The sequence below is a fragment of the Mycolicibacterium septicum DSM 44393 genome (genome assembly GCF_000455325.1).
Classification (GTDB): Bacteria; Actinomycetota; Actinomycetes; order Mycobacteriales; family Mycobacteriaceae; genus Mycobacterium; species Mycobacterium septicum.
The window spans coordinates 3,732,988-3,776,621 of the sequence record NZ_HG322951.1 but is presented as its reverse complement, the minus strand read 5'-3'; the positions used below and the strand labels follow the sequence as shown (position 1 = coordinate 3,776,621).

Below are 43,634 nucleotides of genomic sequence, written 5' to 3'. Positions count from 1 at the left end.
CAACGCACCCGGACCCGTGTGCGCACGATGCGCGGTGTTTCCGCGGCGCGGGCGGTGTGCCCGGTGTGTGGGCAGGACTGGATTGTCGGTATCGAGCATCGGTCGTCGGCCATCTACTGCTCGCATCGGTGCCGAACCCGCGCCTGGCGCGATAAACGTTCGCCGCAGCCGTCACCGTGACGCCTACCCGAACGGGTTGTTTGGACGACGAATATCCCCGTTGAACAGCGAAAATAGGGGGCGCATCGGTATTGCGGTCGAGTGATCACCGCTGCACAATGCGGCGGTACCTATCCGTAAACGTTCGCACATCGCATCACGACAAGACGGTATTGCCGTCGCGATCGGCAGCGGCGTGCGAGGTCGGGCATGGCGAGGAGATGATGTCGATGCCGACCATGGTGGGAAACGTCAGCGAGCGTCATTACAAGACATTGGTGCGCGAGGGACGCACGCTGGTTGAGCAGCAGGCCCACGCCCAATTCGGCCTGGGAGACCTCGCGCTGAAAGTGGCACCCATGCAACCCCGCGGCGGCGAACACGCCGCCGAACCGCTGATGAGCGTGGGATACGGCCTTGCGCGGTTCTCCGAAGACCTGGGCATGCCGGTCAAGACCCTCGACACTTACCGATGGGTGTCCTCGCGCTGGCCGAAATCCGAACGAGTAAAAGGCATTTCGCACTACATTCACAAGATCCTGGCCGGCCTGGACGACCGGTTCGACGTGATTCACCGGCCACCGGCAGACGACACCGGCCACGATCGGTGGACAGTGGACACCGCGTGCCGCGCCGCGGGCTGGAAATCACCGATCCCCAAAACCCGGCAGGAGAAACTCGACCGCATCCACGAGCTGGCCAACGACGACAGCATCGCCACCGAAGCCACCAAGAACTTCCTGAACCGGCCCAGTGTGGCGTTCCACGCGATGGCCGACCGCACCGCTCGGCACGCGGTCAACACCGCCCAAGTCGAGCAATCCCGCCAAGCCATCGTCTGCGCCCGCCAGCGCACCCCAGCGATACCCCGGATCGAACACAGCGCTCAATACATCGAACTGATCGCGATGTGCGCCCAATTCGTCGCTTCCGCCGGCCGCGCGGTGCCGCATCTTCGAGGTCACACGTTCACCGTCGAGGAACGAGAAACGGTGCACACCAATATCGCTCGGGTGCGCAGCACCGCAGACTGGATCGAAACCGCAGTCGACACCGGCGACGTCAGTCTGGACGAAGCACTCGCACGCCTACTCACCGAGGCGTAGGACCATGGCCAGCCGGTTACCCAGGCATATTTCGGGGGAACGGGTTCTGGAAGCGCTCATCGCCGCCAAGCCAGGCCGGCTGTCCACCGCACAGCTGACCAAAGCGACCGGACTCTCACCCAACCAGGTACGGGCCGGGCTCGTGTGGGTCAAAGAATACGGCGCGCTCCAGCACGCAATGCCGCTGACGTGGACCCGCGACGGCCACGGCGTCACCGACGAACCACAGGACTGGATCGCCCACGAGCGCACCGCAGTGCACGGCCTCTACACCCGCGTACTGCGCCTGGTGACCGGCACCGCCGAACCACACGCACACCGCACACCCGAAGACCCCTGGATCCGCCTCTACCTCGACCAACTCACCGGCGTGCGCGCGTTTCTCGACGCAACCAGCCGACTTCCACCACCCACCCCGGCGGGCATCCCTCCGCACAACGGCCAGCGGTAACCACCAGCACAGTGGGCTGCGACCTTCGACCCAGTAGACGGACCTCGTTGTGTTTGATCCGCACGTACCTGAGAACGTGCAGGCCGAGAATCTGTGCCCACATCAGTTGTGGCAGCGGCATTCAGCGTCAGGCGCACACTCGACCGCGGCAACCTGAAGGACGCATTCAACGCCGCGTAGCGCTGCGGCGAGGCATGAAGCTGTGCGACAAGAGTGTGGCGCCGCCAATGTTCCTCGGTTTCGTGGTGAGCCGCACGGCTGGAACTGTCTGTAGCCCAGTGCGGGGGTGTTCTCGACGATCGCTCACGGGGATAGGGGTTGGGTCTGCGACGGTGAGCGACACGCTTATCCGGTGTGCCCTACTCGATGATCTGGGTTCGGGGTTCGGCAGCGCGGTGGATCGACCCGGGATCGCCGAGTGGGGGTTGTGGGATGGGAACCGGATCGAGGGGCTGGGCGTCTAACTGGATGTGGATGCCGAGGATCGCCAAGCGCTGGTGGACGAGGGATTTGATCCAGATGACCCGCAGGTGGTGATGGCCATCGATTTGGTGCGGTGGGAGTTGTCGCTGCTGTTGACGAGCCCTAGCGATCTGAGCGGTCTGGTTGACGGCAACGCCGGGTGGTGATGAGTGCAGGGGTTTGGGATGCGGCGAGCGACGTTGAATAGCGCCGCCGGCAGCAACATGACCGGGGCCGATGATCTCGGCGCAGTGCATGTGGGGCCTCCGGCGGCACCAGTTCAGCGGTGACGCGTACCGGTCAGCTCTCTGCCGTCACCGATGGCCATCATCACCCTCGATGAGCAAGCACTTCGGCTTGCCCATCTCGTATTGGGGAGGCGGTCAGTTCGTGAGCACCTGATCCCAGCGCGACTCCCCCGTGACCGGTGGTCGGCTGGATCAGCTCACGCTGCCCGGTCATCTCCTGAGTGCTGATGCGAGTCCACGATGGACCTGTTGACCTCAGCGAGCCACTGGTGTGTTCGTGCTCGGTCGCTCGACGTTATCCAGAGCCACTGGTACGCCTCGGTCCCGATCGGGGGGCAGAACTACTGCCCGAGCCCGGGCTCGGGCAGTAGCGCACCGGCATCGGTTGTGCGCTTACTCGCCCGGTGATCCTAGGTCTGCGTCTAAGGGTGGCAGCACGTGATACGCAAGATGGAAGCGGTCATCGAACTCACCGTGCCGGTGATACTGACTATCGCTTTCGAGCGTGATCCATACGTCGGCGCCCTCTTGGATCTGATTCGGGTGCACCGTCCAACTGAGAGTGACTTCCTCGCCCTTGCGGCCGTCTTCTGTGACCATCGACCCGCCCCGGCTTTTCACCCGAAGGTCCCATCTGAGCAGCCGGCCGTGCGGGTCTGAGCCGATGCACTTGAACGTGATGCAGTCCCCAGGGCGCACGCACAACTCTGCTGGCGTCCCATTGCGGGGCTGGCGTCCAAAAGAATCGGTGACAGAGACGATTTCGGGATAGTACTTCAAGTCTGGTCCTTGTTCGCTGCGCCAGATTGTCACTTGATTGGTGATCTCTCCAACGATCCCCACCACGAGTGATTGTTCGAATGGGTACAGTTGTCGCCCATGCATCGTTGGATTGCGGAAACCCTCTAGGCGATCCATGTAGGTTTCGAAGTACTTCTTCTTACCGAGGATCGGCTCGAACCTCGCCCAATTCTGATCGCGACCGATGATCTCTCTGAGTTGGTGGAACTCCAGGTACTCGATTAGGTCGCTCGACGCGATGGTCCCCCGCCGCTTGGCCATTTCAGCGGCCAGCTTGTCCTCGAGGCGGTCAATCCTGACCGCTGGATCGTCCCGCCAGCCCTCTGCCATCACTTCCCGTATGAGATCGCGAAGCACCCGCTCGACCAGGGTGATCGCTTCGTAGGGCTGCACGTGACAGACAGTAGTCGCTCGGGTCGACCAGACTGTGGACAACGATGCCAGCAGCGCCAGAGCCCCCAGCGGTAGCCAGGCACGCCGCCTGCGTGGCTAGGGCAACAACCACCGCACAGCCCGACTACGCCGACCCAACTGAACGCTGACCACACGGTCATCAACCGATTTGCGCATCCAAAACGCCACCGTCGCAATCTCGGGCATCCTGCGCGTCGGGCAAGGGCAATCCGACGAAAGTCGCCCGCAGGTACGTGTGCTGCGACCCACGACGCTGTGATGTGATGGCCCAAGATCTCGCGAGAAGGATTGCAGCTGATGCCGACTCCCACCAAACTCCGAACGCCCGGCCACCATGTCTGATCTGCCTCACCGCCGAGCGCCAGTCCGCAGACATCTTGGTCTTGGCCGCACGCTCAGCGCACTCGCCGCCGGTGCGGCCACATGTGTGGGCTTACCTCCGGCCGCATACGTCGTGTTAGCCCACGGGTCACCGAACTGGGCGGCCTTTTGGCAACACGCGGCCCAACCGTACGCAACGTTGGCGGCCGGTTTCGGTGCTATCACCGCTGGTGTCTTGGCCTACTACAGCGGCCACTACACACGTTCCGCCGAAAAGGAACGTCACGACGCTGAGCAGCTACGGTATCGAGACGAGCGAGCACAAGAAGTTAGACGCGACCTGCACGCTCGATTCACTACGGCTACAACGCAACTCGACAGCGCAACCGTCATGAGCCGACACGCTGGAGCTCACTCCTTGGCGGCACTGGCAGACGACTGGCATGCAATCGACCCTTCGAGCCGCCAGATCCAGGCATGCGTCGACGTCTTATGCTCCTATCTACGACGACCGTGGGATCCGTTGGACGACAACGCAGACATCGCAGAGGAACGCGTCGTCCGCGAGACAATTTCGTCGGTACTCCGGCAGCACCTACAACCTGATGCATCGCCTAACTGGTCAGCATGTGCGATCAACCTTTCAGGTGCCCACCTGCACGACCTCGATTTGAGCGGCGCCCGTATAACGTCGGCCGACTTCTCCGGGGCAAGTTTCACCGGATACGTCGGATTCGAGGGAACGGCCTTCAACGGATCGGCCGAAGACGCAATAACATTCGACGGCGCGACGTTCACCGCAACGGGAAGCAGGGACTGGACGAACTTCGCTGACGCGACCTTTACTGCGGACGCGATACTGGGTATCAGCTTCGAAGGCGTGACATTCCTGGCGCGCGAAGAAGGGCGCATATCCTTTCATTCCGCTCATTTCGACTCGCGGCGCGACGGCGGACTATCGTTTATTCAATCGACGTTCAGCACGGACGGCGCCGGAGCGATCAGTTTCGAAGCTGCCCACTTCACGGCAACGAACCCAGCCCGGCAAGTATTCACCGACGGACAGCTGCCCGATTGCATTACCTTCATGTGGGCCACATTTGCCGCCAACAGCAACGAAGGGATTACGTTTGACCACGCGGTGTTTCGTGCAGACCGCGGTCGCATCCGATTCACAGAAGCGACGTTCGTTACTACTAACCACGCGCGGATAACTTTCCGCGAAGGGGTATTCCTAGCCGACCATGATGGTCAGACTACGTTCGACGGCTCAAGTTTCCACGGAGACGGAACAGTCTCGTTCGCAAACCCCGGGCACTGGAACGGCACGAGTTTCGACTGGGACTCCGACCCCGACAGCATGCCGCCCGTTGTTGACCCGCAACAATGGCCACCGAAGCCAAGAAGCACCTGAGGCGTTCAACGCATGACGTTAAGCCTGCCAACGGGCGGGAGCACGGGTACTCGCGCACAATGAACAGTAGCTCGAATCACGGCATTGCCACCGACGCCTGCTCACCGACGACCACTGGGCTTCAATCGAAACCACCTCCGTCCGGCACCCTCACGTCAACGCGGAATAGTCCAGCCTGACCCGTCCAAGACGAGTCGAGCGATCAGGTCGCAGCACCGCCGTGCCGTCATCATCCCAGACACCTGTCAAGACCGATACGGTAAGGCCATGGCAGACAGCAGAGGCTTCCACACCCACCGCACTGAGGCTGAAGACGACCTCTCCAGGGCCTGGACGGCTTTCAATAATGTTGATATCGGGACACTTTCACCCGCAGAGCTCATAGGCTACGCGCAAGCGCGCGCCACGATGGGAGTCGCCCATGCACTGTTGGCCCAGGTCGCGCTAGAGGATCAACCTCCTCTGCCGCGCTGAGCCTCCCGAACGTCTGGTTCGACTAAACGTGCCTTGTGCGGGCTCGGCCTTTGGCCGAGCCCGCAGGCGCACCCGTGGTGCGTGCTTCGCGTTAGTCGTCCTGGTAGCAGGGAATTTGGAGCAGATCTTCGCCGTCGAGGCGGCCGTGCCTACGCCTACCAGTGGAAACGGCGGTTGTACTTGAGATCCACCGATTCCCGGGCTATGCGTCCTGCATCCACCAGCGTCACGATCGAGTCGTACATTTCGTCGAGGGGCTCTGTCGGCCCACCGCGTAACTCGTTGATGCGCTGAGCTGCCTTGTATCCGCAGTACAACCCAAACATCGCATCGAACAGAACGCGCACCTTCGCGTACTCCGGTATGGAGTCCGGGGACTTCACGGCAATGGACAGATTCACCGGATTCGCGTGTGCCAGGTTCGAGAGGCGAGCATAGAAGTTGTCATCCTCCAGAAATCTCAGGCGCCGGCCGTGGACTTTCTTGCTGTTTCTTTCCTCCTCGACATACATCGACGCCACCAACTGGTCTTCTTGGCTGGTCTGCTTCGGCTTTTTTAGGCCATGCGTATCGATCCAGCGTTGAATCTCATCAGTCTCGGAGTTCATATGGCCATGAGCCTTATTCGCGACGCCTGTCTTCCAAAAATGCAGAGACAGGCTGCAGCGGTCCCATGCCGATAAGCCGGGGTCGCTCAGGCGAAATGCTTTCGCCGAATACACCGCGGTCGCTCGGGCGAGGACCGCAGGTGACACCGCCCACTGCGACGGGCTGTTCAGGACCGATGCCGAGGCGAAGAGAGTTTCGCCGGCTCCACGCAGGCACAGGGACGCTAGCTCGTGCGCATCCTTGAGCGGCTGCTGCAAGCCTTCGCTCTCGTTCCACCCGTGCTCTGAATCGAACACCTCGATGTCGATGCCAGGTTCTACGCAGCGCATCCTCGACGTCTCGTTTAGCAGATGCGCACCGGTGACGCTGACAACGACGGCATTGAGGAGTAATTCGTCAATGGCCGACATCAGTTCGTCGTCTGGAGCAAGTTCGTCGTTGCATTCGGAAACAGTCATGTCGTTACCGTATCCGCTAGGTCCAATCGATTACGGAATGGCGTGGCGGGACCGAAAGATTCTGTGCCGCAGAGAAAAAGTTCATCGGCGAATCCTGCCGTTGTCTGGCACACGACAAGCTCGCTTGCCCGCCTGATGAGTCGAGGGCCTCAGTCTCGACGTTGCGCTGTCCGCATCTCGTCGCCTTCCATCGCCAACCTGGACACCGGGCACCGGACCTCCGACGCCCGCCCGCATCACCGTGGCCGCTGCTTCCCGTGCAGGTTGAACTTTCAGGTACGGCTTGCAGATCGGCGGTCTACCCGACGGACCTCACCGACGTGCTCGTTGGTGACCCGGCAGTAGAGCCGGCCCGCCGCGATCACCTCCGGAGCTTCCAGGTACGGCACGCAACGACCGGGCCAAACGGTTACCGAACATGCGAGTTAGCCGAACTTTCCGCAGCAGAAACGCTAGCGGATCCCGACCACGGCCCGACACTCTCAAGTCTTTCCGGATTCCGCCCGACACTCTCACGTGTTCGCGGAATAATCGCCAGCGGATCGGTCCGCGACTAGTTGAAAGTACCCAGGTCACAGCACCCTTGTACTCTCAACATTTCCCGGATCGGACATCGCTTTCTTCGCCCTTTGGCGGAGTCACGTCCAGGAGCCTCTCGTGCCCAACCATCATCCATCTCGCTCGTGGCGCGGCTGTGCGATGTGCAAGCCGCATAAGCGACGTGGCGCCGGCCGAGCCACCAAGGATCCGGTCGCAACCCGACGGCGCCTGGGATACGCACGGCGGTACTCGCGCCGATCCATCGGTGGCGACGGCTACTGACGCCCCTCCACCCGTTCCCGCGTCCCCGCTGCTAATTTCGTCACAGTGACGTTTTGTCGGCTTGTGCCTGTGTGTCGATTCGGTTGCCTTACAGGCGCTTTCGGCCCCCTTTGGGTTGGAGTGAGTCTCGCAGCGGCTCCAGGCATCGCGCCGGTGATAGCGTCGTTGGTGAAGCGCAAGGAGTTGGACAGATGGCGATCAGGATGGGACGGACCAGGCGGCGAGTTGCACTGCTCTTGCCTCTGACGGCAGCTGCCACAGCGCTCGTGGCCGGCTGCGGTGTCGATTCGTCTCAACCGATCGCATCAGATGATCCCGTGACGACGCTGCCGGTGCCGGCCAATGTTCCGCCTTTTCCGTTGCCCAGCGACATTCCGCCGGTGCCGTTGCCGAGTGCCATTCCCATTGTGGAGATGCCGAACGAGATTCCGCGGGCGCAACTTCCAGCCGACGTGCCGCAAGTTGAGATGCCCGGTGCGATTCCCCGGATTCAATTGCCCTCCGCGATCCCGCCTATCCCCTTTCCGTGACCAGCCAGGTGCCCGACAATCGTCACTGTGACGTATTGTGTTGTGCTGCAACATATTTCGCGCGATGAGTTGTCACATCACGTTGCCGACGCCCGGTGTGTAAGACGGTGACACCACACCACTGGTCGCGACCATCGTTGTGCAGGTGACCGTACCGCTGAAATTGGCCGCGGCCGCGCGCACGTCGACCATCGGTGCGGTAATCGTCACGCCGCCATTGGATTCCAGGACGATCTCGGTGCCGTTGGGGTGAAGCAACCGCACTTCCTGTGCGGGCTCGTCGATCACCACCTGATGTCCGCTGGGTAGCGTCAGGGTCCGTACGGCAGGGATCGGCGGCTCTCGCCATAACCCGCCGATCACGTAGGGAAAATTGGGATCGCCCGCCTCGAACGCGACAAGTACCTCCGCTCCTACGGCCGGCACCTCCTGAGCGACACTCACGACGGGCTGCGCGATCGGCGCCCACAGCATCCGGTCGCCCGCGGCGTCGGCTAGACGGATCTTGATCCGTCCGGCCGGCTCCGGATCGATGTTCTCCACCACGAGGCCGCGGTAGACCCCGAACACTCGCTCGTTTGTCATGCCATCGATGATCACGCCGGTGGCCCCGACAATGTGCGTGTTGGCCAAAATGTGCGTGGCCGAATCCACGCTCGGAGACTGCCGCGGATCCATGACATGCACGACTGAAAAGAAGAATCCGCGCGCCAGAAATTCAAAACAGAATGGGGTTTGATGCGCCTATTGATGCATCAATTCAGACTCGCGGAATATTCAGCGTTTGCACATCAGATCGACGTACGCGGTCGTATAGCGCACGAGATTGTTCACTCTGCCTGTCGGGCCGCGTTGCACCCAGGAATGCTTGACGTCGGTTCCCTGACGCACCGCGGTCACCGTGCATTGGTCCATCGGTGCGTTGCCGACCTTGTTGAGGATCACCCGGAATCCCTGGGCCTCGAGCTCACTGATTGTCGCTTGAGCTGATGTATGACCGGTCGGCGCCGCCGACGCCACCGCAGATGAGCTCAATCCCAATGCAGCCGCAGCTAAGGCAACGACAACGCTCCCCGTGATCCTGCCGCTCGACAATTCGCTTCCCTTTCCGACTATTATTCAGTGCGCTCGCTATTCGTGTGCACGGAATTAATGTCCAGTTTAGCCACGTCTAAATATTTGGCCAGGAATTCATATATGACGCATAACTATGCCCATAGGAAATGCATAGCCGATTCATGCGGATTTCAGACACGACCACAAAACGTCGAGGTTGTGGCGGGAGCTCAGGACGGAGCGGTAGAGCCGGCGTGGCGGCGACGCGATGAGTATCGCTCCGCGGCGGGGTCTTACTGAACATGACGATGACGACGAGAGTGCTGAGTGTGTCAGTTCCGGTTTCCGACCAGGACGCCGCGCTGAAGTTCTACACCGAAGTGCTGGGATTCGAACTCCGCACCGACGTGGAGGTCTGGCCGGGTGCGCGCATGATCGAGGTTGTGCCGCCGGGCTCAGCAGTCTCCTTGGTGCTCCTGCCGCACGACAGCCAGATCCCGATCGCGATCCGGTTGGGCACCTCTGATGCTCAACAAGCCCACGACAAGGTCCGTGAGGCCGGAGTGCCGCTGCACAACGCCGAGCTGGTCCGGATGGAGGGAATACCGGCGATGTTCTCCTTCACAGACTCCGACGGCAACGGCTTGGTCTACCTCGAGGACACAGACCCGAGCGATTCCCGCTGACCACCCCAACACCCTGGGGGGGGCCGGCTGATGGTGTTGGCGCGTGGCAGCCCTGACGAACAGCTGTCCGCGCTAGATTTGCCCTGGTTTGTAGGCTTCGAACATGCCGTTCAATGCCGGTGACGTCTTTGCCGGGTACACCATTCAGCGGCTCCTCGGTGCCGGTGGCATGGGCGAGGTCTATCTCGCCCAGCATCCTCGCCTGCCCCGTCTGGATGCACTCAAGATTCTCTCCGTGAGCACCACGCGCGACGACGAGTTCCGCGCCCGGTTCACCCGAGAGGCGGAGTTGGCCGCGGCGTTGTGGCATCCGCACATCGTCGGGGTGCACGACCGTGGTGAATTCGACGGCCGGCTGTGGATCTCGATGGACTATGTCGAGGGCACCGACGCCAAGCACCTGATCGAGCAGCACCCGTCTGGAATGCCGTTGCAGGATGTGGTGGAGATCGTGACGGCCGTCGCCGAAGCCCTCGATGTCGCGCACGAACGGAACCTGCTGCACCGCGACGTCAAACCGGCGAACATCCTGGTCACACCACCGTCGGGAAGTGCCCGGCGGCGCATCCTGCTCACCGATTTCGGCATCGCCAGGGAGGCCGACGACGCGAATGGCCTCACGGAGACCGATGTGGCCATCGGCACCGTCGCGTATGTAGCGCCCGAGCAGCTCACCGGGAAAACACTCGATGGCCGGGCAGACCAGTACGCGCTGGCCGCGACCGCCTTCCACCTGTTGACCGGCGCGCCTCTCTTCGACGACGCCAATCGCATCGTCCAGGCCGGCAACCATCTCTACACACCGCCGCCTCCGCTGTCGGGGCGTCGTCGCGACCTCGCCCATCTCGACGCCGTGATGGCCAAGGCGCTGGCGAAGCAACCCGGCAAGCGCTACGCACGGTGTCTGGACTTCGCCCGGGCGCTGGGCGGGAGTACGGATGTGTCGACCGCGCCCGAGCCGGTGCCGGAGCGGGATACCGAGCCGACTCCCCCGGATGCCGGTCCGCAGACCGCCCCGCTGGAGATCTCCGACGATCGCGAGCCGAGCAGCTCGCCGGAGACCAAGCGGTTGGCCATGCTCACGATCCTGGGCACAGCCCAGGGGGTGCAGAAGCGACCATCCGGACCTGACGGCGAGGAGGAGGTCTGGACCTTCCGCCTGGAGCGGTACGAATCGACCGGTGAAGCGCACACCGTCGTGCCGGTCGAGCTCCGTGGTGACTCCATCGCGGGCGAACTCTCCGACGGGGATGTGGTGGAGGTCAGCGGCTTCTGGGATAACCGAACGCTGTTTGCCGACTCTGCGGTCAATCATTCGGCTGGGACCCGCGGACGTCGTCGGCGCCCGTCGTTCGAAATGCGGTCCGGTAAGCGCCGCGGTGCTTTGGCATCTCGCCCGGTGCGGATCGTGATGGTGCTGGCCGCGATCGCTACGATCGTTGCCGCGTCCATCGTTCTCGTCCGCGGGTTGGGACCGTCCTCGCACACCGGCCCGGGCCCGATTGTGACGCCCGAGAGCGCGACCGTGTTCTCCCCCGGAGGCTCACCAGACCATCCGGACCAGGCGGGTCTGGCCATCGACGGCAACCCCGCCACATCGTGGCCCACCGACATCTACCAAGATGCCGCGCCGTTTCCCGCCTTCAAAGAAGGCGTCGGCCTGATGCTTCAGCTCCCCTCACGGACCGCTTTGAGTGAGGTCACGATCGACCTGCCCAGCACCGGAACAGAGGTCCAGGTTCGTGCGGCTGACACGGCCGACCCGAAAAGCCTGTCCGACACAACCGAGTTGACGCCGAACGTGGCGCTACAGCCCGGGGAGAACACGATCACCGTCGACAATCAGACGGAAACCTCAAATGTGCTGGTGTGGATTTCGAAGTTGGGCACCGTCGACGGGCAGAGCCACACGGCCATCTCAGAGATCACGTTGCGGGCCGCAGGCGATTAGCCCAGCTCTAACAACCGCTTGGGGTGCATGCCGTCGACCTGGCCGATGAACGGTGGATGGATGCTGTAGCCGAGCATGCGGCGGATGTCCTCGGACACCGCGCGCACCGTGTCCCGGGTCATCGACAGGGTGAACGCCTCCTGCGGGCGCAGCCACGGTTCGCAGTACTGCGCAGTCAGCGCCAGACGTGCATTCGCGGATCGATTGGCGCCGCCGCCGTGCCACAACGTGCCGAGAAAGAACACGCATGACCCGGCGCTCATCACCACCGGTGCGCGTTCGGCGGGCTCGGGCAGTCGATCGCCCCACTGATGGCTGCCCGCGACGATGTCGGTGGCGCCGTTGTCGGCGGTGAACTCGTCGATCGCCCAGATCGTGGCCGCGCCCAACGCTTTTCGCGGCCTGGGAAGCGGGTAGAAGCCATCGTCGGTGTGCAGCATCTGCGCCTGCTCCCCCGGCAGAATCCTGATGACCTGCAGCATCGACAACAGGTAGTTCGGCATGAAGAGCCGATCCAGCAGCGCCAGCACGCGCGGATGGTCGGCGATCCGGTCACAGGTGCGGGTCTTGTTCAACACGCTGTACACCCGCTGGGTGGCGCGACCTTCGAATCCGTTGCGGCCCCGCGGATCCAGCAAGGGATCAACCGACTCCCGAATCGCATCGAGTTCGGCCGGGGTGAGCAGGTCGGGCAGGATCACGTAGCCGTCGCGCAGCACCGCCGCCAGATCCGCGTCGGCCACCGCCGGATCGACCTGTTCACCACTGCTGGGGGTCCGCCGGTACGTACCGGCCAGGTCGCCCGCCAACTCCGTCAACGATGTCACTTCAGTGCTCATGATCGCCCCAAACCGAAACATAACTGACTTCTGTTATGGTCCGCACTATGGCACGGGCCCCGATCGGACGTCAACAACTCCTCGACGCTGCCCGCGACGAACTCGTCCAGGGAAACGGTGTCATCGAGCTCAGCGGACTGACGCGCCGTGCCGGGCTCAGCACCGGCGCCCTCTACCACCACTTCGGGTCGAAAAGCGGCCTCCTGACAGCGATCTACGACGGCTTCTACGACGGACTGCGCCACGCGATCGCCGACGCCCACCTCCCCACCGGCGATTGGGCCACTCGTGAACGCGACCGCACCCACCGCTTCGTGGCCTATCACCTCGCCGACCCACTGGCGCCGATCCTGCTCAACCGCACCGCCAGTGACCCGCAGCTGACCGAGCTCGAGGCCGCCTACATCCGCAACCTCATCGACAATGCCGCCGCCAACATCCGCCACGGGCAGCAATCAGGTGAACTCCCCGTCGACCTGGATCCGGACAGCGCCGGGGCTTACGTCATCGGCGGCCTGCGGCACGGGATTGCGGAGCAACTCCGGGTTGCCCCGACGCCGGACGCCGAGCAAGCGACACAAACACTTTGGCGGTTTACCGCTGCGGTCCTCGGCATTTCCTAGGCCTACGGACGGGGGTTGGCCACGGCCGTCAGCCCCGATCATCCTTCCCGCGCCCGGTGATCCGGTTCAGGGCGGAGACTCCCGGAATGTTGGTCAACAGCCGGAAGACATCGTTGCCGGTGTTGATCAACGATTCGAGTTGCGGCAGGAGCCGGTCCAACGTCCGGAACATCGGGTCGGCCATCGCCATAACCCGTTCGGTCCGGTCGATCGTGGTGTTGAGCCGCTCGGTCGCGACAGCGAGATTCTCCAGCAAATCGGGCAACTGCGCGGCGAGTTGAGCCGACGCCGGCGGAATACGCATCGCGCCGCTCGCCACCGCCTGCGCGGCCTCTACGGCCGACTGGGCTGTCCCGACAGCCGCCTGAGCGGCCGACTTGAGGTCGCTGGGTTTGGGAACTTTCTGGCTACTCATAGGGGCAACTGTCCCCCCACCTTGACCGCACCGTTGCTCGATCCAGCAAAATCGACCCGCGCCTGTCGCCAGGCGATCAGCGAAGGGCAAACTTGATCAGTGGCACGCCGCCGCGCTGACAACGCCGGCGAGCGCATCCAGCCGGATGACCCGAACGGAAGGACCCCACCATGAGCACACCCCGGACCCCGATCGACCCGGACGCACCGGTGCTCGTGACAGGCGCCAGCGGGTACATCGGCAGCTGGATCGTCCGGTACCTCCTCGAAGCCGGCCACACCGTCCACGGCACAGTGCGCAACCCGCAGAAGACGTCCGGCCTCGAGCATCTACACAAGCTCTCTGCCGACCATCCCGGTCGGCTGAAGCTGTTCAAGGCGGACCTGCTCGAGCCGGGCAGCTTCGACGAGGCCATGGCCGGATGTGAGCTCGTCATGCACACCGCGTCGCCGTTCCTGCTCTCCGGCTACAAGGATGCGCAAGAGGCGCTGGTCCGCCCGGCGCTGGAGGGCACCCGAAATGTCCTGGACTCGGTCAACCGCACGGACAGCGTCAAACGTGTGGTTCTCACCAGCAGCGTGGTTGCGATCTACGGAGATGCCCGGGAGACCCGGGATGTCCCCGGCGGTGTGTTCACCGACGAACACTGGAACACCACCAGCAGTGTCGACCACCAGCCGTACCCCTATTCCAAGACCGTGGCGGAGCAGGAGGCCTGGCGGTATCAGAAGGCGCAGGACCGCTGGGACATGGTCACCATCCACCCGGGCCTGGTGCTGGGTCCTTCCCTGACCAACGCCAGCGACTCGGCCAGCCTGAGCACGATGAAACAGTTCACCGATGGCACCCTGCTCGCCGGTGCTCCCGCGTTGACCATGGGCGTGGTGGACGTGCGTGACGTCGCCGATGCCCACCTGCGCGCCGGGTTCACCCTCGCGGCCCACGACCGCTACATCGTCAATGCCGACTCGCTGAGCCTCCTGCAGATCGGCAAGGTGCTGCGCCGCCGGTTCGGACCGTTCTATCCGTTCCCGAGGATGACCGCACCCAAGGTGCTGGTGAAAGCCATCGCTCCGGCAGCCGGGCTGACGCGCAAGTTCGTCGATCGAAACATCGGATACCCCTTGGCATTCGACAACAGTCGTAGCCGCAACGAACTGGGCCTGGCCTATCGGCCGGCCGAGCAGACCGTCACCGATCACTTCCAGCAGATACTCGACGACGGACTCGTCCGCCGGATGCCGGGCAGCTAGTCCACAGGCTCCGGCGGCAGTCCGTACTGCACCGCAATACCCGTGAGCAACATCGTCATTCGCTGCTGAAAGCTGCCTTCGCCGAACGGGTCGTAACCGGACTGCGCGATCGCACGCAACGTCGGATAGTCGGACGCGGGACGTTTGGCGGTGAGTTTGAAGATCCGGGCCAGCCACGGCTGTCCGCTTTCAGCGTGGAGGTGCTCGCGGTGTGCCTCCGTGACGCTGCCGATCGCCATCGCGCTCACCGCCGCCCAGACCGCCATCGCATCATCGGGGGCCAGGCCGTGCTCGGCCAGCGCCTCGACCGCGTCGCCGTTGCACTCCATCTCCATCTCGTCGCGCACCCCGCCCGTCACGAACTTCTCCACCAGTGCCGGCTCGGACGCCAGCACCGTCCGGATGTAGGACGCGTAGCTGCGCATCCAGGTGGCCCAGTGCTCGCCGGCGTACCGCGGCGGCGGGGAGTTGACCAGCGCACTCTCGGTGGCCAGGCGCAACAGATCGTCCTGGTTCTTCACGTGGTGATACAGCCCAGGAAGACTGACGCCGAGGTGTTCGGCGACCCGCCGCATGGTGACGTTCTCGGTGCCGATCTCCAACACCGCAGCGACTATCGCGCTCTTGTCGATGCGGGGCGGCCGGCCACGGCGCGGCGCTACGTCGTTGGAGGTCACGGATCCTCCTACCAGGCGGGACACTCTCGATCTGGGGGTTGACGTTAATCGATGCGAGTTCTAAGAATCAATATGAAAATTATGATGACCACGGGAGAGATGAATTGACTGACTCCGCGCACCGGCAGAACCGTCAGGTCCTGCTGCGCCGCCGCCCCAATGGACTGGTCTCCCCCGACGACACCGAGATGGTGACCGTGCCCGCGGCGGTGCCCGCGGAGGGCGAAGCACTGCTGCGGACCACCTATGTCGGCATCGACGCTGCCGCTCGCACATGGCTGGACGGCGAGCCCGGCTATCTTCCGCCCCTCGAGCTGGGTGAGGTGGTGCGGGTGGCCGGTATCGGCGAGGTCGTCGAATCACGTTGCGATGCCTACAAAGTCGGTGATCTCGTGACCACCCTGACCGGACTGCAGGATTACGCGATCATCCGCGACGACCTGTTCAGCACGCCGGTGGTCGGGTACACGGATCCGCTGGCCGTGATGTCGATCTACGGGCCGACCGGCGCGACGGCCTACTTCGGCATGAAGGGTGTCGGCAATCCGCAAGCCGGCGAGACCGTCGTCGTATCGGCGGCCGCGGGTGCCACCGGATCGGTGGCCGGCCAGATCGCCAAGATCGCCGGCGCTCGGGTGGTCGGTATCGCAGGGGGCCCGGACAAATGCCGGGTGGTGGTCGAGGATTTCGGCTTCGATGCCTGCGTCGACTACAAGGCCGGCGACTTGACGGCCGCGCTGAAGGAAGTGTGCCCCAACGGGATCAACGTCTACTTCGACAATGTCGGCGGCGACGTTCTCAATGCGGTGCTGGCCAATCTGGCGCACAAGGCGCGGGTGGTGATGTGCGGCATCATTTCCAGCTATCTCAACGGTGATCATCCCGGGCCGTCCAATTACGTGAACCTGCTCGCCACCGCCTCGACCATGCAGGGCTTCATCGCACTCGAAGAGTGGGCGCGCTTCGACGAGGCGTTCGCCGCGCTGCAGGGTTGGGAGCAGCAGGGGCTGTTGGCACACCGTGAAACCGTGTACGAAGGGCTGGAATCCAGTATCGACGCGCTCAACGGACTGTTCACCGGCGCGAACATCGGCAAGATGCTGGTGAAGATCAACGAACCGAGCCAAGGGTGACGGCGACGGATCCCGGCCGGAGCATGGCGCCTGCGCCCGGGGTGGTCGATACCGCCGACGAAGTCGACGCCCAGTGGCTTACCGCCGCGCTGAACTCGTCGGGCATCGCCGCCACGGTGCGTCAGGTGACGGCGGAACGGGTCGGAACCGGCCAGATGGGTTCCTGTGCACGACTGTTCATCGACTACGCCGACGGCACCGGCCCTGACCGGCTGATCATCAAGCTGCCTGCCACCGACGCCAACAGCCGGGCCGCCGGCACACTCAGCTATCGATGCGAGACCAGCTTCTATCGCGACTACGCACACCGGATCGGTGCGCGGCTCCCCCACTGCTACTACGTCGCGGCGGATGCAGAATCCAACGGCTTCACCCTGTTGCTGGAGGACCTGGCACCGGCCGAGCAGGGTGATCAGATCGCCGGTTGCACAGTGGACGAAGCCCTGGCCGCAGCGGTGAACGTTGCCGGGCTGCATGCATCGACCTGGAATGATCCGGCGGTGCGTGAGCTCGACTGGTTGATTCCCGACCTCACCGCGATGCCCGAGTTCGCCGCCGAGCTGCTGGCCAATGCCACCGAACAGTTTCTCGGGCGGTACACACTGTCGCCGGACACCGCCGCTGTGCTGCAGCGGTTCTCCGACGAGTTCATGAGCTGGGCGGCCGGACGACGGGAGCCGTTCGCACTGCTGCATGGCGACTATCGCCTGGACAATCTGCTGTTCGCCGAGGCCGGTGGCGCCGACCCGGTGGTGGCGGTGGACTGGCAGGTCATGTCAACCGGCCTGCCCCTGCGTGACGTCACGCTGCTGGTCGCGCCAGGTCTGTCGGTCCCGGACCGCCGCGCCGGTGAGCGTTCGATCATCGAGGCCTACCACCGCCGGTTGTCCGAACTCGGTGTCACCGGGTACAGCCTCGAAAGCTGTTGGGAGGATTACCGTTACGCGCAGTTCCAGGGACCGTTCGTCACCGTGCTGGGCGCACTGGTCGGTCAGCCCTCCGAGCGTGGCGACCGGATGTTCACGGTGATGGCCGAACGGTCGGCCACCGCGATCGCCGACCTCGACGCGTTCTCCCTGCTGGGCAAGTGAACAGAAACAGGACCGATGCTCACACCGTTTGACGACTACCCCATCCACTCGTCGGCCGAACCGGTCGCGACACCGGTCAGTGCCGATCCCAATCACTATGACCGCTACTGGTTCAACGGTCACCAGCGCGACGGCGACTTCTATTTCGGCGCGGCGATGGGCCACTACCCGGTCCGCGGGGTCATCGACGCCGCCTTCAGCCTCGTCAAAGACGGTGTGGAGCACTCGGTGTTCGCCTCCGGGGCGATGCCACTGGACCGGTCGGCGACTATCGGGCCGTTCCGCATCGAGGTGATCGAACCGCTTCGCACCATCCGGTACATCGTCGACTCGAACGAACACAACATCTCCTGCGACCTGACCTTCCGGGCGACCACCGTGGCGATCGAGGAACCCCGGCAAACGCGCCGGACAGCCGAAGGCATCGTGCTGACCGACCACACCCGCCTCACACAATGGGGTACCTGGGAGGGAACGATCAGCGTCGACGGCGAGGACACCGCTGTCGAGGCCGGCTCTGTGCCCGGAACTCGTGACCGGTCATGGGGTGTCCGGCCTGTCGGCGAGCAGGTGCCTGTCCTCCGCCAGCCGATGCCGTTTCAGGTGTTCTGGCTTTGGGCACCTTTGCATTTCGGAGATCGGTTCACCCACTACGCCTTCCACGAGCATGAGGATGGACGGCGATGGTTGCAGACCGCGCAGGTCCTCGATCCGCTGCCGGTGGGCGTCTCCCCGTGCAGCCGGGTCGGAGTGCGCGAGTGCTATGACATCGGCTACGAACTCGACTGGGAACCCGGTCGACGCGAAATCCGGCGGGCGCACCTGTGGTTCACCGATCCGGTCGAAGGCGAGACGCACATCGAGGTGGAGAAACTCTTCACCTTCCGCATGCGTGGGATCGGCTACTGGCATCCGCACTGGGGCCACGGTTCCAACCACGGACAATTCGAGATCGGCCGGGAGTCCATATGTCTCGACGATTTCGACCCGACCGACTTCGCCTCGATTCACCTACAGAACGTCGTCAAGGCCACGATGGGTGAGCGCACCGGCATCGGTGTCGTCGAGCAGATCGCCATCGGACCGCACTCACCGTCAGGGCTCACCGGATTCATCGACGGCTACCAGCCCTGACGCCTCTAGTCCATCTTTGTCGCCAGCTTCAGCCGGTCCATACCGGTCGGTTCGTCGAATTCGCCGAAGCGGAACGTGACCGACTCGAGGCTGCCGGTGAACGGGAACGGGGCGCGGTCGGCATAATCGTCGCAAACCGGTGAGACGCAGTCCATCCCGACATCGAAACACTCAGTGCCACAGCGCTGCGGGACCTGCCGGGCGATGCGAGCCTGGGCCACCTGATGGTCGTCGACGGACACGGTGACGGTAGCCGGACTACCCGGCTGCTTGGCGTCGGGCTGGAAATCTACGACGATGGTGTGCTCGCCGGGAGTGAGGGGCTGCTCGGCGACAGCGTCGTAGCGTTCCAGGCCGAAGTAGTTGTAGTGATAGCGGACCTTGCCCTCCCAGAGGAACAGGGCGAACCCGGCGGCGTCGCCACCGAGTGCCGCGAGGACGCCTTCGGCGCCGCCGTCGGGGATCGTGACAGGGACGGTGATGGTGTGCGGGACCCCGATCATCTTCGGCGCCGACCCCTCCGGCAGTCGTACCATGCCCGGGTGGAAGGTCACTTCCTTTCGCCCGGCGAAGAAGCTGGGCCGCAACGTCACATCGAGGCGTTCGGCGAAGCGGTCATCGATGGGCAACACGTTGTACTTGGCCGCCTCGGCCAGGAACATGTCCTGAAGCTCAGCCAGTTTCACGGGTTCACGTTCGGCCAGATCCACCGATTCGCTGTAATCCTCGGCGATGTTGTAGAGCTCCCACTTGTCGTCGTCGTAGGAGAACGTGCCGGAGGTCTCCCAGGGCAGGCGGCCATGACGGCAGCACGCGATCCACCCGTCGTGGTACATCGCGCGATTGCCCATCATCTCGAAATACTGCTTGTCGTGGGTACTTTCGTGATCGGCATCGCCGAAGGAGTAGGCGAAACTGACGCCCTCGATCGGTCGCTGGATATACCCGTTGACCTCGACCGGCTCCCGCACCCCGACGACCTCCAAAAGCGTTGGCAGGACATCGATGACATGGTGGAACTGGCTGCGTACCGCGCCGTGATCCGATATCCGTTCCGGCCAGGACACGATCATGCCGTTGCGGGTGCCGCCGAAGTGCGAGGCGACCTGTTTGGTCCACTGGAACGGCGTGTCGCCGGCGTGCGCCCACCCCACCGCATAGTGGGGTGATGTGCCGGGCATCCCCCAGCGGTCCATGAACCGCATCGATTCTTCGATGGTCGGCTGCTGACCGTTGAGACTCATCAACTCGTTCGGGGTGCCGATCAGCGAGCCTTCTCCGGACGAACCGTTGTCGCCGAGGATGTAGATCACGATCGTGTTGTCGAGTTGCCCGAGCCGCTCGATCGCGTCGACGACGCGTCCCACTTCGAAGTCGGAGTGCTCGAGGAAATCGGCGAAGTTCTCGGCCTGGCGGGCGAACAAGGCTCGATGTTCGACGGGCTGGCTCTCCCAAGACGGAATCTGCTCGGGTCGTTCGGTCAGCTGCGTGCCGGCCGGGATGATTCCCATGTCGAGCTGATTCTGATGGACTGCCTTGCGGTATTCGTCCCAGCCCATGTCGAAGCGGCCCTTGTTGCGACCACGCCAGTCCAACGGCGGCTGGTGCGGAGCGTGCGCGGCACCCGTCGAGAAGTACCCGAAGAAGGGCCGGTCAGGTGCGATCGCCTTCTGCATCTGGATCCACGCGATCGCATCGTCGGCAAGATCACGCTGCAACTGATAGCCGTCTTCGGGACGCTTCGGAGGTTCCACCGGCGTGGTGTTGCGAATCAGCGACGGGTAGAACTGGTCGGTCTCTCCTGCGATGAATCCGTAGAAGTAGTCGAAGCCCTGATTCGTCGGCCAGTTGTCGAAAGGGCCGGCAGGGCTGGTCTGGTTGTCGGGCACGTTGTGGTTCTTGCCCCACCATGCGCAGGTGTACCCGGCCTGTTTGAGCAACTCACCCATGGTGGCGCAGCTCTTGGGGATGATTCCGCAGTAGCCCGGGTACCCGGTCGCCATCTCCTGAATGACGCCGGTGGCCACCGAATGGTGGTTGCGGCCGGTGAGCAGGGCCGCGCGGGTCGGCGAGCACAGCGCTGTGGTGTGGAACTGGTTGTAGAACAAGCCGCGTTTGTGCAGGCGTTCGGCCGTGGGCATCCGCACCAGACCGCCGTTCACGCTGGGCCAGCCGAAGCCGACGTCATCGAGGAGGACGAGCAAAATGTTGGGTGCGCCGTCCGGAGCCTGGCGTACCGGCGGGAAGTCAGGTTTGGAGTCCTGGGCGTAGAGGTTGACCTTCGCGTCTGGAAACGTCCACTCCGGTTCGGGCAGGTGATAGCGGTCCAGGTGCAGCGGGAATTCCGAATCACTGTCAGCGGGCATGCTCGCAATTGTTCAGCTATTGAACCGAACTCGCTGGGCATTGCGACAAACTCTCAGTGGACTCACCCGACGACAGCACACCGATGTCGAAGCCGTCTGAGTTCGAGCGCCACATCTTGGAAACGCGTCTTGCTGAGTGGCCGGCAGGGCTATTCGAATCGCGGGTCCGTTACCTCGTCGACGAGTTCATTGGTCTCGAGGTCGAGGCGCTGCAAGCGGGATACATGATCGGCGCCGGATGTCACCTTCATGACCAGGTCTGCCGGGTCCAGACCACGCGACTTCAGGTTGGCGATCGCCGTTTCGACGGCTTCTTGCTCGCTGATGTCACGGCCGCCGGCGTAGACCTTGGCGGTGTGCGCGAATGCGGTTGTTCCATTCACGGGACGGTGAAACGAGACTCGTCGGACACTGATGGCTTCCTGTGGCGGCCCGGTGAAAGTGCCAGTTGTATCGAACTGATTGACGACCGACACCGAAGCGCCGTTGTCGGTCAGGAGTTCAAAGTTCAACTCCGTCACACCGGCTGCGACCAGGGAAGGTCCGTTCACGGTGACGGTCGATCCACCGACAACAGCCGTGCGAATGAACCCGTAGCTCCGAAATATCGGCTTGGGCGGTAGATCCACGTTGAACTCCATGTGCAACGCAAGGTTCGATTGAGTCACGACGGAGCGCGCGGCATGGGAGTAGTGGGCGGTGGCCGAATGGCCCCACGTTTGAACGGTATCCGTCAGAACGATCATGTCCGCATCCCTTCTGCTGCCCGACGTCCACAAGCGTATGGACCGGCAGCACAGCCGGCATGAGTAATCCGCTACCTGTTCTGCGACACCCGGTCATCGAGCCTGTTCACGTGGTCCCCGAGCCGCGGCGTACCGCTGGGCCGATACCAAACCGCAACCTCTACAAGGAATTACAGAATTGGAATTATGTTGCGACTGGGACTCACGTGACTATTGTGATGTAGGGTACGTACGTACGTAGTTACTACGTAGATATTGAGGGGTCCGATACCGGATCGGCCGCGGCTGACCCAGGGCGGAAAGGAACTGCGGGACCATGCCTTCCAATCCGCGCTCGGATCAGATCTCCTGGGAACGTCGAACACTTTTGCGCACAGGGGTTTTGGCTGCAGCCTCGCTGGCATTGATGGGAGCGCCGATCGCCCACGCCGAACCCAACGCCGGCCAGTGGGATCCCACTCTGCCCAACCTGCTCAGCGCGGGTGCGCCCGGTGATCCGGTGGCCGTCGCCAATGCGTCGTTGCAGGCAAGCGCTTTTGCGGCACAGACAACCTTTGACATGGGGCGAAAGTTCCTCGGCAGCTTGGGTCTTGTGCCGATCGACGACAGCGGCGCCGCTCCCGTACTCCGCGGCAACCGCGTTTACGGCAGACAGGCGGTCGAGTACGTCATCCGGCGGGCCGGCACTCAAATCGGGGTCCCGTATTCCTGGGGAGGTGGCAGCTTGACCGGACCCAGTCGAGGGGTGGATTCTGGCGCCGGCACCGTTGGCTTCGACTGTTCCGGACTGACCCGTTACGCGTTCGCCGGTGTCGGCGTGCTGCTCCCCCGCTATTCGGGCGATCAATACACCGCGGGACGCCAACTCCCGCCGTCCCAGGCCAAGCGGGGCGACCTCCTGTTCTGGGGGCCCGGCGGTGGACAACACGAGGCGCTCTACCTGGGCAACGGTCAAATGATCGAGGCCCAGCAGACGGGTGTCCCGGTCAAGATCTCGCCCGTCCGCAAATCGGGGATGACGCCCAATGTCACCCGGATAATTGAATACTGACGGGATAATCGCCAGGTGAGCATGACCGGTCGACGTGTCCCGTTGTGGCTACTGGCGTGTGCACTCATCTTGGGCGTCGTCGCTGTGATCGCCGTGAGAACACATGGCTTTGGTCTCGTGGACACGACGGAGCGCGAGGCTCAGGATCGTTGCGAGACCGATGTGCGCGGCAAGCTGGTGACGCCCGCGACCGCACAGCTCACCGACGTGGAGTCGAAGCTCGGTGACCTTGAGCCCGACAGCCGGGACTTGTTCCCGTTGACCACCGATGAACCGCTCAAGGGCGTCGAGCACTCACGTATCACCGTATGGAACGTGTCGGGAACGGTCGACGCCCAGACCGAATCCGGCAGCACGATTCACGACCCGTTCGTCTGCCGGGCATACTTCGTCGACGGCAACCTGGCGGACACCCTCGTTGTATTCGAGCGGGAGCACTGACCTCAACGGCAGAGCAGGCCCGACACCCCCAGCACGAAGGTCGCCACCGGAGCCAGCGCGATCACGGTGGTAGCGCCGAACAAACCGGCACCCGCACCGACCCGCATCCACGGCGCAGGTGGAAGGGCAAGGCGCTCAGCACGGTTCAGCAATGCCACATCGGCGGCACCGAGCGCCTGGGCCGGCGTGGCCCCGGCCAGGGCCATCAGACCAGCGAGGAGCGAGTGCTGTCCATGGCGGCGCACGGCGGCGTCGTCGGCACACATCTCCAGCAGCCGACCGACATCGGTGGCCGCCCGGGTCATGAGCCTCACCCGGGGGAAAACCATTGCCAGCCCGCGCAAAGACGTCACGATCTTGAGGTGATGCCCATCCAGGTGCGCCCGTTCGTGCGCGAGGACCGCCTGCAATTCATCGCCACCGAGCGCGGCAATGGCACCGGTGGTGACCACGATCGCGGGTGGCGCCCCCGCGACGCAGTATGCGGTGCGCTCGTCGGTGTCGACGATGAAGACGTCGCGTTGGGCCGTCGGACGTCCCACCATCCTCACCGCCTGTGCGTGCTTGTGAGCGCGGGACTGCAGCCGGCTGATGGTCCGTGCCGCTTTCATCCCGGCGGCGACCACCGCCACGGCCAGCGCGGCTGCGACGACGATCATCGTCGCCTGCGCTGCCAGGCCCGCACGCCCAGACGCGATGTCACAGAGGAACTGCACACACGACGCCAACAAGGACTGCCGCTGCCCGCCGTGGAGGGCCACATCGAGGATGACCAGTATCGGAATGGCGATCCAGGTCGCCAGGACGCTGACCACGGACGTCAACCACGCCGCCACGCCAAATCTGGGAGCCGAGCCACCGCGGGTGAGAGCGCTGAGCAGTGTCGGAGCCAGCGCCACCATCACCACGCTGTAGATCAGCAGCCCCGCGGCGACATTCACCGCTTCTTCGCCCTTCCGGAGCGCCGGGCCAGCGTACGCAGCGCGGCACGCAACCGGTCGGAATCCTGTGGGTCCATCTGCTCGAGGAAGTAGCTGAGCACCAGATCGGAACGACCGCCACCGTCGAGCGCCTCGCGCATCAACTGGGCGGTGTGCTGCTCGCGGTTCAACGTCGGCCAGTATCGATAGGCCCGCCCGTCGCGGTCGCGTTCCAGCCAGCCCTTCGTATGCAGGTTGTCCATCGTCGACATGACTGTGGTGTAAGCGATCCGGCGTTCCTCGGCGATTTCGTCGAACACCTCGCGGACCGTGACGGCCGCATCTCCGCGATTCCAGATGCGATCCATGATGTCGGCTTCGAGTTCGCCGAATCCTCGTACGCGCACTGCACCCCTCCACGATCGGTGGTGTGAGCGTACCTCGCGTTGGGGCTCAGGATGGGCCTCGACGCGGGCTCGGTATCTACTACTTAGGCTAGTACGTAGTACTCCCCCGCTACATCGTCCGTCAGCCGGCGTAAGCGACGGTCGTCATCATGCCGCCCTCCTGGTGATATGTGTTGTGGCAGTGCAGCATCCATGTTCCTGGATTGTCAGCGGCGAATATCACCCGCCGTCGCTGCATCGGCAGCACGATGAGCGTGTCCTTGCGGGCACCCGGGCGGCCGTCGTCACCCAGAACCTGAAAAGTGTGCCCATGCAGATGCATCGGATGCCACATCATCGACGAGTTCCGGAAAGTCATTGCTACGCGCTGTCCTTCGCGCACGGTCAGCGGCTGAGCCTTCGTGAACGTGCGGCCATTGATCGCCCAGTCATAGCTCGCCATCGAGCCGCCCAGTTCGACCGGCAGCTCGGTGTCAGCAGGCGTGGAGTCGAAGGTGGCCTCCGGCGGTGCGGTGAACGAACTGACCGTGCCGAGTCGACCCCGCAGTTCCGGTGGCACGAAATCGGGCGCCGGAGGCGAGCCGCCCGCGGTCACCAACAGCGCGCGCGTCGACGCGTCCTTCCCCTCGGCAGCCGCGACCAGCGGGAATACCCCGTCACGCGCGGTGACCACCACGTCATAGCGCTCACCCATCCCGATCAGCACCGCGTCCACGTCTGTGGGAACCACCGGGAACCCATCGGTATGGGTGACCGTCATCCGGTGCCCGGCCAGCGCGACCCGGAACGCGGTGTCGGAGCCGGCGTTGATCAACCGGATCCGCACCCGCTGACCAGGACGTACCCGCAAGCTGCTGGGGTTCTGGGCATCGCGGCCGTTGACCACGTACAACGGGTAGTCGACGTCACCGCCGTCGCTTCCCAGCGGTGAACTGTCGCGGCCTCCCATCGAGCCCATCCCGCCGTCGCCGTGCATGCCCGGCATGTCACCCATCCCGGGCATGCCGTGCCCGTCGCCCGACGGCATGCGCAGCCGGTCATAGATCTGAGCAGGGCTCGGACCGACGCCATCGGTCCAATCGTCGAGCATCACCACCCATTCGGCGTCGTAGCGGCCCGGGTCGTTCGGGTCGTCCACGATCACCGGGAAGTACAGGCCGGTGTCCGCGTCCAGCCCGGTGTGCGGATGGGCCCAGTACGTTCCCGGGTGGGGCACCGAGAACCGGTAGGTGAAGTCGCGGCCGTCGGCGATGTCACGGGTCGCCGGCGATGCACCGTCCATGTCGTTCCGTAGCGCAAGGCCGTGCCAGTGCACCGAGGTCGCATGGCCGAGCCTGTTGCGGACTGTGACCTCCAGTTCATCACCGACCGATGCCCGCAGCAGTGGCCCGGGGACGATGTCGTTGTAGGCGATCGTGTCGGCGATCCTGCCGCCGAGGTCCACCTGCGCGCGCTGGGCGGTCAAGGTGGTCGAAACCGTCCTGCCGCTGTGCGGGCGACGGGCTTCGGCCGCGGCGATCGCATCGCGGGCACCCGCACCGGTCGACGGGGCGCTGGTGTCGCGCTGACACCCTGCGACAGCTGTGGCGCCCAGCGCAGCAGATGCCACAAGGAATCCCCGGCGACCGAGTCGTGGCAGGTTGGCAATGTCTGGCATGCCCTCCACCCTGGGCACGGAGTTCAGTGAATCGGTATGAGTTTTGTGAAGGTTCGTTGAAGAAACCCGTCCATCTCACCTGTGGTCCGGGAACCGGAACTCATATCGAACGCACAACAAGCTATGCAGTGTCCACGTATGAGATAACTACGTACGGTCAGATCCAGCAGGTCAGAGCAATGACAGTTACGCACAGTGCTATTCGGATTCGTCACAAAGAGTCCGACGGCACGCAGTCGCTCACCCACTCACGCTATCTACTATCCCCGTACGTAACTAGTAGACTGGGCAACGTCATGCATCCGCCCAACCGGGCGTGATCGTCAAGGACACACCGTCGATGGAGGCCTAGTGCAGCACCGCACCAGACACCTGTGGATCCCCGCGATCGCGGCAACCGTCATGGTCGCCGCGTCAACGGTCGCCGCCACCACCGCGCTGGCAGAGCCCGCGGGTCCGCCGCAGCCCGTCGAACCGGCACCACAACTCGACCCGGCGCCGATGCCCTGGCTCAACCCGTTCGGCGCGGCGGCGAACGTCGCCACCCCGCCCGGGCAGAACCCCGTGCCGTTCAGCGGCGAACCGCCGTTTCTACCGCCCGCGTTCAATCCTGCCAACGGGTCGACGGTCGGTGTCGCCAAGCCGATCTCCATCACGTTCCAGCGGCCGATCGCCGACCGTCAGATGGCCGAGGACGCGATCCGCATCTCCTCCAACCCTCCGGTGCCCGGCAAGTTCTACTGGATGAGCGACAGTCAAGTACGTTGGCGGCCAATCGATTTCTGGCCGTCCGGCACCGTCGTGAACATCGACGCCGCAGGCACGAAGTCCAGCTTCCAGGTCGGCGATTCGTTGGTGGCGACCATTGACAACAACACCCATCAGATGCAGATCCACCGAAACGGCGCGCTGGAGAAGACCTTCCCCGTCTCCCTGGGGAAGCCGGGCTATGAAACCCCCAACGGCACGTATTACGTGCTCGAGAAGTTTGCCGACATCATCATGGACTCGTCTACCTACGGGGTTCCGGTGAACTCGGCCGAAGGCTACAAGCTCAAGGTCCAGAACGCGGTCCGCCTCAGCAACACGGGCATTTTCGCGCACAGCGCGCCATGGTCGGTCGGCGCTCAGGGCAAGCGCAATGTCAGCCACGGCTGCCCCAACCTCAGCCCTGCGAACGCGCAATGGTTCTTCGACCACTTCGGCGCGGGCGACCCTGTCGTCGTCAAGAACTCCGTCGGCCTCTACAACCAGCCGGATGGTGCGCAAGACTGGCAGATCTGATCCGGCTGCCGACCCCCGGGGCGGCCGCCCCTCATCGGGTGGCCGAACTCGGATGGTGCACGAACCTGGAGGCTCGGCGTTCGATGCGATGAAGACGCCCGCGGGTTCGAACCGGCGCACCCGCCAGATGCATCGGATCGGCATAGAACACCTTCTTGGTGACCTCGACCAAGACCAGGTAGCCCACCGTCAGTAGCACCAGTGCGATAAAGAACTGCCACGGCAACGGTGCGAAACCGAGGCGAGACGCCAAGGGCGACAAGGTCAGCGCGATCCCGATCGCGATCGCACCGAAGGTGGTCGCGACCAGCGGACCGCTCGGCACGCTGCGGAAGAACGGAATACGCCGGGTCCGGATCACGAAGATGATCAGGGTCTGGGTGGCCAATGACTCCACGAACCACCCGGTGCGAAACTCGGCGGGCGCCGCGTGCAGCACGCCGAGCATCAATCCGAAGGTCAGGAAGTCGAACAACGAACTGATCGGACCGAACGTCAGCATGAACCGCCTGATGAACGCGATGTTCCAGTGTGACGGCGCGTGCAGTTGCTCCGGATCGGCGCGGTCGGTGGGGATGGCCAGCTGGGAGCTGTCGTAGAGCAGGTTGTTCAGCAGGATCTGCCCGGGCAGCATCGGGAGGAACGGCAGCACCGCGGACGCCGCGGCGGCGCTGAACATGTTGCCGAAATTGCTTGATGTACCCATCAATACGTACTTGATCGTGTTGGCGAAGATGCGTCGTCCTTCCGACACGCCGTCGGCGAGAACGCCCAGATCCTTCTCCAGGAGCACGACATCGGCGGCGTCCTTGGCGACGTCGGTCGCCGAGTCCACCGAGATGCCGACATCGGCCGCGTGGAGGGCCAGCGCGTCGTTCACACCGTCACCGAGGAAACCGACCGAACGCCCCTGCTTGCGTGCCGAAGCGATCACCCGCGCCTTCTGCTCCGGGCTGACGCGGGCGAAAATGGTTGTCTGGGTGACCATCCGATCGAATTCGGGGTCATCGAGTTTGTCCATCTCGACACCGGTGATCGTGCCTTTCGACACCAAACCGAGTTCGGTACAGACTTTTTCGGCCACCCGCGGATTGTCTCCGGTGGCAACTTTCACGTCGATTTCCAGTTCGCCCAGTTTGGCCAGCGACTCACGCGCTGCCGACTTGGGGTTGTCGGCAAAGGACAGAAACCCGGCCAGGCGGAGGTCGGATTCGTCGGCTGGGGTCACGGTCTCGAGTCCGGACGCGGGCTTGACCGCGACTGCGACTACCCGCCGGCCTTCGGCGAACAGTCGATCGAGCGTTTCGTGAGCCGATTCTGGCACCTGGGCGCACCTGGCCAGCACCTGCTCGGGTGCCCCCTTGGTGATCAGTGTCCGCTGATCGCGCCCAGGGTCGTCGACAAGCGTCGTGGTGGACCGTCGCGTGTGGTCGAACGGTAGTACCGCGATCTGGCGGACGCCCGCAGTCAACGCCCCGGCATCCACACCGTCGGTCCGCCACAGTGCCGCGTCCATCTCATTGCCGCTGGCTCCCCCGGTCGCCGGGTCCACATCGGTCGCCAGCAACCCGTCACGCAGGACATCGTCGGAATGGGCACCGGTGGCGTCAACGGCATCGATGAAGCTGATGCGGCCGTCGGTCAGCGTTCCGGTCTTGTCGGTGATCAGGACATCGATGTCACCCAGATCCTCGATGCTCACCAAGCGCTTGACCAGGACCTTGCGTTTGGCCAGTTCCCGCGACCCGGAGGCGAGGCTGCTGCTGACCACGGCCGGCAACAGCTGCGGGGTGATACCGACCGCGATGGCCAGCGCGAACAGTACGGAGTCGATGACCGGCCGGCGCAGCATCACGTTGGCCAGCAGGATGAACACGGTCAGGATCAACGCCACGTAGAGCAGCAGATAGGAGAACTTCCGCAGCCCCGCTTGGAAGTCGGTCTCCGGCGCGCCTTGGCTCAGTCCGACGGCGATCCTGCCGAACTCGGCGTCAGCGCCGGTCGCGTACACGACACCGATGCCGGTGCCCGCGCTGACGATGGTGCCCATGAAGGCGAGATCGGTCGCGTCGGCCAGCGCGGTGTCCATCGCCACCACATCGGCCGACTTCTCGGCGGTCATCGACTCACCGGTCAGAATGCCTTCGTTGCACTCCAGACCGTTGACGTCGAACAGCCGGACATCGGCGGGCACCGCCTCGCCCAGCGTGAGTTGGATGACGTCACCGGGCACCAACTCGGTCACATCAACCTTGATGGCCTTCCCGTCACGGCGGGCGACCGCGGTGTGCTGCACCCGCGAATGCAGGGCCTCGGTGGCCCGCTCTGCCCGGTACTCATTGATGAACCCGAGCCCGATGCTGATGACCAGGATGATTCCGATGATGATCGACTGCGTGGCGTCGCCCAGGAAAGCTGAGGCCACGGCGGTCACGGCCAGCAGGATCAGCACAGCATTGTTCAGTTGCCGCCTGAGCACTGCCCAGGCGCTGACCCGATGCGTGCGGATGACGTTCGGCCCGTGCTGGGACAGACGTGCGGATGCCTCCGCCGACGACAGCCCCTCAGATTGCGTACGCAGCGTCGACATCAGCTCCGACAACGGGGCTGATGCGGCCTGGCCCGCGGTCACCGTATCGATGCTGCCCCCCACAGTTCGTCACCAGTGGATGAGCCGAGCCTAATCCGCCTCGCCGGTTTGCTGCACGGCTTTGACTTGAGTGCAACGCAGCAGGTCAGTGGTCACACCGCCAGGTCGCGTAGCCGACTACTCGTGTGTCTGCCGGGCACGTCGTGCGACGTTGACCGGCAAGCGACTCTGGACGGCCGCGCGCCGGCAGATCACCCGGAAGGAGACAGCCATGGATACCGAATCGTTCACCGGCACTTGGAGCTACCGCAGCTTCGTCGACAACCCCGACCTCGACGTGGACTTCAACGACCTGAGGTTCGGCGCCGGCACATTGACGCTGCACGCTCCGAGCTTGGGCCGGCTGGCCGGAACCCTCGGCGGCAGCGGCTGGCAACTCCAGCTCAAAGGTGCGGCGTCATATGGCAATCCGTTCGCCTGCCGGTTTCAAGGGGTGGGGGAAATCGGGGGCGAAACGTGGGTCTATGACTACGTCGGCTGGTTGACCCCGTGGTGGCCGCACGGAGTCAACCAGGTGCCGGCGATCACCGGATCGGTGATCCGCACCGTGGCGCACTCCAACGGTCAGGCCGAGGCCGGATTCGTTGCGTCCTTCATCGCCGTCCGGTCGTAGGCCGGGGCTCAGAAGTTCCCGTCCAGGAACTCCGCGTACGCCGGCAGATCGAGTTGACCGTGACCCGAGAGGCCGATCACGACCACCTGCTCGCTCGGGTCGTCGGCCACGTGCGCGGCGGCGGCTGCGATGGCGTGAGTGGACTCGGGTGCGGGCACGATGCCCTGGGTTCGCGCGAACAGGACGCCCGCGGAGAACGCATCGTGCTGCCCGACGGCAATGCCCTCGACCAGTCCCAGTTCGACGGTATGACTGAGCGCCGGGGCCATCCCGTGGTAACGCAGGCCACCGGCGTGGATGGGATCCGGAACGAAATCCATTCCGAGCGTGTGCATCTTGAGCAGCGGGGTGAGGCCTGCGACGTCGCCGTGGTCGTAGCGGTACTCCCCCTGCGTGATCGACGGACACGCAGCGGGCTCCGCGGCGATCACCTTCGGGTTCGATCGTCCATGGATCTTCTCGCGCAGGAACGGGAATGCGAGGCCGGCGAGGTTGGAACCACCACCGGCACAGCCGAAGACGACGTCGGCACCATCCGGCTCGACAGCGGCGAGCTGCGCGACGGCCTCCAGACCGATCACGCTCTGATGGAGGACGACGTGGTTGAGCACGCTGCCGAGCGCATAGCGGGTGTCCGCGTTTGGCGGCGGCCACCTCGACCGCCTCACTCACCGCCATCCCGAGACTGCCGGTGGTGTCCGGGTGGGCCGCGAGGATCGCGCGTCCCGACTCGGTGAGATTCGACGGGCTTGAGTGCACGGTGCCGCCGTACGTGCGAATCAGGTGACCGCGGTAGGGCTTCGACTCGTAGGACGCGCGGACCTGCCATACCTCGACCTCGAGGCCGAACTGTGCCCCGGCGAAGGACAGGGCACTACCCCACTGCCCGGCACCTGTCTCGGTGGTCAGCTTCCGGACCCCGTCGATGCTGTTGTAATAGGCCTGTGCCACAGCGGAATTGGTCTTGTGGCTGCCGACCGGGCTGACACCCTCGTACTTGACGTAGATGTGGGCACCGGTGTTGAGCGCCTGCTCGAACCGGCGGGCCCGGATCAGCGGCGCCGGGCGCCACATCGAGTAGATGTCGCGCACGACCTCCGGGATCTCGATGTAGGGCTCGGTGGATACCTCCTGCGCGATCAATCCACTCGGGAAGAGCGCCGCGAGGTCGTCGGGGCCGACCGGTTCCTTGGTTCCCGGGTGCAGATGGGGCGGGATCGGCTGGTCCAGCTCGGCCGCCAGGTTGTACCAGTGCGTCGGCACCCCGACGGAAACCAGATCCGGATGGGCAGCGTCGGCGTGCAGCGTCATGCCGACACTGTAGTCAGGCTGGGTTCGCCGGCCTTCGGCGCTCCGAGCCACCGCCACCAAGCCCAAGTCGCGATCCCGGCGACCGCAAGACCCGCGGGAAGCGCGATCGGCGCCGCAGGCAGGGACACTCCGACGAGGAGCAGCAGTCCGAACCCGATACCGATTCCCAGCAGTACCCGCCGGGCCGGCGTCCAGTCCGAGCCGGTGGTGAATCGGGTCGACAGCAGGATCCCGAGAATCAGCGCAATGGCGTGTCCGATGGCGGTGAAATCGGTCCCCGAGGCGGCCACCACCAGGGCAATCGTCACCCATCCGCCGATCCATGCCGGACGCCACCGCATCGGGATGGCCGCGGTGAGCGTGCCGAGGACGGCGATCGCGCCGTAGCTCAGCCCCACGTCTTTCGCGTGCGCGACAGAGATCGGCAGCCAGCCGAGTTTGATCGCGGTGGCCAACGCCGCGGCCACGATCAGGGTGGCGCCGACATGCCCCAGGGCGAAGGCTTGGATCAATCGCCTGCTGCACCACAGCAGCTCCGCCAACGCCAGCAGGCACACCAGGCCCGGCAACAGGAGGTACGTATATCCCTCGGCGGTGACGAACGCGCTGCCCACGAGCGTTCCCACGTGGCCCTGCCCCAGGTTCTCCAGGTTGGTACTCAGATGGCCGACCACACTGTCCTGCACCCTGGGACCCAGGATCAGCAGCAGGGACGCGATCACGAACAGCGCCGCCGCGTAGACCAGGGTGACTCTGACCCGGATCAGACTGGAGAGAATTCGCGACAACATCCCGATCCAGGATACCGACGTCGCCGTCGGCGAAATCAGCTGATCACGGCGCCGGGCGGTGTGGAGCAAGCTCGAGCGTCACCAACACCGCGGCCGCCGGAAGCAGGTCGACCAGCGGCAGCAGCACGTACCGCTGCTCGGCCATCGCGTCGAACTTGCGGACGTATCGATACAGCGACTCCAGTTTGATGAGCCGATCGCCGGCATGAGCGACGGTACGCAGCGCGGCCACAGGGACCTCGCCACGGCGATCACTGCGGAACAGATCGGGAAACGGTGCAAAGGCCAGCGAGACGCGCTCGCCCCCGTGCGATCGGGCCCAGCCGATCATGTCCACAGTGAGCCGTTCGTCGATCCCATTCGGTGCGCTCAGCCGTCGCCACGGCAGGTCAAGGCTCATCTCGGTCCCGCCACCGGCGGCGACGTAACGCTGAAATGCCTGAATCCGTCCGTCACGGTCCCGCGCGTAGATCAGCCACACGCCGGGATAGCGGCCGGACAAGGTGCCGCCGAGCATCATCGAGAACCCTCGCTCACGACGGACTGCCTTTCCCGACTCGCGCATCACGTCGAGGAGTTCAGCCCGGAGCGCATCGTCCAGACCGGACTCCGCGACCACCTCGGTCGTCACGCCGGCGTTGCGCGTTCGCTGGGCCGCCTGCCGGAGGTTGCGCTTGGACCGACCGGCCAGGTCGAACCCGGTCACCTCGACCACGACGTCACGTCCGATCGGGATGGCCCGCAGGGCGGTGCCGCTCACAGCACGGTCGCGCCACAACATCACCCGCTGTTCGGACGCGCCCAGCACCAGGATGCGCCAGCCCTGCGCTCGACAGAGGCCGCCGAAGGCGGCGACGACCTCCGGGTAACGGGTCGGGTCTCCGATCGGATCACCGCCGGCCACCGCGAACCCGGCCATTGTCCGAAAGGCGAGTGCGGCGGTTCCGTCGGCCGAGAACACGTAACTTTTGCCCGCGGCCATCGCGAACGGCGCCAGCGGATCGCCCCGGGTGCGGTCGACCAGAGATGCCACCGCACGTAACGCATCGGGTTGCGCCGTCGACCCCCGCGGCCTGATCAGCATGGCGGCCGAGAGGACGAGACAGATCCACGCGTCTGCCGGGTGGCCGAGCACCACCGCGAACGTCGCCAGTAACAGGGCCGCCGCGGCGGTGGCACCATGGGCCACGGTCAGCGGGCGTCCGAGGAGCAGACCGTGCAGCAGAATCGTCGCGGCCAACGACACCGCGACCAGCCCCATCAGCGCTGACTCGTGGCCGATCTGGCCCGTGTTGTGATCAAGAACCAGTGCTGCCCCGCTCCCCGCGAGGGTCAGTACCACCACGCCGAGCAGGATTCGCAGCGGCAGCCTGCGCGGCGAATCGGTCCCGGCAGGATCCGTCGTCACGCCGGAACGTGGGCGTGATGCGGGTGCCGGTGACGGAGTCACATCTGCGTTCTTCCCTGTGTTGCCCGGAGCGCACGGATCGTTCGCTCTATTACCCAATATACGAACCGGGCGCGACGCGTGCTCCGGTCAGTCGCTGACGGGCAAACCCAGCTCGGTTCAGGCCGAGTGCGCCCTCGGCCTGAGCACGGCGGCGATGTGACCGACCTCGGAATCAGCCTGCGTAACCGCGCGATTCAGCCGCGTCACGGCCTCGTTCCAGCTCTGGAACTCCGTGTCCCAGCCGAGGCTGCCGAGCCATTCCCGTACATCGCGAACGGTTTCCTGCGGCGCCTGTCCTGACGCTCTGCCACCGACCAGGCCGGCCAGGCCCGTGTACGGCGCGCTGTTCGCATCCACCGAGTACCGACTCACACCGAATCGGCTACCCGGAGCCGACAGCCGGGTGAGATCGGCTACGACGTCACGTCGCGGCCCGGGCGGTAGATAGGCCAATGCCCCTTCGTCGACCCACAGCGTCGGCGAGTCCGCGCGAAACCCGCTCTCGCGCAGCGGCGTCGTCCAGTCCTCACGCAGGTCGGCCGCTATCACATGGCGGCGACAGGTCGGCGCGGCCGCTCGATTGGCAAGTACAGGCTCTTTGAACGCGATCAACTCAGGAAGGTCGATCTCGAAAACACTGACGTCAGAGGGTAATTCCAGCCGAAAGGCCCGGGTGTCCAAACCCGCTCCGAGCATCACGATCTGCTTGATACCGGAATCCACCGCATCGCGGACACGATCATCGACCAGCCGGACGGCCACCGAGCGCCCCTCGTAGAACTGACCGGCGAGCTCTTCCAGCGACGCCCAACGCTGGGCCGAAAACCCGTCGCGCGCAGCGTCGACGAACGACTGCGCCAAGGGATCCAGGTACAGCGCGTCCGGACGTTGGCTCTCGCGCACTCGGATGACGGCCACCCCGATCGCCGTCATCGCGACACCGTCGACCGGCACCGCAGAACTCGATTCCCCCACAACTCCCCCGCAGATGTTGACGTCGCGTCGGACATGTATGTGTCTTGTCTGGAGGCTAGGTGGGCCGCCATCCGACCGTCAAGCGATGCCGCCTTGTCTGCGAGGGCGTTTCAACGACGCACGGCGGTACTGCGGGCAGACCCGGCACGGTGCCGCCGGACGGCATCGCGATTCGCGCAACCGTGACTGCAGTACTTCTGAGTACCCGGTCGGGTGAAGTCGACGAATGCCAGGGCGCATCCGTCGCGGGCGCATCGCCGGATACGGTGCATCCCGCGTTCGGTGAGGAAGTGGGCGGCCGCGGCACTCGTGGCGCCGGCCAGCGTCGCGGCGAAGCCGGCGTCAGCGTCGCGGTAGTGCAGATGCCAGCCACTGCCGTCGTGATTGGTGATCGACGGGCTGGTGGCGAAGCGCGCCAGTAACTGGTTGAGAACCATGACGCGACTCTGTTCGGTGCCGGCGTCGACGACGCCCGTCCAGAGTTCCAGGAAATCCCTCACCTCTCGTACGTCGGCACGCGTGACGCGGCAGTGGATGGGCATGTCGCGAGCCGTCCAGCGCTGTTCCAGGTCGGCCGGTGTGGACGCGGGGCGATTGACCAGGTCGGTCACGTTCCGCAGCAGCGGCTCGATGTAATGGTTTACATGCACAAGACCATTACAGCAGGGTCGGACCATGTCCTTGAGCTCTCCCAGTTCCGCACCGGTTCACGACCCTGCAGCCGAGCAAGACAGGGATTGGCGCCCTTTGGTGACCTGCTGTCTGGCGACCTTCCTGTTGCTCGCGTTCACCACCGTCGTGACGGTCAGCGCCGGGAACATCGCGAGCAGGCTGGGGGCCGGATTCGCAACAGCCCAATGGATTATCGATGGGTACACCCTTGCGCTGGCGGCGCTCGTGATGGCCATGGGAACCCTGGGAGATCGGTGGGGACACCGGCAGCTCTACTTGACCGGCCTGATCGTGTTCGGGGTGGCATCGGCGGGATGCGCGGCGGTCTCGGGCGGTAGCCTCCTGGTGGCGGCGCGCATCCTCCAGGGGGCGAGCGGTGCCGCGATCTTCGGGACCGTCGTTCCCCTGTTGACCCAGCACTACCGTGGCCGGACGCGTGGCATCGCGTTCGCTGTCTGGGGAGCGGTTGCGGGGATCGGCAGCACCACGGGAACGATCGCCGGTGGAGCGGTCACCCAATTCATCTCGTGGCGCTGGTTGTTTCTCGGTGCGCTGCCCATCTGCGTGGTCGCCGTGATCATCGGCAGGCAATCGCTGTCGCGGGAGCGTCCCGTGCGCGCCCGACTCGACGTTGCGGGAATAGCACTCATCACCACCGTGATGACGGGGATCACGTATGCCGTGATCAACGCCGGTGAGTCCGGGTGGACCTCGCCCGGGACCCTGGGGGCCGCTGCGGTGAGCTTCGCCGCGGTTTGCCTTTTCGTCTCGGTCCAACGCCGCGCCGCCCATCCGTTGCTGCCGCCGGACCTGTTCGCGACACGTGGATTCGTCGCCGTCCTCATCGCCGGATTCGCTTACTACTTCGCGGCTTTCGCCGCACTACCGACGCTGTCGTGGTGGTTGCAGTCCAGCCGCGGCATGCAACCCCTGCAAGCCGCCCTGGTCCTGACTCTGCAACTTGCCGCGTTCATTGCGGTGTCGCTGACCTTGAGCGCTCGACTGCACCATGCGCCGCGCAGTTGGGTGCTCGGTGGCGGAACGTTACTCACCGGACTGGCCTGTCTTCCCGGTGCGGCACTGCTGGTGCGCCCAGACTGGACTTCACTGATCGCGATGCTCATCGGGACCGGCATCGGTGCTGCGATCGTGTCCCCGGTGCTGCCCGCCGTTGCGGCGACGTCGGTCCCGCCCGCACGGGCCGGGGTGGCCGCCGCGGCGGCCAACGCCGCTCGCCAATTGGGCCTCACCATCGGCATCGCACTATGCGGAACCATCAGCCACGCAGCGCATGTGGGCGACGGAACGTCGACGTACTCGGTGGTGGCCGCCCTCCTCGCCTGTGGGACGGTTGCGTTGTGCGGCGGCGCGATCAGCACCGTATTGCTTCGCCGCGAACGATCCTGTGTCGCACGATAAGTCAGCCACGCCTTGGCACCGACGTTCTGAGCGAATTCCCGCCTCCGTGACCGCGGGCTCTCCCCGCGGTCACGGAGTTGAGGCCATACGCAACATCCGATCGTGTTCCACGGTGCGGGACTGCCCGGGAACCGGCGGGCCGGCACCCGTAGGTTGGTTGCCATGACCGAGCTGGAACTGAGGGAGATCGAGACATCCGCCGGCGTGTTGCGGTATTACGACACCGGCGACGGACCGGCGCTGCTGTTCCTACACGGCTCGGGGCCAGGAGTGACGGGCTGGCGCAACTTCCGGGGGATCCTGCCCACCTTCGCCCGGCAATTCCGGTGCCTGGTCCTGGAATTCCCGGGGTTCGGTGTCACCGACGACATCGGCGGCCATCCCATGGTCACCGCCCAGGGCGTGGTGGGCCCCTTCGTCGATGCCCTCGACATCGACCGGGTGCACATCGTCGGCAACTCCATGGGCGGCGGGGTGGGAATCAACTTCGCCATCCGCCGGCCGGACCGCATCGGCAAACTCGTCACCATCGGCGGCATCGGAACCAACGTGTTCAGCCCGGGCCCCAGCGAGGGCATCCGGCTCCTGCAGGAGTTCACCGAAGACCCGACCCGTCAGCGCCTGATCGACTGGCTGAACTCGATGGTCTTCGACCCGGCGCTGGTCACCGACGAGCTCATCGAACAGCGGTGGGAGCTGGCGACCGACCCCACGACCCTGGCCGCCGCCAAGCGCATGTACGGCAAGGCGGCGTTCGCCGGGATGATGGCCGCCATGCGGTCGTCGGATGCCCCGATGGCCTGGGCCCAGATGCACAAGGTTGCCGCCCCCACGCTGCTGACCTGGGGCCGCGATGACCGGGTCAGCCCGCTCGACATGGCACTGATCCCCATGCGGACGATCCCGAACGCCGAGCTGCATGTGTTCCCCAACTGCGGACACTGGGCCATGATCGAAGCCAAGGAGGCCTTCGAGCAGACCGTGCTGGGGTTCCTCACCCGCGCCTAGTTTCGAGTGCGCTGAATCCGCCGGCCGATGTCATCGGCCATCTTGTCGGCATCCAAGTCACCGTCGGCCAGGCGTTCCCCCGTGCCGAAATGTGGGTTCATCACCTATCGCCAACCATGAAGATTCACCGTTGAATCTGCGATACAGGTCTGTATATTAGTGGTGTGCGCCAGGCCACACGAGCCGCCGGCCTGGCCTTGCCGCTCCCCCAATGAATAAGGACCGCAATGGATCTGGTCGACCGAATCGCCAAACACCGCCGCATGGCCGAGAGCTACCGCGACAAGTACGTGCTGCGGAAGGTGCAGGAAGGCGAGTCATACGACGAGTGGGAGTTCACCGACGACGCCGTGTACACCTCGCCCTACTTCGTGGCCGGTCAGGAGCTCGTGCTCAAGGACGTGGCCACCTCGTTCGACGTCGCGGCCACCGTCGAGGCCAAGGCTTATTCGGTGGTGTTCCCCGACTGGAAACCCGTCGACCACAAGTTCTGGCCCGCCGAGAACGGCCTTGTCATGCGCTACCGCTGGGAGGGCACGACAGCCGAGGGCGAGACGATGGGCTTCTACTCGATCAGCTTCATCGACACCAACGACGACGGCCAGATCACCCACTGGTCGACCTACGTCAACGACGAGGAATACGGTCCTTTCCTGGAAAAGGCGATCGGCGCCCGCGGGCCATTTCACGGCGACGAGTACATGGAGGCGTTGGCTCGCCACTTCGAAAAGCACAATCTGACCTGGTGAGCGTGGGTCCCCGGCAGGCGGGACCGGTATGGGCGTTGGCACCGTCGGCTGATTCCTGGGAAATGCCTTGGCGCGTAACGAGGGCCGCGTCGGCTTTGACGAGATCCTCAGCCGCTGCACCGATTGGCGGGTTGACCTCGACAGATCCGCCGTCTCGTCCTCATCGTCGGCGCATCGCCGCGACGGTATGCCGGGATGCATCTGAGCGTCGGCTGCCGGCACTCAATATCACTGAGTCCAAGCAGTTTTCATCTTGTTACCGACCGCACAGCGCGTGCCAATCGTCAGCACAGGGCAAACACAACCCGCCGAAATAGCTTTGCTCTCCGTGCGGCACCGTCGTCGCACTGATCAGAAACGGAGTAAAGCAATGCGTTTCAAAAAATCCGTGGGCATATCGGCGATGGCGGCAGGATTAGGCGCGGCCGGGTTGCTGGGGCTGGGTATTGGCACCGCCGCCGCCGACCCGGGCCCTGGTTGCGACCGTCCGGGTGCGCCGCAGTGCGACCGCCACGACGACCGTGGCTTCCGGCCCGACGACTGGCACGGTCGCGGGATCGACGCGGCGCGTCGTGATCATCAACCGTTCGAGTGGAATGGCCAGCGGGTGACCCCGATGCAGGCCGGCGACGGCCACGGTTGGGGCTTCTGGTTCCTCGATCGCTGGATTCCGATGTAACCGAACCGATTTCTGGTGGGGCACTCATCCCCTAGTGCCCCACCAGATACCGGAAGGCGGGCACTCAACGTGGCGTCGAGCAAGCCGCCTTCACCGCAGCATCCATCGCGCCTGCCGCGGTCCAGTTCGCATGGTCCGCCGGCTCGAACTTCGGCAGTTTGGTGGCGTAATTGTCCACGTACCGAGACTGGGCCCGCAACAGACCGATCAGAAGCGGGTCCGTGGCCTTGTCGGCCAAGGCGCGCAATTCGGCGGCTTCCTGGCGCATGACCGGGATGACGGCCAGCGTCACCGACCGCTGCTTGGGCGACCAGCGCGACGCCGGGACCCGGTGATCGGTCTTGACCCACGCCTGCTGCTTGCCGTCGTACCCGGCGCCGGCCCGTTGCCATTGCGAACACACCGGATCCGGCTTGGGTGCGGCAAACGCCTGGGCGGCCCGGCCGCCCGGCTCCTCCGTCACGGTCGACGCAACCACTTCGGCGGGAACGGGTTTGACACCGGATGGGGCCGGTCCCGCAGTGGACTGCTGATCCTCGTGTCGCGACATCGTGACCGCCACGACGCCGCCGACGAGCAACGCGGCGGCAGTGGTCGCACCCACCGTTTTCCAGACCCGGGTCCGGTTGCCGGTCAGCTTCGGACTCAGTGACCACCGACCCGCACCGCCACCTCCGCGAAGGGCCACGCTGAATGCCGCGTCCGGGCGGGCCCGCAATTCGGCGACAGCCACTTCGACAGCAGCGGTCGGTGTTCCCAGATCGGTGAGCACCTTGACGAATCGGGCAACTGACACGAGATCGCGTCCGTAGAGCGCCCCTTGCGGTTGCCCGGCCGGCAGGAACCGCTCGACGAGATCCTCTCGCAACTGCGACGCCCGGGCCACTTCCGCCGCGGTCAGCCAGTGCCCTGGAACGTCTTCTGTCCCAATCGAGCTCATTCAGATGGTCCTTCCCGCGCGCACCTCATGATTGGTACCGCATCCTGCGCATACGCTGCAACCGCGAAGGCGCTCCACGGCCGCCACGTTGCTGTCACAAGTTGGCCACCGGAAGGTCACGGCCGCCGCCGCCGTCGGCTACACGGGATCGACTGGCAAACAACCACTCTCGTTCACACCGAGGTGATCACGAGGGGAAGTACACCACCTGATTGGAGAAGAGGTGGTGAGGGCGGCTGATGTAGTTGGCCGCGCCGGCAACGGCCGCACGGGTCGACACATCGTGATCGCCGTACTCCTCGACGCACAGTGACTCGAGGGTGTCCCCGGCGATATGCCGACGACGATTGAGCCCGGGAACCATCAGAACCTGACCCGGGTCCGGATCGGTGGACGGGTCCAGGTTGTTGGCGTTGGCGATGACGATCGCAAGGTGATCGTCGCCGTACCACCGGTCCGCCAGCAGCACGAAGCTCTCCCCCTCGACGACGGTGTGGTGTCCGACGTTGGTGAGATCGGGCAGGAGCAACCAACTACCGCGACGGATCTCCCGCTGCGCCACACCGTTCACCACCTCCCAGATCAACTGGATGTCGGGGCTCTGCGTCCCGTAGATCGACTGGGTGAGCTGCCTGCGGGCGGCGGTGCTGTCATCGGTCGTGAACAGGTGCCGGTAGGTGACGTACGGGATCAACAATTCCTGCCCGATGTTGATCAGCCCCGGATTGCTGAGGTGATTCTGCTCGGCGATGACGGGGTAGAGATCCCCGTCGCCGTATTCGCGCTGGGCGATCCCGAACAGGGTGTCGCCGAGTGCCACGGTGTAATTCTTCATCTGCCACTGCCTTTCTGGTCGCGTGCGGCCCATATCGGCTCAGTGTCGAGTACCGCTCCGTCTGCAGTCGCGCGTAGCGGGCTACCTGAAGTCGGGCGGCGATGAGCCTCAACACCAATGCCTCATTCCCGACCGCCGCAGCGCTTGGCATGATGCAGGACATGGATCAGTACCGCCGCGGGGAATTCGTATTCGACGTCATCGATGACGGTCCAGCCGACGGTCCGGTGGTCGTCTTGCTTCATGGTTTCCCCCAGCAGAATGTCAGCTGGGAACCGATCATCTCCCTGCTCACCGCCCAGGGGTTCCGGTGTCTTGCGCCCAATCAGCGCGGGTACTCGCCCGGCGCCCGGCCGACTCGTCGCCGCGATTACCGCGCGACGGAACTGGTGGAGGACACCCTTGCGCTGATCGATGCCAGCGGCGCCGACCGGGTCCATCTCGTCGGCCACGACTGGGGTGCCGCGGTGGCCTGGAGTGTCGCCGCGCGCGCACCGGACAAACTGGCGTCGTTGTCGGCGCTGTCGGTGCCTCACCCGCTGGCGTTCCTGCGGTCCCTGCTCACCAGCCGACAGGGTCTGGCCTCCTGGTACATGTACGTCAATCAACTGCCGTGGGTGTCAGAACGGTTGATGCTCGGGCGCGACGGCAACGGCGCGGCGATCGAAAAATCCCTGATCCACAGCGGGCTGCCACCCGAGGCCGCCGAACGTGACGCTCGCGCGATGGCTCAACCCGGGGCACTGACCGCCGCACTGAACTGGTACCGAGCCATGCCGCTGAGCCGGTCGGGGCTGGGCGCCGCGGACAAGATCACAGTGCCGACGCTGTATGTCTGGAGTGACCGCGACATCGCGATCACCGCCAAGCCGGCGCGCGATACCGCGAATTACGTGAGCGGTCCCTACCGTTTCGAAACGCTGCGCGGGGTCTCGCACTGGCTCCCGGAAGAAAAGCCGGCCGAGATCGCAGAAATGTTGTTGCAGTGGTTCGCGGCCCATCCTGTTTGAGCGGAAGATGACGGTGTGCTGACTCTGGGAGTGCTTCTCGGCGACGGTATCGGACCGGAGATCGTGGACTCGGCCACCAGGGTCGCGGAACGGGCCCTGGCCGGTGCGTCGGTCGGCGTGCACTGGCGCGAACTGCCGTTCGGCCTCGAGGCGATCGGTGAATTCGGAACTCCCCTGCCGGAACCGACGCTGGCCGAGCTCGACGGGCTGGCCGGGTGGATTCTCGGACCGCACGACAACGCCGGATACCCCGAGCAGTTCCGGGGCACACTGTCACCCGGTGGGGCAATCCGCAAGCGCTACAACTTGTTCGCCAACATCCGGCCCGCGCGCACCCTGAGTTCCGCCGTCCACGCCGTCTGCCCCGATCTCGATGTGGTCATCGTCAGGGAGAACACCGAAGGGTTCTATGCCGATCGCAACATGTACGACGGCGCAGGCGAATTCATGCCGACCCCCGATGTCGCGCTGGCCGTCGCGGTTTTCACCCGGACCGCCTGTGAGCGGATCGCCCACCAGGCATTCCAGTTGGC

42 protein-coding genes and 1 pseudogene (1 of these 43 running past the window's edge) are annotated in these 43,634 nt (G+C 64.6%); 23 read left to right on the top strand and 20 right to left on the bottom strand.

Annotation, left to right across the window (positions count from 1 at the left end):
* The first annotated feature begins 389 nt into the window (after positions 1 to 389).
* The 4 genes from TX88_RS17735 (at position 390) to TX88_RS35580 (ending at position 2,345) form a co-directional block, all read left to right on the top strand.
* Positions 390 to 1,265, top strand: coding sequence for a DUF6192 family protein (locus TX88_RS17735; RefSeq protein ID WP_043369900.1), 876 nt, complete (start codon positions 390 to 392; stop codon positions 1,263 to 1,265).
* A 4-nt stretch (positions 1,266 to 1,269) separates the two neighbouring features.
* On the top strand, positions 1,270 to 1,716 hold the full coding sequence (locus TX88_RS17730; RefSeq protein ID WP_019347190.1) for a hypothetical protein: 447 nt from the start codon (positions 1,270 to 1,272) through the stop codon (positions 1,714 to 1,716).
* A gap of 332 nt (positions 1,717 to 2,048) precedes the next feature.
* On the top strand, positions 2,049 to 2,180 hold the full coding sequence (locus TX88_RS35585; RefSeq protein ID WP_019347191.1) for a hypothetical protein: 132 nt from the start codon (positions 2,049 to 2,051) through the stop codon (positions 2,178 to 2,180).
* Between the two features lie 33 nt (positions 2,181 to 2,213).
* Positions 2,214 to 2,345 carry a hypothetical protein gene (locus tag TX88_RS35580; protein WP_264010420.1) on the top strand — a complete coding sequence of 44 codons (132 nt, stop codon included), beginning with the start codon at positions 2,214 to 2,216 and terminating at the stop codon, positions 2,343 to 2,345.
* Between the two features lie 474 nt (positions 2,346 to 2,819).
* On the opposite strand, the gene TX88_RS17725 is transcribed toward TX88_RS35580, so the two are convergent.
* Positions 2,820 to 3,620: a hypothetical protein gene (locus tag TX88_RS17725; protein WP_019347193.1), complete on the bottom strand. Its 801-nt coding sequence runs from the start codon at positions 3,618 to 3,620 to the stop codon at positions 2,820 to 2,822.
* Between the two features lie 865 nt (positions 3,621 to 4,485).
* Here TX88_RS17725 and TX88_RS34270 point away from each other — a divergent pair.
* The gene (locus TX88_RS34270) at positions 4,486 to 5,376 is read left to right on the top strand and encodes a pentapeptide repeat-containing protein (protein WP_161494442.1); all 891 of its coding nucleotides are present in this window, start codon (positions 4,486 to 4,488) and stop codon (positions 5,374 to 5,376) included.
* 629 nt (positions 5,377 to 6,005) lie between these two features.
* Here TX88_RS34270 and TX88_RS17715 read toward each other — a convergent pair.
* Positions 6,006 to 6,917 carry a hypothetical protein gene (locus TX88_RS17715; RefSeq protein WP_019344750.1) on the bottom strand — a complete coding sequence of 304 codons (912 nt, stop codon included), beginning with the start codon at positions 6,915 to 6,917 and terminating at the stop codon, positions 6,006 to 6,008.
* Between the two features lie 1,139 nt (positions 6,918 to 8,056).
* Here TX88_RS17715 and TX88_RS33360 point away from each other — a divergent pair.
* Complete coding sequence (locus tag TX88_RS33360) at positions 8,057 to 8,269, top strand: hypothetical protein (RefSeq protein WP_244438448.1); 213 nt, start codon at positions 8,057 to 8,059, stop codon at positions 8,267 to 8,269.
* Between the two features lie 72 nt (positions 8,270 to 8,341).
* On the opposite strand, the gene TX88_RS32835 is transcribed toward TX88_RS33360, so the two are convergent.
* Complete coding sequence (locus tag TX88_RS32835; protein ID WP_162563157.1) at positions 8,342 to 8,854, bottom strand: phage baseplate assembly protein V; 513 nt, start codon at positions 8,852 to 8,854, stop codon at positions 8,342 to 8,344.
* Positions 8,855 to 9,046: 192 nt separating this feature from the next.
* Positions 9,047 to 9,289: a hypothetical protein gene (locus TX88_RS17700; protein WP_244438447.1), complete on the bottom strand. Its 243-nt coding sequence runs from the start codon at positions 9,287 to 9,289 to the stop codon at positions 9,047 to 9,049.
* Between the two features lie 365 nt (positions 9,290 to 9,654).
* Between TX88_RS17700 and TX88_RS17695 the strand changes: the two genes are divergently transcribed.
* Together TX88_RS17695 and TX88_RS17690 are read left to right on the top strand one after the other, a co-directional pair.
* The gene (locus TX88_RS17695; protein WP_244438446.1) at positions 9,655 to 10,011 is read left to right on the top strand and encodes a VOC family protein; all 357 of its coding nucleotides are present in this window, start codon (positions 9,655 to 9,657) and stop codon (positions 10,009 to 10,011) included.
* Between the two features lie 103 nt (positions 10,012 to 10,114).
* Entirely contained in the window at positions 10,115 to 11,962 is a 1,848-nt protein-coding gene (locus TX88_RS17690) for a serine/threonine-protein kinase (protein ID WP_044518555.1), read from the top strand.
* Here TX88_RS17690 and TX88_RS17685 read toward each other — a convergent pair.
* Positions 11,959 to 12,801, bottom strand: a complete 843-nt coding sequence (locus TX88_RS17685) for a phytanoyl-CoA dioxygenase family protein (RefSeq protein ID WP_044518554.1) — start codon at positions 12,799 to 12,801, stop codon at positions 11,959 to 11,961. The genes TX88_RS17690 and TX88_RS17685 overlap by 4 nt on opposite strands.
* Positions 12,802 to 12,848: 47 nt before the next feature.
* On the opposite strand from TX88_RS17685, the gene TX88_RS17680 reads away from it, so the two are divergent.
* Positions 12,849 to 13,424, top strand: coding sequence for a TetR/AcrR family transcriptional regulator (locus tag TX88_RS17680; RefSeq protein WP_044518553.1), 576 nt, complete (start codon positions 12,849 to 12,851; stop codon positions 13,422 to 13,424).
* Between the two features lie 28 nt (positions 13,425 to 13,452).
* On the opposite strand, the gene TX88_RS17675 is transcribed toward TX88_RS17680, so the two are convergent.
* On the bottom strand, positions 13,453 to 13,839 hold the full coding sequence (locus TX88_RS17675; RefSeq protein ID WP_044518552.1) for a hypothetical protein: 387 nt from the start codon (positions 13,837 to 13,839) through the stop codon (positions 13,453 to 13,455).
* A 170-nt stretch (positions 13,840 to 14,009) separates the two neighbouring features.
* Between TX88_RS17675 and TX88_RS17670 the strand changes: the two genes are divergently transcribed.
* A complete protein-coding gene (locus TX88_RS17670; protein ID WP_209446999.1) occupies positions 14,010 to 15,092 on the top strand; it encodes an SDR family oxidoreductase in 1,083 nt (360 codons plus the stop codon).
* Here TX88_RS17670 and TX88_RS17665 read toward each other — a convergent pair.
* On the bottom strand, positions 15,089 to 15,769 hold the full coding sequence (locus tag TX88_RS17665; RefSeq protein WP_044518551.1) for a TetR family transcriptional regulator: 681 nt from the start codon (positions 15,767 to 15,769) through the stop codon (positions 15,089 to 15,091). The two genes, TX88_RS17670 and TX88_RS17665, sit on opposite strands and share 4 nt — an antisense overlap.
* 104 nt (positions 15,770 to 15,873) lie before the next feature.
* Between TX88_RS17665 and TX88_RS17660 the strand changes: the two genes are divergently transcribed.
* Genes TX88_RS17660 through TX88_RS17650 form a run of 3 tightly spaced genes read left to right on the top strand, consistent with a single transcriptional unit; the run spans position 15,874 to position 19,127 of the window.
* Positions 15,874 to 16,902, top strand: a complete 1,029-nt coding sequence (locus TX88_RS17660; RefSeq protein WP_044518550.1) for an NADP-dependent oxidoreductase — start codon at positions 15,874 to 15,876, stop codon at positions 16,900 to 16,902.
* Entirely contained in the window at positions 16,899 to 17,993 is a 1,095-nt protein-coding gene (locus TX88_RS17655; protein ID WP_049925037.1) for a phosphotransferase, read from the top strand. The genes TX88_RS17660 and TX88_RS17655 overlap by 4 nt, the downstream gene beginning before the upstream one ends.
* Before the next feature lie 15 nt (positions 17,994 to 18,008).
* The gene (locus TX88_RS17650) at positions 18,009 to 19,127 is read left to right on the top strand and encodes an Rv3169 family protein (RefSeq protein ID WP_044518549.1); all 1,119 of its coding nucleotides are present in this window, start codon (positions 18,009 to 18,011) and stop codon (positions 19,125 to 19,127) included.
* A gap of 5 nt (positions 19,128 to 19,132) precedes the next feature.
* On the opposite strand, the gene TX88_RS17645 is transcribed toward TX88_RS17650, so the two are convergent.
* Positions 19,133 to 21,493 (bottom strand): arylsulfatase, encoded by a 2,361-nt coding sequence (locus TX88_RS17645; RefSeq protein ID WP_044518548.1) that lies wholly within the window; start codon positions 21,491 to 21,493, stop codon positions 19,133 to 19,135.
* A gap of 149 nt (positions 21,494 to 21,642) precedes the next feature.
* Positions 21,643 to 22,239, bottom strand: a complete 597-nt coding sequence (locus TX88_RS17640) for a hypothetical protein (RefSeq protein WP_162563156.1) — start codon at positions 22,237 to 22,239, stop codon at positions 21,643 to 21,645.
* A 406-nt stretch (positions 22,240 to 22,645) separates the two neighbouring features.
* Here TX88_RS17640 and ripB point away from each other — a divergent pair, with 406 nt between their 5' ends.
* A complete protein-coding gene (gene ripB / locus TX88_RS17635; protein ID WP_244438526.1) occupies positions 22,646 to 23,290 on the top strand; it encodes an NlpC/P60 family peptidoglycan endopeptidase RipB in 645 nt (214 codons plus the stop codon).
* 117 nt (positions 23,291 to 23,407) lie between these two features.
* The gene (locus TX88_RS17630) at positions 23,408 to 23,731 is read left to right on the top strand and encodes a hypothetical protein (RefSeq protein ID WP_244438445.1); all 324 of its coding nucleotides are present in this window, start codon (positions 23,408 to 23,410) and stop codon (positions 23,729 to 23,731) included.
* 2 nt (positions 23,732 to 23,733) lie between these two features.
* Here the strand turns inward: TX88_RS17630 and TX88_RS17625 are convergent, their stop codons facing one another.
* The 3 genes from TX88_RS17625 to TX88_RS17615 all read right to left on the bottom strand — a co-directional run bounded on the left by TX88_RS17625 (position 23,734) and on the right by TX88_RS17615 (position 26,715).
* On the bottom strand, positions 23,734 to 24,672 hold the full coding sequence (locus TX88_RS17625; RefSeq protein WP_044518544.1) for a M56 family metallopeptidase: 939 nt from the start codon (positions 24,670 to 24,672) through the stop codon (positions 23,734 to 23,736).
* Complete coding sequence (locus TX88_RS17620; protein ID WP_044518543.1) at positions 24,669 to 25,058, bottom strand: BlaI/MecI/CopY family transcriptional regulator; 390 nt, start codon at positions 25,056 to 25,058, stop codon at positions 24,669 to 24,671. Before TX88_RS17620 ends, TX88_RS17625 begins: the two co-directional genes overlap by 4 nt.
* A gap of 121 nt (positions 25,059 to 25,179) precedes the next feature.
* Complete coding sequence (locus tag TX88_RS17615; protein WP_044518542.1) at positions 25,180 to 26,715, bottom strand: multicopper oxidase family protein; 1,536 nt, start codon at positions 26,713 to 26,715, stop codon at positions 25,180 to 25,182.
* A 351-nt stretch (positions 26,716 to 27,066) separates the two neighbouring features.
* Between TX88_RS17615 and TX88_RS17610 the strand changes: the two genes are divergently transcribed.
* A complete protein-coding gene (locus TX88_RS17610) occupies positions 27,067 to 27,999 on the top strand; it encodes a L,D-transpeptidase (protein WP_409365867.1) in 933 nt (310 codons plus the stop codon).
* 31 nt (positions 28,000 to 28,030) lie between these two features.
* Here TX88_RS17610 and mgtA read toward each other — a convergent pair whose 3' ends face one another.
* Positions 28,031 to 30,589 carry a magnesium-translocating P-type ATPase gene (gene mgtA, locus TX88_RS17605; RefSeq protein WP_084622020.1) on the bottom strand — a complete coding sequence of 853 codons (2,559 nt, stop codon included), beginning with the start codon at positions 30,587 to 30,589 and terminating at the stop codon, positions 28,031 to 28,033.
* Positions 30,590 to 30,860: 271 nt separating this feature from the next.
* Between mgtA and TX88_RS17600 the strand changes: the two genes are divergently transcribed.
* Positions 30,861 to 31,262 carry a hypothetical protein gene (locus tag TX88_RS17600; protein WP_044519527.1) on the top strand — a complete coding sequence of 134 codons (402 nt, stop codon included), beginning with the start codon at positions 30,861 to 30,863 and terminating at the stop codon, positions 31,260 to 31,262.
* Positions 31,263 to 31,270: 8 nt separating this feature from the next.
* Here the strand turns inward: TX88_RS17600 and TX88_RS17595 are convergent.
* From TX88_RS17595 to TX88_RS17575, 5 genes and pseudogenes are all read right to left on the bottom strand, one after another.
* Positions 31,271 to 32,573: pseudogene (locus TX88_RS17595) on the bottom strand (TrpB-like pyridoxal phosphate-dependent enzyme).
* Positions 32,570 to 33,364: a rhomboid-like protein gene (locus TX88_RS17590; protein WP_044519526.1), complete on the bottom strand. Its 795-nt coding sequence runs from the start codon at positions 33,362 to 33,364 to the stop codon at positions 32,570 to 32,572. The pseudogene TX88_RS17595 and the gene TX88_RS17590 overlap by 4 nt, the downstream one beginning before the upstream one ends.
* Positions 33,365 to 33,407: 43 nt before the next feature.
* Positions 33,408 to 34,772 (bottom strand): MprF family protein, encoded by a 1,365-nt coding sequence (locus TX88_RS17585; protein WP_244438444.1) that lies wholly within the window; start codon positions 34,770 to 34,772, stop codon positions 33,408 to 33,410.
* Between the two features lie 159 nt (positions 34,773 to 34,931).
* Complete coding sequence (locus TX88_RS17580; protein ID WP_209446997.1) at positions 34,932 to 35,747, bottom strand: SAM-dependent methyltransferase; 816 nt, start codon at positions 35,745 to 35,747, stop codon at positions 34,932 to 34,934.
* A gap of 152 nt (positions 35,748 to 35,899) precedes the next feature.
* A complete protein-coding gene (locus TX88_RS17575) occupies positions 35,900 to 36,439 on the bottom strand; it encodes a CGNR zinc finger domain-containing protein (protein ID WP_044518539.1) in 540 nt (179 codons plus the stop codon).
* Between the two features lie 100 nt (positions 36,440 to 36,539).
* Here TX88_RS17575 and TX88_RS17570 point away from each other — a divergent pair, with 100 nt between their 5' ends.
* The 4 genes from TX88_RS17570 to TX88_RS17555 all read left to right on the top strand — a co-directional run bounded on the left by TX88_RS17570 (position 36,540) and on the right by TX88_RS17555 (position 40,316).
* The gene (locus TX88_RS17570; RefSeq protein ID WP_049925034.1) at positions 36,540 to 37,880 is read left to right on the top strand and encodes an MFS transporter; all 1,341 of its coding nucleotides are present in this window, start codon (positions 36,540 to 36,542) and stop codon (positions 37,878 to 37,880) included.
* A gap of 162 nt (positions 37,881 to 38,042) precedes the next feature.
* On the top strand, positions 38,043 to 38,888 hold the full coding sequence (locus TX88_RS17565; RefSeq protein ID WP_044518537.1) for an alpha/beta fold hydrolase: 846 nt from the start codon (positions 38,043 to 38,045) through the stop codon (positions 38,886 to 38,888).
* A 227-nt stretch (positions 38,889 to 39,115) separates the two neighbouring features.
* Positions 39,116 to 39,637, top strand: a complete 522-nt coding sequence (locus TX88_RS17560; protein WP_044518536.1) for a nuclear transport factor 2-like protein — start codon at positions 39,116 to 39,118, stop codon at positions 39,635 to 39,637.
* 370 nt (positions 39,638 to 40,007) lie between these two features.
* Positions 40,008 to 40,316 (top strand): hypothetical protein, encoded by a 309-nt coding sequence (locus tag TX88_RS17555; RefSeq protein ID WP_044518535.1) that lies wholly within the window; start codon positions 40,008 to 40,010, stop codon positions 40,314 to 40,316.
* A 64-nt stretch (positions 40,317 to 40,380) separates the two neighbouring features.
* Here TX88_RS17555 and TX88_RS17550 read toward each other — a convergent pair whose 3' ends face one another.
* Both TX88_RS17550 and TX88_RS17545 read right to left on the bottom strand, forming a co-directional pair.
* Entirely contained in the window at positions 40,381 to 41,256 is an 876-nt protein-coding gene (locus TX88_RS17550) for an ESX-1 system-associated protein (protein ID WP_162563155.1), read from the bottom strand.
* Positions 41,257 to 41,443: 187 nt separating this feature from the next.
* Positions 41,444 to 42,091 carry a LysM peptidoglycan-binding domain-containing protein gene (locus tag TX88_RS17545; RefSeq protein ID WP_044518533.1) on the bottom strand — a complete coding sequence of 216 codons (648 nt, stop codon included), beginning with the start codon at positions 42,089 to 42,091 and terminating at the stop codon, positions 41,444 to 41,446.
* Positions 42,092 to 42,252: 161 nt separating this feature from the next.
* On the opposite strand from TX88_RS17545, the gene TX88_RS17540 reads away from it, so the two are divergent.
* On the top strand, positions 42,253 to 43,101 hold the full coding sequence (locus TX88_RS17540) for an alpha/beta fold hydrolase (RefSeq protein WP_044519524.1): 849 nt from the start codon (positions 42,253 to 42,255) through the stop codon (positions 43,099 to 43,101).
* Positions 43,102 to 43,116: 15 nt separating this feature from the next.
* Positions 43,117 to 43,634: the beginning of an isocitrate/isopropylmalate dehydrogenase family protein gene (locus tag TX88_RS17535; protein ID WP_044518532.1), read on the top strand. The gene runs 547 nt beyond the window's last position; only the first 518 of its 1,065 coding nucleotides appear in the window; it begins with the start codon at positions 43,117 to 43,119; its stop codon lies beyond the right edge, outside the window.

Coding starts and splice junctions, on each gene's coding strand:
- TX88_RS17555 (WP_044518535.1), top strand. CDS start 40,008: ATGCGTTTCAAAAAATCCGTGGGCATATCGGCGATGGCGGCAGGATTA.
- TX88_RS17590 (WP_044519526.1), bottom strand. CDS start 33,364: ATGTTGTCGCGAATTCTCTCCAGTCTGATCCGGGTCAGAGTCACCCTG.
- ripB (WP_244438526.1), top strand. CDS start 22,646: ATGGGAGCGCCGATCGCCCACGCCGAACCCAACGCCGGCCAGTGGGAT.
- TX88_RS17550 (WP_162563155.1), bottom strand. CDS start 41,256: ATGAGCTCGATTGGGACAGAAGACGTTCCAGGGCACTGGCTGACCGCG.
- TX88_RS17680 (WP_044518553.1), top strand. CDS start 12,849: ATGGCACGGGCCCCGATCGGACGTCAACAACTCCTCGACGCTGCCCGC.
- TX88_RS17685 (WP_044518554.1), bottom strand. CDS start 12,801: ATGAGCACTGAAGTGACATCGTTGACGGAGTTGGCGGGCGACCTGGCC.
- mgtA (WP_084622020.1), bottom strand. CDS start 30,589: ATGTCGACGCTGCGTACGCAATCTGAGGGGCTGTCGTCGGCGGAGGCA.
- TX88_RS17735 (WP_043369900.1), top strand. CDS start 390: ATGCCGACCATGGTGGGAAACGTCAGCGAGCGTCATTACAAGACATTG.
- TX88_RS17650 (WP_044518549.1), top strand. CDS start 18,009: ATGCTCACACCGTTTGACGACTACCCCATCCACTCGTCGGCCGAACCG.
- TX88_RS17560 (WP_044518536.1), top strand. CDS start 39,116: ATGGATCTGGTCGACCGAATCGCCAAACACCGCCGCATGGCCGAGAGC.
- TX88_RS17540 (WP_044519524.1), top strand. CDS start 42,253: ATGGATCAGTACCGCCGCGGGGAATTCGTATTCGACGTCATCGATGAC.
- TX88_RS17600 (WP_044519527.1), top strand. CDS start 30,861: ATGGATACCGAATCGTTCACCGGCACTTGGAGCTACCGCAGCTTCGTC.
- TX88_RS17615 (WP_044518542.1), bottom strand. CDS start 26,715: ATGCCAGACATTGCCAACCTGCCACGACTCGGTCGCCGGGGATTCCTT.
- TX88_RS17565 (WP_044518537.1), top strand. CDS start 38,043: ATGACCGAGCTGGAACTGAGGGAGATCGAGACATCCGCCGGCGTGTTG.
- TX88_RS17675 (WP_044518552.1), bottom strand. CDS start 13,839: ATGAGTAGCCAGAAAGTTCCCAAACCCAGCGACCTCAAGTCGGCCGCT.
- TX88_RS17690 (WP_044518555.1), top strand. CDS start 10,115: ATGCCGTTCAATGCCGGTGACGTCTTTGCCGGGTACACCATTCAGCGG.
- TX88_RS17580 (WP_209446997.1), bottom strand. CDS start 35,747: ATGACGGCGATCGGGGTGGCCGTCATCCGAGTGCGCGAGAGCCAACGT.
- TX88_RS17730 (WP_019347190.1), top strand. CDS start 1,270: ATGGCCAGCCGGTTACCCAGGCATATTTCGGGGGAACGGGTTCTGGAA.
- TX88_RS32835 (WP_162563157.1), bottom strand. CDS start 8,854: ATGACAAACGAGCGAGTGTTCGGGGTCTACCGCGGCCTCGTGGTGGAG.
- TX88_RS17545 (WP_044518533.1), bottom strand. CDS start 42,091: ATGAAGAATTACACCGTGGCACTCGGCGACACCCTGTTCGGGATCGCC.
- TX88_RS17645 (WP_044518548.1), bottom strand. CDS start 21,493: ATGCCCGCTGACAGTGATTCGGAATTCCCGCTGCACCTGGACCGCTAT.
- TX88_RS17640 (WP_162563156.1), bottom strand. CDS start 22,239: ATGATCGTTCTGACGGATACCGTTCAAACGTGGGGCCATTCGGCCACC.
- TX88_RS17715 (WP_019344750.1), bottom strand. CDS start 6,917: ATGACTGTTTCCGAATGCAACGACGAACTTGCTCCAGACGACGAACTG.
- TX88_RS17670 (WP_209446999.1), top strand. CDS start 14,010: ATGAGCACACCCCGGACCCCGATCGACCCGGACGCACCGGTGCTCGTG.